Below are 55,996 nucleotides of genomic sequence, written 5' to 3'. Positions count from 1 at the left end.
CTTCACGTACTCCTCGCTGAACGGGATGCCTTTCTCCAGCAGGGCGAGCTTGACTTTGTTGTAGTAGTTCGAGAGCGGGATGCCGCAGAGCGTGATCATGGGTGTCTCCTGGGAATAGGCGCGCAGTCTATGCAGGGTACGTCGGGAAGCCTTGGCGCGGTGGCGACATCAGCGCTTGTTGACGAGCACGATGCCCACCGCCAGCGCCGCGAGCGCCCCTACGAGGCGAGGGCTGACGCCCTCGCCCAGCAGCAGCGCACCGGCGGCCAGACCGAACAGCGGCGTGCTCAGCGTGAAGACGGCGAGCTTGGTGGCCACGTAGTGGCGCACCAGCCAGAACCAGGCCAGATAGCTGGCGAAGGTCACGACAACGGCTTGGAAGCCGAACAGGCCTACGAGGCGCGGCGACCAATCCAGTGGCCGCGCCTCACCGGCGAAGACAGCCGCGGCGCAAAGCGCCAGCGCGGAGACGCCCAGCTGGTAGAGCAGGGTTTTCTCGGCCGGCGCGGCACCCAGCCGGGTGGCACGGATGGCCAGTGTCGTGCCGCCCCACAGCACGGCGGCGGCCACGCCCAGGGCGTCGCCCCACCACTGCAGCGGCGTGCCCGGCGCCGAGAAGCCTTCCGCGAACGCGAAGGCCATCGCGCCGAAGGCCAGCACCAAGCCCCCCCACTGCCGCGCCGACAGCGCCTCGCCACTCGCGATCCACGGCATACCCAGCGCGACGACGAAGGGCGCCAGATAGATGAAGACGACCATGCGCGACGCGCTGGTGTACTGCAAGCCCACGAAGATGCAGGCGAACTCGCCGGCAAACAGCAAGCCCGCCAGCAGGCCGCCCCCGAGACTGCCGTCGCGCTCGAACAGGCGGATGCCTCGCGACAACGACCACAGCCACACCAGCACGCCCGCCACCAGCGAGCGCAGCCCTGCCTGCCACAACGGCCCGATCTCGGTCAGCGCGGCTTTTGCGGCCACCTGGTTGATGCCCCACAGCAGGCAGCACAGCAGGAGCAGGACAACGGCACGGGGGTCGAGATGGGATTGGCGCATGCCCTCTATGCTGCCAGCATGTTCCAAGTGACCGTCATCGGCGGTGGCGTGATGGGCGCCGCCACCGCGTGTTTCCTGGCCCGCGACCACGGCGCGGCCGTGACCGTCGTCGAGCGCGATCCCAGCTATGCGCAAGCCTCCAGCTCGCTGTCGCTGAGCTCCATCCGCCAGCAGTTCTCCCAGCCGGTCAACATGGCGCTGTCACGCTGGAGCATCGAGTTCCTGCGCCGCGCGGCGAGCGAACTGGCGACGGCCGACGACCGTCCAACCCTCGGCCTCGTCGAGCCGGGCTACCTCTATCTGGCAACGGAAGCCGGCGCGGCATCGTTGCGCGAGATGCACCTTCGGCAACGCGCCGCGGGCGTCGACGTCGCGCTGCTGAACCAGGCCGAACTCGTGACCCGCTTCCCATGGCTGGCCGTCGACGACCTCGCACTCGGCTCGCTCGGGCTGAGCGGCGAAGGCTGGTTCGACGGCCCCGCCCTGCACCGCGCCTTCCGGCATAAGGCGCGGAGCTGCGGCGTGCGCTTCGTGCACGCCGAGGCGCTGGACTTCGACAGCCACGGTTGCCGCGTGACTGGTGTCCGCTGCACGGACGGCCGCTGCCTGGGCGGCGATGCCTTCGTCATCACGGCCGGCGCGTGGAGCGCGCCGCTGGGCCGGACGCTGGGCTGCACCCTGCCCGTCACGGCGAAGAAGCGCGATGTCTTCGTACTGGAGACGCCCGCCGCCCTGCCCGGATGCCCGCTGGTCATCGACCCGAGCGGCTTCTGGTTCCGCACCGAGGGCAGGCTGCTCCTGGCCGGCGGCCCGCCGCGCGGCGAGGATACCGACGACCTGCCGCTGCACGGCATCGACCACGGCCTCTTCGAGGACCGGCTCTGGCCCACGCTCGCCGCCCGCGTGCCGGCGCTGGAGGCGCTGCGCGTGCGCTCGGCCTGGGCCGGCTACTACGAGATGAATGCCTTCGACCACAACGGCCTCGCGGGCCGTCTGCCGGGCTGGACCAATGCCTTCACCGCCTGCGGCTTCTCGGGCCACGGCATGCAGCAGTCCCCCGCTGTCGGCCACTCGATGGCACGCCTGGTGGCGGGCCTGGACGCACCGCTGATCGCAGCGCTGACACCGCAGCGCGTGCTCGATGGCCTGCCTCTCATCGAGGCCAATGTCATCTAGGGCCCGTCAGGCCGGCACGGTGTCCATGAAGCTCTGGCGCTGGGCCAGCTTGTCCATGTGCCGCGCCAGATTGGGATGCGCTTCTCGCCAACCGATTTCCGGAAAGCGGAACTCCAGCCAGCCCAGGGCGCAGCCAACGGCGATGTCGGCCAGGGAGAAATGGTTGCCCGAGCACCAGGGCTTGTCGCCCAGGCCCTGGCTCATCGCGGCCAGCGCCGCGGTGACCTTGGTCAGGTTGCGGGCGATCCAAGCCGGACTGCGCTGCTCGGGGGTGCGCTGGGCCCAGGTGCGCTCCAACCGCACGAGGATGCCCGCATCCACGACACCGTCGGCCAGAGCCTCCCAGGTGCGCACCTCGCAGCGCTCGCGGCCACGCTCGGGAATCAGCCGGCCCACCGGCGACAGGGTGTCCACGTATTCGACGATGACACGCGAGTCGAACACCGCACCGGTGATCGAGTCCTGGCCCTCCATGACGAGGCAGGGCACCTTGCCCAGCGGGTTCATCTTGAGGATGGCGTCACTGGCCCAGACGTCTTCCAGCACCAACTGGTAATCGAGCTTCTTCTCGGCCATCACGATGCGCACCTTGCGCACATAAGGGCTGGCGAGAGATCCGATCAACTTCATGGTCATAGGGCAAACACGGGCATCACAAGTCGAAACGATTCTAGCCAGCGCCCCCTTGCAAACCACCCGTGAAAAAGGCCTGTCGGCTGGGGCCGACAGCCACCTCACGCGGGGGTTGCCAGCCAGGCGGACGGCCGCCAAAGTGCTGCCCGGTCCGCCGCGATAGACGGCGGCCCCTCAGGGAGAACCCATGCTCGACATCGACGCCGCTACCACCGCGGCCCCCTCGCCATTGCCGCCCGTTCCGCGTGTCCTAGAAATCCGCTTCACGGGTTCGGGCAGCGAGTATTTCCGCATCTGGGCTGTCAACCTGCTGCTCATCCTTGTGACGCTGGGGCTCTACCTGCCCTTCGCCAAGGCACGGCGCATCCGCTACTTCTATGCGAACACCCTGGTCGATGGACAAGCGCTGGGTTTCCACGGCGACCCAAGGAAGATGTTCCGAGGCTTCTTGCTGCTGGTGGCGATGATGGGCGCGTACAGCCTTGCCGGCCACTTCTCGCCCCTGGCGGCGTTCATCGCCTTCCTGATCCTGTGCGCCATTTGGCCCGCGCTGTGGCGCGCGTCGCTGCAGTTTCGCCTCGGCAATACCAGCTGGCGCGGCCTGCGCATGCGCTTCGAGGGCTCGCTGGCAGATGCCTACCGCGCCTGCGCCCCCAGCTATCTTCCCGCCGTGGCGCTGGTGGGCGCCGCGGCGCTGGTAGGCCCGGACGCGGACGCCGAGGCTGCCCGGGGCTTGACGCCCGCCCTGGTCCTGTACCTCGCCGGAGCGTTGTGCATGGTGCTGCTCGCCCCGTGGTCGCTGGCGCTCTTCAAGCGCTATCAGCACAACGGCTATCGCATTGCCGCACAGCACAGCCGCATCGAGCTGCCGGCAGGTCAGGTCTATCTGCTGGCGCTGAAGACCGTCGGCGTCGCGCTGCTCGCGGTGGCGGTGACCGTGGCAGTGATGGCCGTGCTGTTCTTTGCGGCGCGCACGATGGGAGACAACGGGCGCGCCGCCGGCATCATCTTGACAACCGTCGGGGCCGCGCTCGCCTATGTGCTGGTCTTCGCCGCCGCCTTTCCCTACGGTGCGACCCGTCTGCAGAACCTGGCATGGAACGGCACGCGCAGCGAGGCGCTGAGCTTCAGGAGCCAACTGGAATTCCGCAAGCTGTTCGGGCTCACGCTGAAGAACTGGCTCCTGACCGCGCTGACGCTGAGCCTGTACCGCCCCTTTGCCGCCGTGGCCACGGCTCGGCTGCGTCTGGAGGCCGTGACCATCGCTTGCGAGGGCGACGCGCAGGACTGGGTGGCCGCCGCCCACGCCGGCCATGCTGACGCGACAGGCGACATCGCCGGCGATTTCTTCGGCATCGACATGGGGCTGTGATGCATGCGGCGCCGCGCCTGACCGCCGACTGGTACGACGGCCGCAGCGCCCGCGCGCGGCCTGTCGACGTCTGGCTGGACGGCAAGACGCTGCGCTACGGCGACCAGAGCGCGCCGGTCGCCAGCCTGACCTGGCCCGAACGCCAGCGGCATGGCCAGCGGCAGATCCTGCTGCCCGCGGGCGGGCTGCTGAGCTTTGCGGATGCCGGTGCCTTCGACGCCTGGGCCCAGGCGTCGGGCCGCAGCGACAGTGCCGTGGTGCAGTGGCAGCAGAGCTGGCGCCTGGCGGCGCTGTCGCTGGCGCTGCTGGTGGCGGGCCTGGCAGCCGGCTATCGGTGGGGGTTGCCGTGGGGGGTGAACGTGGCCGTGGATGCCATGCCCCGCACGGTGGAGCAGAAGCTGGGCGGGCACCTGCTGGGCCGCCTGGATCAGCAATGGCTCAAGCCCAGCCGACTGCCGGCCGAGGCGCAACGCGCCTGGCGCGCGCGCTGGGCTGCCATGCTGCAGCAGGCCCGCCAGGCGGGGGGGCCGGCGGTGCCAGAACAATTCGCGGTCCACTTCCGCGACGGCGGCAAGGCGCTGGGGCCGAATGCCTTCGCGCTGCCAGGGGGCGACGTCGTCCTCACCGACGAGCTGCTGAAATTGCTGGACGACACGCCCGACGCGGCGCTGACCGTGCTGGCGCACGAACTGGGGCACGTCCAGCACCGTCACGGGCTGCGCATGCTGCTGCACGCAGGCGCCATCGGGGTAGTGGCATCAGTCATCGTGGGGGACTTCTCCACGCTGCTGGCCGCCGCGCCTGCGCTGCTGGCCAGCAATGCCTACTCGCGGGACAACGAACGCGAGGCTGACTTCTACGCCCGAGCCCTGGCGCGGGCGGGCGGCGTGGACCCGTCGCGCATGGCGGTGTTCTTCGAGCGCGTGGCGCACAAGAAGCGCAGCGACGAGACACCGCAAAGCCCGATCGCCATCGCGATTTCGACACATCCGGCCGACGAAGAGCGTGTGAAGTTCTTCAGCGAGCGCTGACCCGGTTCGCGGCCGACTTCTAGAATTGCGGGTTTTCCACGACCCGCCGGCCCGCCATGACCACGACCGACTTCAACCCGATCAGCGCCCTGTCGCCGCTGGATGGCCGCTACGCCACCAAGGTGGCCGCGTTGCGTCCGCTGCTTTCCGAGTACGGGCTGATGCACCGCCGCGTTCAGGTCGAAGTGGAATGGTTCATCGCGCTGTCGGATGCCGGCTTCAAGGAATTCAAGCCGCTGTCCAGCGCGGCGCGCTCGCGCCTGCGCCGCCTCGTCAAGAAGTTCTCCGAGGCCGATGCCGAGGAGATCAAGGCCATCGAACGCACGACCAACCACGACGTGAAGGCCGTGGAGTACTGGATCAAGCGCAGCTTTGAGGGCCAGCCCGAACTGCTGGCTGCGGCTGAGTTCGTGCACTTTGCCTGCACCAGCGAAGACATCAACAACACCAGCCATGCGCTGATGCTGAAGGCCGCGCGCGACGAGGTCATGCTGCCGGCGCTGGATGGCATCGTCGCCACGCTGCGCAAGATGGCGCATCAGTTCGCCGCGACGCCGATGCTGAGCCGCACGCATGGCCAGACGGCCAGCCCGACGACGGTGGGCAAGGAGATCGCCAACGTCGTCGCTCGCCTGGTCACCGCGCGTGCGCGCATCGCCGCCGTCAAGCCCCTGGCCAAGATGAACGGCGCAGTGGGCAACTTCAATGCCCACCTGTCGGCCTGGCCCAAGCACGACTGGGAGAGCTTTTCCAAGAGCGTCATCGAGAAGCAGCTGAAGCTGACCTTCAACCCGTACACCATCCAGATCGAACCGCACGACTACATGGCCGAGCTGTTCGACGCGTTCACGCGTGCCAACACCATCCTCATCGACTGGTCGCGCGACGTCTGGGGCTATATCTCGCTGGGCTACTTCAAGCAGAAGACCAAGGCCGGCGAGATCGGCAGCTCGACGATGCCGCACAAGGTCAACCCCATCGACTTCGAGAACGCGGAGGGCAACTTCGGCCTGGCCAGCGCCGTGCTGACGCACCTGAGCCAGAAGCTGCCGGTGAGCCGGTGGCAGCGCGACCTGACGGACTCCACGGTGCTGCGCAACATGGGCGTGGGCCTCGGCTACGCGCTGCTGGGCTACGACTCGCTGGCCAAAGGCCTGGGCAAGCTGGAAGTGAACGAGGCCGCGCTGGCCGACGACCTCGACGCCGCCTGGGAAGTGCTGGCCGAACCGATCCAGACCGTCATGCGCCGCTTCGGCCTGCCCAACCCCTACGAGCAGCTCAAGGAGCTGACGCGCGGCAAGGCCATTACGCAGGAGTCCATCCGCGCCTTCATCGAAGGCCTGGAACTGCCCAAGGCCGAGAAAGCCCGGCTGCTGAAGATGACCCCGGGCTCCTACACCGGGCTGGCGCAAGACCTGGCCAAGCGCGTCTGACGCGCGCGCCTAGAGCGCCAACCGGAAGACTCTCGAGGGCCCGCTGTAGCCCTCGAGTTGCTCCTGGCCCTGCTCGACGAAGCCCAGCTTGAGGAGCAGGGCCACGCTGGGCGGGTTGTCGACGGCGGTGATGGCCATCAGCGTGGGCCAGCCCAGCACCGCCTTCGCATGGGCCACACAGGCCCGCGCGGCCTCCAGCGCATAGCCACGGCCCTCGTGCTCGGCCAGCAGTGCGTAGCCGAGATCAGGCTCGGGCAACGCCGCTCGCTTGAACAGCCCGCACATGCCAAGCAGCGCACCGTCCTCGCGCCGCTGCACGGCCCAGAAACCGTGACCCAGTTCTCGATAGGCCTTGAAGAGCCGGCCCTCGGCCCAGGTCAGCGCGTCGTCGACGCTGCGCACGCCGGGGTCGTTGATGTTGCGTATCCAACCCGGCTCGTTGACCAGGCGAAGCAGGAAGGGCGCGTCAAGCGGTGTGAATTCACGCAGCGCCAAGCGTTCGGTGACGAGGATGTGCATGAGGTCAGACAATAACCGGTCATGCTCCAATCCTTGCCAGACAGACCGACCGCCGCCGCCCACTAGCCTCTTCATGAGCCTCGCGCCCGACACCAGCGACAACCCCGCGCTCCGCCAAGCCCTGCGCGAGCTGGACGTCATTCTGGCCAACGCGGGTGTCGGCGTCGTTTTCGTGAAGGCACGCACGCTGGTGCGCTGCAACCAGCGCTACGCCGAGATCTACGGCTTCGACAGCCCGGAGGCGGCCATCGGCCGCAGCAGCGTGGAGCTGTATGAGAGCGAGGAAGAGGCTCGCAGCCTGGGGCGTCGCGCCTATCCGGTGCTGGCGGCCGGCGAGACCTTCCGCATCGAGCAATTGATGCTGCGCCAGAACGGCGAGCGGATCTGGACCCAGCTGACCGGCCGCCTCATCAACCCCGACGACCCGGCGGACGGCTCGATCTGGATCGTCGACGACATCAGCGAGCGCAAGCTGGCCGATGCTGCGCTGGCCGACCTGCATGCCGAGCAGCAGCTCATCTTCGACCATGCCATGGTCGGCATCGTCTTCCTGCGCGGCCGCCGCGTGACGCGCTGCAACCGCGCCTTCGAGCAGCTCTTCGGCTACGGGCCGGGCGAGCTCGACGGCCAGCTCTCGCGGGTCTGGTACCTCAGCGAAGAGGACTGGAAGGCTGCCGGGGACCGTTGCTACGAGCCGCTGTCGCGCGGCGATTCCTTTCATGCCGAGATGCTGCTCGTCCGCAAGGACGGCACGCCCATCTTCTGCGAGGTGCGCAGCAAGGCCATTGACCGCAGCGACCTGTCGCGAGGCTCGATCTGGATCACGCAGGACATCACCGCCCGCAAGCAGGCTGAGCAAGACCTGGTTCAGTCCAAGGCCCAGCTCGAGGCCCTCGTCACCCAGCGCACCGAACAGCTCAGCCAGACCGTGGCGGCGCTGGAGCTCAAGGTCGCCGAGCAGCAAGCCGCTGAGGCCCGTGCCGAGCGGCTGGCGCTGTTCGATGCGCTGACCGGCCTGCCCAACCGCCATCTGCTCGCTGACCGAGCCAGCCAGGCCATCGACATCGCCCGCCGCAGCGACGAACCGCTGGCGGTGCTCTTCCTGGATCTGGACCATTTCAAGAACGTCAACGACTCCCTGGGTCACCGCGTCGGCGACAGCCTGCTGACCCAGCTCGCCGCGCGGCTGCGCGGCGCCGTGCGAGAGCAGGACACGGTGGCGCGCATGGGCGGCGACGAGTTCGTGCTGGTGCTGCCGCTGACCGACATCGCCGGCGCCGCCCACCTGGCCACCAAGCTGATGGCGCTGGCCAGCGCGCCGTTCCAGGTCAACCAGCAGGAGCTGACCGTCACTCCGTCCATGGGCATCGCGATGTTCCCGACGGATGGCGACGACTTCGAGACCCTGTGCAAATGCGCCGACGCGGCCATGTTCCGCGCCAAGCGCGATGGACGCAACGCCTACCGCTTCTTCACTAGCGAGATGCAGGCCCAGTCGGCGCGCGCGCTGCAGCTGGAGAACGCGCTGCGCCGCGCGCAGGAGCGCCAGCAGCTCAGTCTGCACTACCAGCCTCAGTTCGCGCTGGACGCGCACGGCGAGACCCACATCGTCGGCGCAGAGGCCCTGCTGCGCTGGCACCACCCCGAGCTGGGATGGGTGTCCCCCGCCGAGTTCATTCCCGTTGCCGAAGCCTCCGGGCTGATCCTGCCCATCGGCGAATGGGTGTTGAAGGAAGCCCTCTCCCAGCTGCTGCGCTGGGACCGGTCCGGCCTGCCCGAGCTGACCATGGCCGTCAATCTGTCGGCCGTGCAGTTCCGCCACGACGACCTGCCGTCGCTCGTGGGCCGCGTGCTCGAGGAGGTCGGCATGCCGGCACAGCGCCTGGAGCTGGAGCTGACCGAAGGCGCCGCGATGGACAACCCGATCGTCGCCATCACGGTCATGAACGAGCTGCATGCCCGAGGCGTACAGCTGTCCATCGACGACTTCGGCACGGGCTACTCGTCGCTCAGCCATCTGAAGCGCTTCCGCGTGAGCAAGCTCAAGATCGACCAGTCCTTCGTGCGCGACCTGACCGAGGACGCCGAGGATCGCGCCATCGTCGACGCCGTCATCCGCATGGCGGGCGCCCTGGGCCTGCAGACGCTGGCGGAGGGCGTCGAGACCGAAGGCCAGCTCGCCTTCCTGCGCCGCCAGGGCTGCCATGCCGTGCAGGGCTATCTGTTCAGCCGCCCGCTGCCGGCAGAGGCTTTTGCAGAATTCGTGCTGGCCCGCACCGCCCCCATCTCCGCCTTTGCCCTGACATGACGACTTTTGTTGCCCAGCTCCAAGCCCGCCCCTCCTCCCGCCTCTGCGTCGGTCTCGATCCCGAGCCCAGCAAGCTGCCGGGCGCCTGGGCCGGCGATGCGTCCAAGATCTACGACTTCTGTGCGGCCATCGTCGACGCGACGCACGACCTCGTCTGCGCCTTCAAGCCGCAGATCGCCTACTTCGCCGCCCACCGTGCCGAGGCGCAGCTGGAGCGCCTGATCGCCCACATCCACGCCGTCGCTCCCGGCGTGCCCGTCATCCTCGACGCCAAGCGCGGCGACATCGGCTCCACCGCCGAGCAGTACGCCCGCGAGGCCTTCGAGCGCTACCAGGCCGATGCCGTCACGCTGTCTCCCTTCATGGGCTTCGACAGCGTCGAGCCCTACCTCGCCTATGAGGGCAAGGGCGCCATCCTGCTCTGCCGCACTTCCAACAAGGGCGGCGACGACTGGCAGATGCAGCGCCTGGCCGACGTACCCGGCCAGCCCCGCCTGTTCGAGCACCTGGCGCATCTCGCCGAGACGCAGTGGAACCGCAACGGTCAGCTGGGCCTGGTTGTTGGCGCGACCTATCCGGGCGAGATTGCCCGCGTGCGCGAACTCGCGCCCACGCTGCCCCTGCTGGTGCCCGGCGTCGGCGCCCAGGGCGGTGACGCCGCGGCCGTCGTCCAGGCGGCGGGCCGCACGGCGCCCCTGGTCGTGAACTCCTCGCGCGCCATCCTCTACGCCAGCAGCGGCGCGGATTTCGCGGCCCGCGCCCGCGACGTCGCCGAGACCACAAGACGGGCCCTCGCCTGAGATGAGCCGGCCGGCACGCCCACTCCGCTCACTGCTCCCCGAGGGGGCGCGTCAGCGCCTTTGGGCGGCCGGGCGGCACTGACATGGCCCGAGCCGGCGACGACATCAGCAGCCTCGTCGGCCCTGCAGCGCCGCCCGAGCAGCAGCGCATGCGCCTGGCCACCAGCATGCGCTGGCATGCGGCGCGCGTCTTCCTGCTGGCCTGCGGACCCATCCTGCTGCCCGTGGCCGCACTGCTCTGGATCACCCGCCAGCCGGGCGAATGGATGGAGGGATGGCTGCCGCCACTGCTGGCGGTCCTGATCTCGGTGCTGGCCTTCCTGCGCCTGATCACGCTGTCTCGCAAACCGCGACGCGAGCCCCGGCCGGCCGTCGCGCTGATGATGATGTGCCTCGTCATCGCGCTGCCAGTGACCGTGGCAGTGTCGCGCGACCTCGGCCTGTGGACGCTGGGCCTGGGTGCGGCGGGCCTGATCGTGACCTTCGCCACCGGCATGCTGGGGCTGGGCGCGGGCCTGCTGCTGACCGTGCTGGCCGGCGGCGCGCTTGCCGGGCTGGCCATCGCCGAGGTCCTGGGCTGGACCACCCATCCCACGGCCATGAACAGCCTGGCGCTGCGTGTCGTCATGCAGTTCAGCCTGCTGGGTGCAGGCCTGATCGCCGGCGTCGGGCTGCTGAGGATGGTGCAGCGCTCGCTGGTGGAGGCCGAGGAGCGCACGACACGGTTTCGCGGTCTGTTGAGCATGGCGGTGGACTGGTACTGGGAGATGGACCGCGAGTACCGCTTCACCCACATCGACGAGGAGCGGTTGGGCAGCTCCGGCCTGGACGTGGAGGCCTGCCTGGGCAAGACGCCCTGGGAGATCGACGGCATGGGTCTGTCGGACGACGAGCTCGACGCTCATCGCGCCGACCTCGAATCGCGCCGCCCGTTCCACGGCATCGTGGCCCGGCGCGCCGGCAGCGACGGCAGCGCGCTCTGGGTCTCCATCAGCGGCGAGCCGCGTTTCGACGCGCAGGGCAACTTCCGCGGCTACTGGGGCGTGGGGCGCGACGTGACGGGCGAGGTGGCCGCCGAACAAACCGTGCAGGCCACCGAGACGCGCTACCGCGAGTTGTTTCGCCGCTCGCCCAGCCCACTGGTGCTGCACCGCTGGGGCCGCGTCGTCGACGCCAACCCCGCCGCCATGGCCATGTTCGGCTACGCGCAGCGCTCCAGCATGATTGGCCAGGACCTGTTCAGCCACTACGAGCCAGGCGACGACGAGACCGCGCGCCAACAGGCCGCGCGGCTCGAGGGCATGGCCCCAGGTGCCATGCAGCCCATGGCCGAGTACCGGCTACGCACGCTCTCGCGGCGCCGCCGACTCGTGCAGGCCACCAGCGTGCGCGTTGAGACGGCTTCAGGTCCGGCCACGCTGACCTTCTTCACCGACCAGACCGAGCAGAGCCGCGCACAGGATGCGCTGCGCCGCTCTGAAGGCCTGCTGTCGCACCTGGTGGCCACCAGCCCCGACGTCATCACCTTGACCGAGGCCGAGAGCGGACGCTACGCGATGGTCAACAAGGCCTTCGAGGCGCTCACCGGCTGGGACAGCGCCGAGGTGCTTGGGCGCACGTCCGACGAGATCGGCATCTGGCACAACCCGGCCGATCGCACCGCGATCCGCGAAGCAATCCGCCGCGATGGCACGGCCAGCAACGTGCCCATCAGTTTCCGCCGCAAGGACGGCAGCGCCGTCTCCATGCTGGTGTCCGTCGCGCCCTTCGAAATGGACGGCCAGAGCTATCTCGTGCTGTACGCCCGCGACGTGAGCGAGAGTGAGCGCACCCGCCTCGTGCATGGCGCCATTCTGGAGAATGCGTCCATCGGCATCGCGCTGACGCGCGACCATCAGTTTGTGCTGGCCAACCCGCGCATCGAGTCCATGTTCGGCTGGGCGCGCGGCGCGCTGCTGGGCCAGCATGGCAGCGTCGTCTGGCCCAGCGTCGAGGAGTGGCAGTCGGTCGGCCGCGACCTGGGCGCCGCGCTGGCGGCCGGTGAGCAGGTCGAGACCGAGCGCACCATGCGCCGCCGCGACGGCTCCACGTTCCTGGCCCGCCTGCTGGCCCAGGCCGTCGACCCGGCCCACCCCAGCCGCGGCGGCACCATCTGGATCATCGAGGACGTCACAGAGCGCCGCCGCGTCGAGGGCCAGCTCGCTCAGGCCAAGGATGAGGCCCAGGCCGCCAGCCGCGCCAAGAGTGCCTTTCTCGCCAACACCAGCCACGAGATCCGCACGCCTCTCAACGGCCTGCTGGGCCTGGGCCGCCTGGCCCAGCAGCTCGACATCTCCGAGACCCAGCGGCGCGACTACCTCAACCAGATGATGGACAGCGCCGAGAGCCTCTCCGGCCTGATTTCGGACATCCTTGACTTGTCCAAGATCGAGGCCGGGCGCCTCACGCTGGAGACCCAACCCTTCTCGCTGCGCGAGCTGCTCGCCTCCATCCGCCTGGCCTACCTGACGCTGGCACAGGCGCGCGGCCTGAGCTTCGCGGTCGAGATCGATCCGGCCCTGCCGGCCTGGGTCTTCGGCGACCCGCTGCGCACGCGCCAGATCCTGTCCAACTACCTGACCAACGCGCTCAAGTTCACCCAGGCCGGCGGCATCACCGTCAGCGTCCGCGCGATGGCCGTGAATGCCCGCGGCAGCGCCGGCGAGTGGGTCCACATCGAGGTGCGCGACACCGGTGCCGGCATCGCGCCCGAGCAGCAAAGCCGCCTCTTCCAGCCCTTCACGCAAGCCGACGAATCGACGACGCGGCGCTTTGGCGGCACGGGCCTGGGTCTCTCCATCTGCCGCGAGCTGGCCTCGCTGATGGGCGGCGAGGTCGGCGTCGACAGCGTGCCGGGCAAGGGCTCGGCCTTCTGGGCCGAGTTGCCGCTGCCCGCCGCACCGGCTCCCATGCCCCACCAGCCACGCGAGCCGCGCACCCAGGGCGGCCCCAGCGAGGCCGCCCTGCAGGGGCGGCGCGTACTCATCGCCGAGGACCACCCGGTCAACATGCTGATCGCCGTTGCCCAGCTGGAGCAATGGGGCATGGAGGTCGCCCAGGCCAGCGACGGCCGCCAGGCCATCGAGGCAGTACTGGCGGCGGCCAGCGTCGGCAAGCCGTTCGACATCGTGCTGATGGACGTGCAGATGCCCGTCATGGGCGGGCATGACGCGACCCGCGAGCTGCGCAAGCATTTCTCGGCCGAGCAGTTGCCCATCGTCGCGCTGACGGCAGCGGCGCTGGTGTCAGAGCGCGATGATGCGTTCGCCGCCGGCATGAACGACTTTCTGACCAAGCCCATCGACACGCCAAAGCTGCACCAGACACTGCTGAAACTCACCGGACGCCACCAAGCCTGAAGGAGCACGCATGAACCAGCCGCCCCGATCCTTCAAGTACTACGACTTGATCATGGCGGCGTTCGTCTGCGTGCTGCTGTGCTCCAACCTGATCGGTGCGGCCAAGGCGGCGCAGCTGACGCTGCCGGTGTTCGGCACGGTCACCTTCGGCGCCGACCTGTTCTTCTTCCCGATCAGCTACATCTTCGGCGACGTGCTGACCGAGGTCTACGGCTATGGCCGCGACCGGCGGGTCGTCTGGGCGGGCTTCGGTGCGCTGCTATTCGCGGCCTTCATGGCGTTCGTTGTCGTGCACCTGCCGCCAGCACAGAACGAGTTCATGGCTGTCTACCAGCCGCAGATCGAAGCGGTGTTCGGCAACACCTGGCGCATCGTCGCCGGCTCCATGATCGCGTTCGCCTGCGGCAGCTTCGTCAACAGCTACGTGCTGGCGAAGATGAAGGTCGCAACGCAGGGTCGCTTTCTGTGGGCGCGAGTCGTGGGCTCCACCGTCGTGGGTCAGTTCGTCGACACGGGACTCTTCTTCCTGATCGCGTTCTGGGGCATCTGGCCGCACGAACAGCTGATGGCCGTCATCGTCAGCCAGTACCTGTTCAAGACGATCTGGGAGGCCGTCATGTACCCGGCGACCGCAAAGGCCGTCGCCTTCCTGAAGCGCGCCGAGGGCGTGGACCACTACGACCGCGGCACCGACTTCAATCCGTTCTCGATCAAAGTCTGAGCGCCCGTAAGGTATGAAAAAACGGCGGCCTTGGGCCGCCGTTTTTCCTTGAAGGGACCGTCAAGCGGTCAGAGGCCGCCCTTGCCGCAGCCCGAGCTCAGATACGTGCTGATCAGGTTCAACTGTTCGGCATTGGTCTGGCGCGTCCAGGCGGGACCGTGGGCGTAATCCTTGAGCACGTGATACTCCACGGGCTTGCCGGCCGCCTTGGCTTTGTCGACGAAGAGTTCCGACTGGATCAGCGGCACGGTCTGGTCGCGGTCACCGTGGTAGACCATGATCGGGATCTCGATCTGATCGGCCTTGGTCAGAGGGCTCAGGCCGCGCACCGTCGGCTCCTGGCGCTGCCGGAAGAACGGGTTGGTGAAGAACCGCGCCCAGATGCGCTCGATGTCCGACACGCCCGCACCGGCGATGGCGCACTTGTAGAGGCCGTTGGGCCGCACCGACGCGGCGAACGCCGAGTAGCCACCATAGGAGAAGCCGAACATGGCGATGCGCTTGGGGTCGGCCAGCTTCTCGCTGATCAGCCACTTCGCGCCGTCGTCCTTGTCGTCCTGCATCTTCTGCCCCCATTCGCGGTCACCCGCGAACCACAGCGTGCGGCCCCAGCCGGCCGAGCCGCGGAACTGCGGGCGGAGCACCACCTTGCACTGAGACACGAGCAGCGGGACCCAGCCGGAGCCGTCGTACTGCATGGTGTCACGTGCCCACGGGCCGCCGTGAGGATGCACGACGGCGGCGTAGGGCCCCGGCCCGCAAAGCTGCGGGTTGGGTACCGTGAGGTAGGCGGGGATGTTCAGGCCATCGCGCGCCTTGTAGTAGACGAAACGCGAACTGCCGAGGGCGCGCTTGTCGATGTCCGGGTACTCCTTGGCGAGGAGCTGGATGCCCTGGCCGCGCAGCAGGTAGTGCTCGGTCGGGTAGGACAAGCCGCTGACACGGATCAGGTAGGTGGGCGTTTCGCCGAGGCGGGCCTCGACGACGCGCACGGAGACGCCATCGAACGCGGGGATCTGGGCCCGCTCGCCGCTGGCCACGCCGACGAGCTCTTGCTTGATCTCCTTGATGCCCAAGGCCTGAGCCACCCCGCGCACGATGGACTCCGTCTTGGGATCGACCCACAGTTCGTCGAGCCCCTGGTGGCCGTCAAACTCGAAGCCCTCGAAGCCGTTCGGACCGGGAGCACCGTCGTCACGGTCGGAAATCACGCCGACCGCGTCGAAGTACTTGTGCTCGAACAGCGTCTCGCCGATCTTGCGGCTGACAGTGTCGTATTCGTACAGCCCTGCGAACTCCCGTCCCACGTTGCTGACGATGACGGCCGTGCCGGGCTTGGCGCCGGGGGCCACCATGTTGACGACATCGCGGTCCTTCACATAGCTGCGGAAGTGCTCTTTCCACTCACCGCCGGCGTCGCGAAAGTCAAGCGCAATGAAGGCGCCCTTGTCGTCACTGCCAGAGCGGGACTTGGCCCAGGGCTGCCCCGCGTCGTTGACGGCCACACTCATGTCCAGCTCGCTCATGCGCATGATGCGCGAGGCCCTGGCGGTGCGCAGGTTGTAGCGGAAGATGTCGCGGCTCTCACCGCGGCTGTCGCTTTCCAGCACGATGTTGTCGGGGTCGGACAGCAGCCGGTTCAGCACCGTGGGGTTTGCCAGCGCCGCCTGCTTCTTGGCCATCTCGGTGCGGGCGATATCGCCGGACGCCATGGGCTCAATCCAGTTCTTGCCCTCGAGGTCGGTGAACAGCAGCTTGTTGATGAAGGTCTTGGTGACCTGTTCGGCGCGCAGGTCGTAAGGCTGCGTCATCACGACCTGCAGCATGTCGTTCTTCAGGAACGACGCGCTGCGGATCTGCATGTTGGTGGCGCCAATGACCGTAGGCTTGGCGGCCAGGTCGGCCAGTTTCCAGACCAGGATGCTGCGGGCGTCGCCCTTGCTCTGGATGGCCAGCATGTGCTTGCCGTCAGGCGAGAGCCGGAAACCCGTCATGCCAGGGAACTGCGCCAGGGTCTCGGTGCTCGGGACGCGAATGGGCGGCGGATCAGCGGCCTGCGCGGCGTGGCTGAACGCCAGCGCTGCGCCTGCGCCGGCGATCAGCCGGTTCAGGGTGTTCAAGTAGCTTTTCATGCGAATCAGCTTAAAAAAATGCCCTGGCAACCCGCAGGTTGCCAGGGCATCAGAGCACTAGGCGATTAGAACGACTTGGAGACGTTCATGAAGAAGCGACGACCGAAGTAGTCGTAGCCGCTGTACAGGGGCGCATTGCCGACGCGGTTCGCGTAGCCCGACGAGATCGAGGGCGGCGTCTTGTCGGCGATGTTGCGAACACCAACCGTCGTCTTCCACTTGCTGACCGAGTCGCTGTAGGACAGCGACAGCGAGTGCAGGAAGTAGCTCGGCGTGCGCATCTGGTAGATGCTCGTGTCGGGGTTGTACAGCGCAGCGTTGGCGGCGCTGGTGGCCTGACGCTGGTAGTACTCGTAGCTCGACGTCTTGCCGACCCACTCCGTGCCGTAGTAGGCCGTCCAGCCCTTGACCGTGTACTTCACGTCCAAGGCACCGGACCAGCGCGGCACGCCGACGCGGCCGTTGCTCTCGGTCAGCGGATCGGTCGCGAAGACCTTGCCGGCTTGCGAGTGGTACTCGGTGGCCGACAGTTCCACGCGCAGCTTGCCGATGCCCACATCGTTCGTGTAGCGGATGTTGTAGTCGTAGCCCCGCACGACGTCGGTCGACAGGTTGATGTAGCTGTTGTTGACCGTCAGCGCGTTGTTGCCCGGGGCACGCGTGATCAGCTTGCAATAGCCACCGCCGCTGCGGAAGGCCGGATCGTCATAGCACAGCGTCAGGATGTTGGCGGCGCCGGCGCGGGAGACGCCGTTGTCGACCTTCACATCGAAGCGGTCCAGTGCCACGGACAGGTCACCCCAGCCGGTCGGCAGCGTGGGCTGCAGGATGATGCCCCACGACGAGTTCTTCGAGGTTTCCGCGGCCAGGCCGGCTTCACGGCCACCCAGGGTGACCGAGGTGATGCTGCTGGTTTGCTGGAAGTTGGCCGGCAGGCCTTCGCTGGCGCAGTTGATCGCGCGCTGGCTGCCCGGGGTGGGGCTGTTGCACGGGTCACCGGCGGCGCTCAGGAAGCCGGTAGTCGCACCGACGTACTGCTCGAACAGGGCCGGCGCGCGGTAGGACGTGCCGTTGGTACCGCGCAGCGAGACCCAGCCCGTCGGCGCCCACAGGGCACCGATCTTGTAGGTGGAACCCGAGCCGTAGGACTTGTAGTCCGCGCGGCGCGTGGAGCCGTTCAGCGTCAGTTCCTTGGCCAGCGGCAGGTCCTTCAGCAGCGGCACTTCAACTTCGGCGAACACATCGGTGGCGTGGTCGTTGCCACGGGTCGGCGTGGACGAGGTGAAGCTGTAGATGTTGGCGGTCTGCTGGTCGATGGACGGGGTGTCATCGATGGACATGCGGCGGAACTCGGCGCCAACGGCACCCTTCACGTCGCCATAGGGCAGCTTGAAGAGCTTGCCGGTCGTCGAGGCCGACACGACGTCTTCCTTGTACTTCGTCACGCCGGTGTAGTTGTCGTACACGAAGCCCAGCCAGGCGGCCGGCAGTTGGCCGCCCACGACGGCCGAGGTCAGTGCCGGTGCGGCGACGCAGCCGTTGGCCGTGTCGACGCAGTTGAAGCCGCCGCTGCCGTTGGACGTGACGTTCAGGCTCTGAGCCAGGCGGTCGGCGCGGAAGCCGTCGAACAGGTAGCTGCCCTTGCTCTCGGCGTGCTGCACCGAGACGTCGTAGTCCCAGTTGAACTTGGCGAAGGAGCCGCGCAGGCCGGCCACGGCGCGCGTGAAGTCCACGGACTGGCTGGAGTAGCTGTTGCCGGCACCGATGAAGGCGCGCACGCCCAGTGCCTTGCCGTTGGTGATCGTCGTGGCGGCGGTCTGCACCGTGCTGAATGCCAGGTTGGCGGGGATCAGCGGGCTGCCCTTGGCGTAGTCCAGCGACAGCTGACGGAAGCCGACCTGCGACGAGTCGCGGCGGTTGAACAGCACTTCCCAGTAGGCCTCAGCGTCGCCGAGGGCTTGCACGTCGAAGGCGCCTTGGGCGTACAGGTTGTGGTTGCGCACCGGCGACATCAGCGTGTTGTTCATCACGCGCGGGTCGAACGTGTCGCGGACGTTGTTGTCGGTCGTCGAGCCGCCGCCCACGCCTTCCCAGCCGACCAGACCCGTGGTCACGGCCGAGTTCGGGCGCCAGCGGTTGAAGGTGGTACCGACCGAGCCAGGGGCGCCGACGCCAGTGGTGGCGCTGCCAGCAGGCGTGCCGCCGGTGCCGATGGTGTTGATGGTCACGCCGTTCGAGCCGGTGCCCGTGATCGGGTAGCACTTGGGCTTGCCGGTCAGCGGATCCTTGGTATCCCAGCTGCCCCATTCGCCAACGACGCCGTTGACGCTGGTGCGACGGTAGTCGGTGTTGCAGCGGGTCCAGTCACGCTGACCCAGCGTCATGCGGGTGTTCTCGTTGAAGTTGTACGAGACCAGGAAGCGCGAGTGGTCATTGACCATGCCACCTGCGGCCGAGAAGTTGTAGGCATTGCCGCCGCCGTGCTCGGTCTGCGAGATCGAGGCGTCCAGGCGGATACCGGTCAGGTCCTTCTTCGTGATGATGTTGATCACGCCGGCCACGGCGTCGGAGCCGTAGACGGACGAGGCGCCGTCCTTCAGCACTTCGATGCGGTCGACGATGGCGTTGGGCAGCGTGTTCAGGTCAGCGGCGCCGACGGAACCACGGGTGCCCGAGGGCGACATGCGGCGACCGTTCAGCAGCACCAGCGAGCGGGTCGGCGCAAAGCCGCGCAGGCCCACGGTGTTGGCACCCGGGCCGCCGTCGGTCACATAGCCGCCGAAAGCGTTGTTGATCTGGCCGGCGCCGCCGGTCACGGACGTGCTCTGCAGAACCGCGGCCGTGGAAGTGAAGCCCGCCAGGGCGGCGTCTTCGTTCTTGATGACCTGGATGGGGGCCGGCGAGCTGAAGGCATCGCGCTTGATCCGCGAGCCAGAGGTGACGACAACTGCATCCAGCTTCTGGACGGCGTCGGTCTTCGCAGCAGGAGTTTCGGCCGTGGTGGCGGGCTTATTGTCGGTCGACGTTTGCTGCGCTGCAGCATTCGTGGCCAGGATCAGGCCAAGGACCGCAAGAGCGATGGGTTTTTGAACAGGTTTAAAACCAGAGTATTGATTGGACATAGAAAATACTGGCTGAGGTGGGATGCTGACGAGCAATCCACCAAGCAGGAGGGCTCCACGGCCTTGAACTCGTCAACAAACATTCATGTTAGGGATAGGGTTCGGTTACCCGGAAGTAACAGGCCGAACCTAGGGTCTTCTCTTAGGCCTTCTGCGCCCTTCGAAGCCCAGACCGTTGCAGAACCCCAACAAAGCCGACGGACGACCGCCGCTCTGGGCACGCGGGCCCGCCGGTGCCGCCCTAGGCGTCCGACATACTTAACGACGCAAAAATTAACCTTCGCGGAATCCGAATTCAGTGCCTGCCTGCCAAGAAGCCCGGTGGATTCGATATTCGTCCCCCTGTAATCTTTCTTACTAGAAAGAAAACATTCAGACCAATTCCTCCGAGGGTTGCAGGGCGCCGAAAATAAGCCGATGAGTTCCATGCCAGATGCCGCCGCCCCCGACCTGCTGTTCGTGCTGCTGCCCGACAGCGGCATCGCGCCCGACGGTCCCGACACGCTTGCACCGCTGGCCGCTGCGCTGCAGGCCCAGTACCCCAACGCCGCGACGCTGACTGTCCATCCCCCCCTGCGCGACGACGAAGGCCGCTGCCGCTGGTGGGTTGGCCTGCAGCCCAGCGCAGAAGGCGTGGACGCAGCCCTGCCTCACCTGATCGATCGCCTGCGCATGGAGGCCGTCAAGCTGGAGCTGCCCTGGCAGCGCGTGGCACTGGCCGGCATCGGCGACGGCGGACTGCTGGCGCTGGAAGCCGTCCAGTCCGAAGCCGCGCTCGTCGGCCGCGTGTTGTCCTTTGCCGGCGGATACCTGTCACGGCCCGAAGCAGCACCGCAGGACGTCTGCGTGCACCTGCTTCACGGGTTGGAGGACCAGCGCTTCCCCTACCGCCACGTCGTCGACGCTGCGCAGTCCCTGGTGGACCTGGGCGCCGACGTGACGGCCGACCTGCTGCCCCATCTGGACCACGGCCTGCACCCCGCCCTGATCGAGAAGGCCATGGAGCAGCTGCGCACCTTCATTCCCGCGCGGCTGTGGCGCGAAGCGGTGATCGCTGCCCAGGACAGCGAACGGCCTGTGGGTTGAGCCTCAGGCCGCCGCCACCGCGCGCGCGGCCAGCTCCGGGATCAGCGCGGCGCGGTAGGCCGCCGTGCCGTGCAGGTCGTTGTTCAACCCCTCGGCGTCGACCTTGACGGCGCGTGCCGTCGCGGGACTCCAGTCGCGGCTCAGGGCCTGCTCCAGCGGCGCACAGCGGAACACACCCGGCCCGGCGCCGGTGATGGCCACGCGCACGCCGGCGTCGAAGCGCGCGACAAACACGCCCACCAGCGAGAAGCGCGACGCCGGCTGCTTGAACTTCTGCCAGGCCGCCGCTTTCGGGATGGGAAAGCTCACCGCGGTGATCAGCTCGCCCTCCTGCAGCGCCGTCGTGAAAAGGCCCTGGAAGAAGTCGTCGGCTGCGATCTGACGACTGGCGGTGTGGACGCAGGCGCCCAGCCCCAGGACTGCGGCGGGGTAGCAGGCGGCGGGATCGTTGTTGGCGAGGCTGCCGCCCAGCGTGCCGGCGTTACGCACCTGGCGGTCGCCAATGCGGCCGGCCAGATCGGCCAACGCGGGAATGGCGCGCTGCACGTCGGTGGAGGCGGCGACGGCCGCATGAGTCGTCGCGGCGCCGATGCGCACGGTCTTGCCGTCGACGGCGATGCCCTGCAGCTCGGACAGGCGACGCACGTCGACGAGGCCCTCAGGCGCTGCCAGGCCCAGCTTGATCGCGCCGAGCAACGACTGCCCGCCGGCCAGGAACTTGTCGTCCGCGCCCAGGCGGGCGGCAGCGATGGAGGATGCGGCTTGATAGTTCATCGCAGAAGTCTCCTCAGGCCTGGGCCGATTGCAGTGCCGTCCAGACCGCGCAGGGCGTGGCCGGCATGGGCAGGTCCTTGACGCCGATGGCGTTGCAGATCGCGTTGATGACGGCGGGCGGCGAACCGATGGCGCCGGCCTCGCCGCAGCCCTTCACGCCCAGCGGGTTGTGTGTGCAGGGCGTGCCCGGCGCGGTTTGCACCTGGAAGCTGGGCAGGTCGTCGGCACGCGGCATCGCGTAGTCCATGTAGCTGCCGGACAGCAATTGGCCCGAGTCGGCGTCATAGACGCCGTGCTCCAGCAGCGCCTGTCCGATGCCCTGGGCGATGCCACCATGCACCTGGCCCTCGACGATCATCGGGTTGACGATGTTGCCGAAGTCGTCCACCGCGCTGAAGCGGTCCACGCGCACGATGCCGGTGGCTGGGTCCACCTCCACCTCACAGACATAGCTGCCGGCCGGGTAGGTGAAGTTGGTCGGATCGTAGAACGCGTTCTCGTTGAGACCGGGCTCCAGCTTGTCCAGCGGGTAGTTGTGCGGCACATAGGCCGTCAGCGAGACCTGAGCGAAAGGAATGCTGCGGTCGGTGCCGGCAATGCGGTACTCACCGTTCTTGAACTCGATGTCGCCCTCGCTGGCCTCCAGCAGGTGGGCGGCGATCTTGGCCCCCTTGGCGATGACTTTGTCCACCGCCTTGAGAATGGCCGTGCCGCCCACGGCCAGCGAACGACTGCCATAGGTTCCCATGCCGAACAGGACCTTGCCGGTGTCGCCGTGCTGGATGTCCACGTCCTCCAACGGGATGCCAAGCCGGTCCGCGACGATCTGCGCAAACGTGGTTTCGTGGCCCTGGCCATGCGAATGGCTGCCGGTGAAGACGGTGACCTTGCCTGTGGGATGCACGCGCACCTCACCGGCCTCGAACAAGCCTGCGCGTGCGCCCAACGCACCGGCGATGTTGGACGGTGCCAGACCGCAGGCCTCGATGTAGGTCGAGTAGCCAATGCCACGCTTGAGCCCCTTGGCCTCACTGACCGCCCTGCGCGCCGCGAAGCCTGCCACGTCGGCAAGTTGCTGCACCTGAGTCAGCGTCGCGTCGTAGTCCCCGGTGTCGTAGGTCAAACCCACCGGCGTCGCATAGGGGAACTGGGTGATGAAGTTGCGACGACGGATCTCTGCCGGGTCCAGGCCCAGTTCGTGCGCGGCCGTTTCCACGAGGCGCTCGACCACGTAGGTCGCCTCCGGCCGGCCCGCGCCGCGGTAGGCGTCCACTGGCGCGGTGTTGGTGAACACGCCGGTGACCTCGGCATAGATGCTGGGCGTCTTGTACTGACCGGCTAGCAGCGTCGCGTACAGGATGGTGGGCACGCAGGACGCGAAGGTGGACAAGTAAGCGCCCAGATTGGCCGTCGTGTGCACGCGCATCGCCAGGAAGTGGCCCTCCTTGTCCATGGCCAGCTCGGCCCTCGTCACGTGGTCGCGGCCATGGGCATCACTGAGGAAGCTCTCGCTGCGCTCGGCCGTCCACTTGATGGGGCGGCCCAGCTGTTTGCTGGCCCAGACCAGCGCCGTTTCCTCGGCATACAGAAAGATCTTTGAACCGAAGCCGCCGCCGACGTCGGGCGCGACGACACGCAGCTTGTGCTCGGGAATGCCCAGCACGAAGGCGCACATCAACAACCGCTCAACATGCGGGTTCTGGTTGGCGACGTAGAGCGTGTAGTTGTCGTCCGCCGGGTTGTAGCTCGCATTGGCGGCGCGCGGCTCGATGGCGTTGGGGATCAGGCGGTTGTTACGGAACGCCAGCGTCGTCACGTGCGCCGCCTTCCCGAAAGCGGCGTCCGTCGCCGACTTGTCACCACAGCCCCAGATGTAGCTGCGGTTGTCCGGTGCCTCGTCGTGCACCGTGCCGGCATGACCCGCCGCGGTGGCCGTATCGGCGACCGCCGGCAGTTCCTCGTAGTCCACGTCCACCAGCGCCGCCGCGGCCTTGGCCTGCGCCAGCGTCTCGGCAACCACCAGCGCCAGCGCGTCGCCCACGTAGCGCACCTTGCCGTCCGCAAGGATGGGGTGCTTGGGCTCCTTCATGGGCGTGCCGTCCGTGCTGGTGATCAACCAGCCGCAGGGCAGACCACCGACGGCACGGAAGTGCTCGCCGGTGTAGACGCCCAGCACGCCGTCAGCCGCGACGGCAGCAGCCGTGTCCACGCGGCGGAGCCGCGCATGCGCATAGGCGCTGCGCACAAAGACGCCGTAGGTCTGGCGCGGCAGCACGATGTCGTCGGTGTACTGGCCGCGGCCGGTCAGGAAGCGCGCATCCTCGCGGCGCTTGACGCTCTGGCCAATGAAGCCCTTCTCGGGTGCATTCATGTCACACCTCCTTCATCGCTGCCGCGCCCACCTGCACGGCGCGCACGATGTTCTGGTAGCCCGTGCAGCGGCACAGATTCCCCTCCAGGCCCTCGCGAATGGCGGCCTCGCTGGAGCAGTCGTGGTGCTGCACGAGGTCGACGGCGCTCATCACCATGCCGGGCGTGCAGTAGCCGCATTGCAGGCCATGACAGTCCTTGAACGCGGCCTGCATGGGGTGCAATGTGCCGTCCTGAGCCGCCAGCCCCTCGATGGTCGTGATGCGGCCTCCGTCGGCCTGCACGGCCAGCAGGTTGCAGGCCTTCACGGCGCGACCGTCCAGGTGGACGGTGCAGGCTCCGCATTGCGCGGTGTCGCAGCCGACGTGGGTGCCCGTCAGGGCCAGGTCTTCGCGCAGCAGCTGAACCAGCAGGCGGTCGGCATCGACCTCCCTGCTGACAGCGCGGCCGTTGACCACGAGATGGATCCTGTGGCTCATGCATGTCTCCTGGTTGTGAGGCCGATGCTCGGCCCGCTTCAAGGGCTTGTGATTGCCGATTACCCTTAGGTCCTGTTCAAGACCTCGAAGCTGGGGATGGCAATTCATGGACAACCTCGACCTGGGCGTGTTGCGCACGGCCGCCGGCTGGCGGGCCGAGGGTCGCGGCGTTGTGTTGGGCACGATCACGCGCACCTGGGGATCGGCGCCGCGGCCGGTGGGCTCGCTGGTCGCCGTGCGGGACGATGGGCAGATCGCCGGTTCCGTGTCCGGCGGCTGCATCGAGGACGACCTCGTCGCCCAGCTCCGCGCCGGCAGCCTGACGCTCGCCAGGCCGACACCGCTGCGCTACGGCGTCGGCGCCGAGGAGGCGCGGCGCTTCGGCCTGCCCTGCGGCGGCACGCTGGAGCTGATGCTGGAGCCGCTGGCGCCGCACTCGGCGGTCGACGCGCTGCTGGCACGGCTTGAGCGCGGTGAGCGCGTGCAGCGCCGGCTGGACCTGACGACCGGCGCCGTCACGCTGGCCGACGCCGACCCCGGCGCCGACATGCTGACGCTCACGGACACCCTGCTCGTCAGCCACCATGGACCGCAGTGGCGGCTGCTGGTCATCGGCGCCGGCCAGATGACCGACTACCTGGCACAGATGGCCCTGGCGCTGGGCTATGGCGTGACGGTGTGCGACCCGCGCGCCGAGTACGCCGACGGCTTCCACCAAGCCGGCGTGACGCTGACGCGCGACATGCCGGACGACGTCGTCACGGCCTTCCGGCCTGACGGCGCCACGGCCATCGTCGCGTTGACCCACGACCCCAAGCTGGACGACCTCGCGCTGATGGAAGCACTCCGGGGCGCCGCTTTCTACGTCGGCGCCATCGGCTCGCGCGTCAACCAGGCCAAGCGGCGGGCACGGCTGGCCGAACATTTCGGGCTGACCGAGGCCCAGCTGGACCGCCTGCACGGCCCGGTGGGCCTAGACATCGGCGCACGAACGCCGCCGGAGATCGCGCTGAGCATCCTGGCCGAGATGACGTCCGTGCGCTATCGCGCCGCGGGCGCCCGCCCCGAGGCCGGCTGCGTCGTGTGAGCGGCGCTGGCGCCCCGTGCCGCCGGCATCACCGTTTAGTCGGGGGTCTGCGGCCGGACAAGGCGCGCTTCATTTCATCGTGTAGCCACGCCCATCCATGCAAGCCTCGACCGCGCGGTTGAAGACGCTGGCGTCAGCCTGGGCATTGGGCTGGGTGGTGGCCCAGCGGTTGCAGTCGCGACGGTCGCTCTCCTGCTGCTCGGACGACTGGCCATTGCGCGGATAGATGATGGGGTCGGCCCGGGGGGCGGGTGGCGGCGGGGCGGGCATGACCTGGGCCGTGGCGGCCTCGGGCGGTGGCGCGACGACGGCATACCCGTCCGGCACCGACTGGTAGTACACACCATTGGCGTAGTAGTAAGGCAGCCCGCCAAGCGTCAGTGTCACGTAGGCCGGAGGCAGCAGCGGGATGACGAGCCCGATGGGCGGCAGCACAACGCGGAAGCTGGAGCCATAGGGCCGATACCAGACACCCCCATGGAACCAGTAGCGGCCCGGCCCGGCGCCGACGCCCACGGCGCCATAGGGCACGCGCGGCGCCACATAGCCGGGCGCGGGATAGTAATGGTCATGGTGGTAGCGCCCATCGAACACCATGCCGATGTTGGCGCGGACGCGCACGTCGGCGTGGGCAGCGGGCGCGCCCATCGCGGCGCCCAGCACCAGCAGGGCCGCGACGCAGGGGTGAAGCAAGGTCTTCATGATTTTCAGCCGTGAAGCCGTGGGAGTTTGCCAACGCACCCAGCCTCGCGCGGGTGCACTGCGGCGGCGTTGCGGCAACGTAAAGTTCGCCGCCTGACCCGTCGCCACGCCGTCCCGCCATGATTGAACTGCACTACTACCCCAGCAACGCCAGCTTCGCCCCCCATCTGCTGCTCGAGGAGATGGGCATCCCCTACACGCTGCGCGAAGTGGACCGTGCCAACAACGAGCACAAATCGGCGGCCTATCTCAAGCTCAATCCGAACGGGCTGATCCCCGTCCTCGTCGACGGCGACCTCGTCCTCTACGAGACCGCCGCCATCTTGATGCACCTGGCCGACTGCCACCCCGGCTTTGCGCCGGCGCCCTGCACGCCCGAGCGTGCGCAGTACTACAAGTGGATGGTGTGGCTCACCAACACGCTGCAGGCCATGCTGATCCACTACTTCTACCCGGATCGCATGGCCACCGACGCCGCCGAAGTGAAGGCCCGGGCCGAGGCCCAGATCGCGCCCATGCTGGATCAGATGAACGCTGAACTGGCCCGCCACGGCGGGCCCTGGTTCATGGGCCAGCAATACACGGCCGTCGATCCGCTGGCCTTCATGCTGTGTCGCTGGACGCGCATGCAGGCCAACCCGGCCAAAACGCGCCCGGCGCTGGGCGCCTATCTGAAGCGCGTGCTCGAGCGCGCGGCCACGCAGCGCGTGGTGGCCAAGGAGAAGCTACCCGACCCGGTTTACTGATCGTTGGTGCGAATCGCCGCGACCGTCGGCCTCGTGGAGGTCGGCCTGCCTGGCGTGCGCACTCGGCGTGCCAGTCGCCGACGCGGGCACAGTGCCACCCGGCCATTTCGCGAAAAGCGGCGCATCAGGCGATGCCGCCCCTCTCCTCGGGAACCGACCGCACGCCGGGGCGAGGGATTCATGTCATGGCCAGTGGCGTTGGAAGACGGCCGCCACCTCAGGGTGCTGCTCCACGCGCAGCAGTTGCGCGAGGAAGCTCGGCCGCTCGGCCTGCAGCATGGCCCGCGAACCCGACCATTTGGATACGACTGTTGCCAGCAGTTCCAATGCGCCAGGCGAGCCAGCGTCGAAACCGATCTCGAACTGGTCGGCAAACAGCCGCCAGTGCTCGTGCAGCCGGACGCGCGTACCGGCGCGGATCTGCCCCTTGGTCGCGTCATCGCAGGGCTCGCACCAGCGCTCCGGATAGTCGATGACGCTGATGGCCGCGTAGCAGTTCGCCGCGATGTAGACCAGCCCGCGCAGCACCCGTGCTCGCGCACCGGCATCGACCGGCAGCAGCACGCCGGGCGCCGCCGTCAGGCCGAGATGGATGAGGATGGCCGCGCTTTCCGTCAGCACCGTGCCATCGGCGAGAACGAGCGTCGGGATCTGGCCCAGCGGGTTCACGCGCAGCAGGTCGTCCCGCCCCGGGCCGGGGTTCCAGGATGCCGCGTCGACGCCGGTGTAGGCCAGACCGGCGCGCGCCAGCGCCGCCTCGATGGCCGCCGAACCCGAGCCCTTGGTGCCGTACAAGGTCAACATCGCCATACCTCCTTCGCTGAGCGTGCAAAATCGTCTCACATCATGTGCGCTCGTCCCGCCCTGCCTCATTCCCACCGCGCCGGCCCCAAGCCCAGCTTCGGCCGAGTTCGGGTGGGCGTGTACGGCCGCGTGATGATGTCCGTCGCCGAAGGCCCCTTCGACGCCGAGCTGATGGCCGCCACCCGGCGTGCCATCGCGCTGGCTGGCAAGCGCCTGCCGGCCGACCGCCGCTTCGGCGATCTGCTTGAGATCCGCGGCAGCCTGCAGATGGATGCCGACGCGCTGGGCGCACTGCGCGCCAGCATCGACACCTTCGCCTCTCGCGGCATCGTCTCCCTCTCTACGGTTTTCCTCGTGCGCCCCGGCATCCCGGGCATCGAGCGCTTGCCGGCACTGATGGACATCTGGCGAGCCAGCCGGCCGGTGCGCCGCGCCGACAGCTTCGAATCCGCCTGGGCCCTGGTCAATGCCGACCTCGCCGCGGCCGGGCTGCCCACGCAGGAGCCCCCGCGCCCGTGAGCCTCAGGCAGGCCAGGGACGCGGGACCGGGCGCAGCTGCTCCCAGGCAGCGCCCAGCGCCAGGACGCCGGCATCGTCGAAGCGGCGGCCGATGATCTGAAGCCCGATGGGGAGACCGGTTGAGGTGTAGCCCGCGTTGATCGCCAGCGCCGGCTGCTCGCTCATGTTGAAAGGCAGCGTGAAAGCGATGTGTTCGAAGGGCCGCGCCGGGTCGTGCAGCGGGCTGGCGAGATTGGCCGGATAGGCCGGCATGGGGGCCACCGGCGACAGCACGAAGTCGAAGGGTTCGCAGGCCGCATTCGCCGCCTCACGCAACGCCTGCATCTGGCCGTAGCCGCGAAAGACGGTGGCGCCGTCGTACTCGGCCGCAGGCGCGACCCAGTCCAGGATGTACGGCAGCACGCGGGCCCGCTGCTCGGGCGCAAGGGCCGAAATGTCCAGCCAGGAGCGCATGCGCCAAAACCGGTCGATGCCGTCGGCCATCTCGCGCGTCGTGAAGGCTCCCAGCGGCTCGACGACCGCGCCGGCCTGCTCGAAGGTGCGCGCCGCGGCAGTGATGGCGGCCGCCACCTCAGGCTGCACGGCTTCACCCCAGCCGGCGTCCATCAACAGGCCCAGACGCAGGCCGCGCAGCACCACCTCGCGCGGCGCGAAGGCGCCGGGCGGCAGTTGGGTCGGGTCGCGCGCGTCCGGCTGCGCCAGGACGGCCAGCATCCGTGCGGCGTCAGCCACGGTGCGCGTCAGGGGCCCGGCCACGCGGCCGGCATAGCCCGGCTTGATGGGCACCCGGCCGTGGCTGGGCTTGAGCCCCACCAGGCCGCACCACCCCGCCGGCAGGCGGATGGAGCCGCCGATGTCGGTGCCCAGATGCAGCGGACCGTACCCGGCCGCGGCAGCGGCCGCGGCGCCGGCGCTGGATCCCCCGGGCGTCAGCTGCAGGTTCCAGGGATTGCGTGCCGGCTCGGCATAGAGGCTGGACAGGCCGGAACTCAGCATGCCGTAGTCGGGCATGGTGGTGCGCGCCCAGGCAATGGCGCCGGCCTCGCGCAGCCGCGCGGCCGGCGGGGCCTCGAAGTCGGCGGCGGCGGTGGCGGCCGTCGCAGCGGTGCCCAGGCGGTAGGCCACGCCCGGCTGTGCGATGTTCTCCTTCAGCGTGACCGGCACGCCATCCAATACCCCCGCGGTGCCGGCGCGCCAGCGGGCCTCGCTGGCGCGGGCCGCGGCCCGCGCGCCAACGGCGTCCACGAGACACAACGCATGCAGTTCCCCCTCACGCCGCTCGGCCTGAGCCAGCACCGCCTCCATGACCTCGACGGGCGACAGCGTGCCCGCGCGATAGGCCGGCAGCAGCTCGGCCGTGCCGAGGCCGGCGATCACTTCTTCAGCTGCTGAGCGGCCTTCAGCATCGCGTCGATGTGGCCGTCGGGGTTCATGCTGGCATGCACGGCAGCGACCTTGCCGTCGGGGGCGATCAGGTAGGAGACGCGGTCGGCCATGCTGCCTGGCAACATCTTCAGCGCCACGTCGTAATCCTTGATCACCTTGCCGCCTGCATCGGCGGCGACGGCGAACTTGTTGCGACAGGCCTCGACGCTGAACTTCTTCAGCGTCTCGATGTCGTCATTGGACATGCCGATGACGGTGGCGCCCAAGGCCTTGAACTTGTCTGTGGCCTCGGCAAACTGATGGGCCTCGACGGTGCAGCCACTGGTGAAGGCCTTGGGGTAGAAGTACAGCACCACGGGGCCCTGCTTGAGCGCGTCGGCGAGGCGGAACTTGAAGGGCTGACCGCCGACGGCGGCGTCGGCGCTGAAGTCGGGCGCAGGCGCGCCGACGCTGAGGGCGGCCTGAGCGGTGGGAATGAGCAGGGCGGCGAACAGGGCGGTAAGCAGGCGTCGTGACATGGCAAGCCTCGGTGGTGAGGACCGCAGGATAGCCAAGCTGCAAGGCCCCATGGAGCGGCGGGTCAGGGCTGGCGCAGCAGGCCGTCGGCCAGCCAGCGCTGCAGGGACGCCACGACCGCCGGTGCAGCGGCTTGCGCATCGCCCAGCTCCTCGGCGGCGCGCTCGCACAGGCGGGCGAAGGGCAGGCCCGTGTCTACCCCCTCCAGCAGCGCGGCCTCCAACGGCTCCAGCGAGCGCCAGCGTGTCTCCAGGCCCTGGCGCCAGGCCAGCAGCACATGCACATGCGGCAAGGGCTCGGGCAGCTCGGCCAGGGCCAAACCCGATTCAGGATCCCACTCGCGTAACGCCCGCCAGGCCGGCTCAATGGCGTGGGCGAGCGTCACGCGTCGCACGCTGAACTGCAGGTGTAACACCAGTCCGGCCCAGTCATCAGGGTCCAGCGCAGCCAGCGCCACGGCTTCGAGCGGTGACGCGTCAGTGGCATCAAAGGCGCCGCGCAGCGCCCAGTCCATGCGGGCGAAATCGACCAGGCTGGCGTGGGGCACCAGCGCTTCGCCGGCCGTGGCCATGAAGCCGGCCAGCTCGTGACCGAACCAGCGGATGGACGGCTGCCGGCTGGGCTGCGCGGCGAGATAGGCGCGGCCCAGCGCGTCGAAGGCCTCGTCACCCATTGCCCGGGCGAGCACGGTGTAGTTGTCGACCAGGGCAGCGACGAGGCGGGCGAGGTAGGCATGGCGGTAGACGGCCAGGCCGATCCCGAAGTCGCCGGCCAGCAAGCCATCGGCGTCGGCGCCGTCACGGATGGCAGCGGCCAGGCGCTGCTGGAGGTGGACCGTGCTCATGCCCGGGCCGCCAGCCGGCGCGCCACCGCCAATTCAGCGAGCAGGTCGTCGAGCGGCGGGATGTGGTCGTCGCGCTCGATCATCGTCGGCACGGCGCCAAAGCGCCTCACCGCATGCCGGTACAGCGCCCAGACCTCCTCGCGCACCGGATGGTCGTGGGTGTCGATGACGATGTCGCCGCGGTCCTCGTGGCCGGCCAGGTGGATCTGGCGCACCGGCCCGACCGGCAGCGCGTCCAGGTAGTCAACGGGATCGAAGCCGTGATTGCGGCCGGACACATAGACGTTGTTCACATCCAGAAGCATCTGCGCGCCAGTGCGTTGGAGCAGCTGTGCGACGAAATCCCATTCCGCCATCTCGTCGGCCGCAAAGCGCACGTAGCTGGACACGTTCTCCAGCACCAGGGGTCGGCGCAGCAGGTCCTGCGCCTGCGCGACGCGTGCCGCCACATGGTCCAGCGCCGCGCGTGTCAGCGGCACGGGCAGCAGGTCGTGCAACTGGCTGTGGGCGTCGGCGCTCCAGCAGAGGTGGTCGGACACCCAGCCCGGCTCGAGGCGGTCGGCGAGGCGCCGCAGTTCGCGCAGATGACCAAGGTCCAGCGGCGCCGGTCCGGCAACGGACAGTGACACACCGTGCATGACCAGCGGGTAATCCGCCCGGATGCGCTCCAGGTGCGCCAGCGGCGCCCCGCCGGGCACCAGGTAGTTCTCGGAAATGATCTCCAGCCAGTCCGGCCGCCGGTCGGCATGCACACCGGCCTCGAAGGCGGCGTAATGCTCCACGCGCAGCCCCAGGCCAAAGCCTTGGATTCGGGTCATGTCGACAGAGAGATTTGACGCGGGGCCTCAGGCTCCCGCGCCACCAGGCGGCAGCTGTGGACCCGGCTTTGCCGGGCCACGCCCTGCATGCCCTTGCGGGGGAGGCGCGTCAAGCGCCCCGGGGATGGATCACTTCTCTACCTTGCCACCGGCCTTGGTGCACTCGTCGGCGCTCTTCTTGCTGACCCACCCCTGGCCCTTGCAGCCGTTGTGGCCCTTGCAGTCGTTCTTGGCCGTCTTGCACTCCGACGTGCCCTTGCAGCCGTTGACGCCGGAGCACTTGACCATGCCGTCGGCCGCCGAGGCGGTCGTGGGGATGGCGGTGGTGGCGAACAGGGCTGCAGCGGCTGCGGCAATGCCCAGGCCGTTCTTCAGGGATGCATTCATGGGAAGTCTCCAGAAGGGAAATGGATGAGATCGGGTCACCACAGGTCGGCCCCATATTTCTGGGACCGGCTTGCCAGCGTGCGTCGCAGCGACTCGCCGAGTCCTTACAGCCGGCCCGTAGATTCTGATTACCTGCCGTTATGGCTGCAATGGCGCGTGGCATTCGTCAGGGGCCGGCGGCGAGCTAGAGTCCGCGGGCTTGATCGCGCCCTTTTTCCCATGCTGAACACCGAAACCCCGAGCACCCGCCACCCCGACCTGGATACCTACGCCACGCCGGCGCTGCTGGAGGCCTTCATCGACGACCAGACAGGCGCCGTCGCCGCCGTCAAGGCCGCGGCGCCGCTGCTGGCCGCGGCCGTGGATGCCGCGCTGCCGCGCATCCGGGCCGGCGGCCGGCTGCTGTATGCCGGGGCCGGCACCTCCGGCCGGCTGGGCGTGCTGGACAGCGTCGAGCTCTACCCCACCTTCTCCTGGCCGCGCGAGCGCGCCGTAGCCGTGCTGGCCGGCGGTGAGAGCGCGATGTTCGTCGCCGTGGAGGGCGCCGAGGACGACCGCGAACAAGGCGCCGCCGACATCGCCGCGCTCAAGCCTGGCCCGAACGACGTGCTGCTGGCACTGGCCGCCTCCGGCGGCACGCCCTACGTGCTGGGCGCCATCGAAGCCGCACGTGCGGCCGGCGCGCTGACCGTCGGCTTCGCCAACAACCCTGGCGCGCCCGTCACGCAGCAGGCCGCAATCGGCATCGTGCTGGACACCGGCGCCGAAGTCATCTCTGGCAGCACCAGGCTGAAGGCCGGGACCTCCCAGAAGATCGCACTGAACACCTTCTCGTCGGCGCTGATGGTGCGGCTCAACAAGGTCTACGGCAACCTGATGGTGGACCTGAAAGCCACCAATGCCAAGTTGGTGAAACGGGCGCTGGCACTGACGGTGCGCGCCTCCGGCGCCAGCGAGGCGGATGCGCAGGCGGCCCTCGCGCAATGCGACCACCATGTGAAGACAGCACTGGTCATGCTCAAGCGCGGTGTGGGCGTGGACGCGGCGCGCGCGCTGCTCGACGCCGCGGACGGCAACGTCGGCAAGGCGCTTTCGGCATGACGCGCTCCCCCTGGGCGTGGATTCCCAGCCTCTACTTCGCCCAGGGCATTCCCTATGTCGTCGTGATGACCTTGTCGGTCGTCATGTACAAGAACCTGGGGATCTCCAACACCGACATCGCCCTCTACACGAGCTGGCTCTATCTGCCCTGGGTCATCAAGCCGCTGTGGTCGCCGCTGGCCGAGCTGTTCGGCACCAAGCGGCGCTGGGTCACGGTGCTGCAGTTCTTCGTTGGCGCGGCACTGGCGGGCGTGGCGCTGACCATACCCACGGAGAAGGTCTTCCAGCTCTCGCTGGCGGTGTTCTGGCTGATGGCCTTCGCCTCGGCCTCGCACGACATCGCGGCAGACGGCTACTACATGCTGGCTCTGCCGCAGCACAGCCAGGCCGCCTTCGTCGGCGTGCGCTCGACCTTCTACCGCCTGGCCAACATCGGTGGCCAGGGCGGCCTGGTCTACCTCGCCGGCGAACTGAGTGAGCGCAGCGGCAGCGTCGTGCAGGCCTGGAGCACCGTGTTCTGGCTGCTGGGCGGCCTGTTCGTACTGTTGGCCCTCTGGCACGGCTTCGTGCTGCCTCGTCCCGCGGCGGACGTGCGCGGCGTGGGCGGCGGCGCGGCGCGGGGTCTGGTGGCGGAGTTCTTCGCCGTCTTCTCCAGCTTCTTCAAGAAGCCGGGCATTGCTGTCATCCTCGGCTTCCTGCTTCTCTACCGCTTCCCCGAGGCCCAACTGCTCAAGCTCGCCAGCCCCTTCCTGCTGGACCCCGTCGAGCAGGGCGGCCTGGGACTCTCCACCAAGGCCGTCGGCATCGCCTACGGCACGGTAGGCCTGACGGCGCTGACGCTGGGCGGCCTGGCGGGCGGCTGGGTCATCTCCCGTATCGGACTCAGGCGTGCGCTGTGGCCGCTGGTGCTGGCCATGCACGTGCCCAACGTCGCCTTCTTGCTGCTGGCGCTGACGCACCCGAGCAGCCTTGCCGTCATCAGCGCCGCACTGGCCGTCGAGCAGTTCGGCTACGGCCTGGGCTTCACGGCCTACCTGATGTACATGATCCACGTCGCCGAGGGGCCGCAAAAGACCGCGCACTACGCGATCTGTACGGGCTTCATGGCCCTGGGCATGATGATTCCTGGCATGTGGAGCGGCTGGCTGCAGGACCACGTCGGCTATGTGTACTTCTTTGGATGGGTGCTGGTGGCCACAGTGCCCAGCTTCGTGATGGCGGCGCTCATCAAGGTGCCGGACGACTTCGGAAAGAAGACCGAATGAAAGACCGGCTGCTGTCCCTGGACGCCTTCCGCGGCTTCGCCATCGCGGCCATGCTGCTCGTCAACAACCCGGGCGACTGGGGCAATGTCTACGCGCCGCTGCTGCACGCTAAGTGGCACGGCTGGACGTTCACTGACTGGGTCTTCCCCTTCTTCGTCTTCATCAGCGGCATGGCGATGACGATCAGCCTCGCGCGCCGCGCCCAGGGCGGGGCCGACAAGGGGCAGTTGCTGCTCAACACCGCGCGCCGCGCCCTCGTCATCATCGGCATCGGCCTGCTGCTCAATCTCATCCCCAGTTTCAACTTCGAGACGGTACGCATCCCCGGCGTGCTGCAGCGCCTGGGCCTGTGCACGCTGCTGGCCGCGCCCATCGTCCTCTGGTGCGGCGCGCGCGGCGTGGCGCTGTGGGCCGTGGGCCTGATGGCCATCTACTCGGCCGTGCAGCTCTGCCTGCCCGTCCCCGACGCGGAGGGCATCGTTCACGTCGGCCTGCTGGAGCCCGGCAAGGACGCCGGCGCGTGGCTGGATCGCCTGTTGATGGATGGCCACCTGTGGCGGCAGGCCAAGACCTGGGATCCGGAGGGCCTGCTGTCCACGCTGCCGGCGGTGTCGTCCCAGTTGCTGGGCGTGCTGGCTGGCTATGTGCTGGCCTCCAAGCGCCAGCCGGCCGAGAAGACCATGTCCTGGGTCCTCGCCGGCCTGGCTTCGCTGTGGCTCGGCCAGGTGCTGGACGCCTGGCTGATGCCCATCAACAAGTCGCTGTGGACGCCCGCCTACGTGTTCGCGATGGCCGGCTGGGCCTGCCTCGTGTTCGCGGTCTTCTACTGGCTGCTGGACGCCAAGCCACAGCCTCTGGCCCGCGCGCGTGCGGCGCGGCTGCTGCACCCGCTGGTGGTGTTCGGCATGAACGCGCTGTTCCTGTTCGCGCTGTCGGGGCTGGTGGCCAAGATGCTGTACACGATCAAGCTCGCCGACGGACGCAGTCTCGGCGGCACGCTGTACGCGCCACTGCGCGACTCAGGGCTGGCGCCCGTCAACGCCTCGCTGCTGCACGCCCTCCTCTTCGTGCTGGTCATGTACGCCATCGCCTGGCTCATGTATCGCAAGCATTGGTTCGTGAAAGTCTGATCCATGAAACGTCGTCACATCCTCAGCCTCGCCTCAGCCCCCCTGCTTGCCGCCTGCGCGACGCCGCCTGCGCCAACCGTGCCGCCCGGCGAAGCCGCGCTGAACGCTGCGCCACCCGCGCCCTCGGCGTCCGCAGTCTCCGCGCTGCCCCCGCCACCGCCACGCGAATGGCGGGCCGCCTGGATCGCCACCGTCGCCAACATCGACTGGCCCAGCAAGCCGGGCCTGAGCGCCGAAACGCAGCAGGCCGAAATCCGGTCGCTGTGCGACACCGCCGTGAGCATCGGTCTGAACGCGCTGATCCTGCAGGTGCGCACCAGCAACGACGCGCTGTACGAGTCCAAGCTGGAGCCGTGGAGCGAGTACCTGACGGGCACCCAGGGCCAGCACCCCGGCTACGACCCGCTGGCCGTCTGGCTGACCGAGTGCCGCAAGCGCGGCCTGGAGCTGCACGCCTGGTTCAACCCTTACCGCTCGCGGCACAGCACCGCCAAGTCGCCGCTCGCCGACAGCCATGTCAGCCGCACCCACCCCGACTGGGTGAAGCAGTATGGCGACCAGCTGTGGATGGACCCTGGCGAGCCGCAGGCCGCCGAGCACACGCTGGCCGTCGTGCGCGACCTGCTGAGCCGCTACGCCGTCGATGGCGTGCACATCGACGACTACTTCTATCCCTATCCCATCCAGGACCCGGCCACCAAGCAAGAGATCGACTTCCCCGACGAGCCGAGCTGGCAGAAATATCTGGCCAAGGGGGGCTCTCTGGGCCGTCACGACTGGCGCCGCTACAACGTCAACACGCTGGTGCAGCGCCTGTACGCGCTGGCCCACGAGGTTCGGCCCGGCACGCGCGTGGGCGTCAGCCCGTTCGGCATGCCCAAGCCCGCCGTGCGCCCGCCCGGCATCAGCGGCTTCAGCCAGTACGACAAGCTCTACGCCGACGTGGAGCTGTGGCTGCGCGAGGGCTGGATGGACTATCTCGCGCCCCAGCTCTACTGGCCGCGCGCGCAGACGGCTCAGGCCTTCGAGCCGCTGCTGCAGGCCTGGCGCGCGCAGAACCCGCTGGGCCGTCCCATCCATGTCGGCCTGTTCACGAGCCGCATCAACGACACCGACAGGAGCTGGCAGCCTGATGAGGTGCTGGCCCAGATCGACATCGTCCGGCGCGTCTCGCCCGGCAGTGGCCACATCCACTTCAGCATGGCCGCGCTGGCGCAGAACCGAAAGGGCATCGCCGACGCTCTGCGTACGCAGAGCTACACCGTGCGCTGAACGGAACCGCAGTACCGCAACGAGGGAGCGCCAGCCCCTGTTGCGGCGCAACCACCCATGAGATCGCAGGGCTTGCGTGCCCGCAGTGCAGCCTCTGCCTACACTGCACCGCGCTTCGATCGAAGCATCCGGCCTGGACGACCTCGCCGGCTCTCCACCTCCCGGGACGACCCGAACGCATCGCGCTCAACGCGCCAGGAGATGGTTGATGGCATGGCTGGTTCTGATCGTTGCCGGCTTGTTCGAAGTCGGCTGGGCCATTGGCCTCAAGTACACCGAGGGCTTCTCTCGTCCCTGGCCCACGGCGGGCACCGTGGCCGCCATGGTCATCAGCGTGGGCCTGCTGGGCTTGGCCATGCGCACCTTGCCGGTGGGCACGGCCTACGCGGTGTGGACAGGCATTGGCGCCGTGGGCACCGTGGTGCTGGGCATGGTGTTGTTCCACGAGCCGGCCACCGTGGCGCGCCTCACCTGCGTGGGGCTCATCCTCGCCGGCATCGTGGGCCTGAAACTGACGGCCTGAAGCGCCTTCAGGCCGCGCAGGCCGTGATCGGCTCGAGCAGCGGCACTTCCTCGTCGTTCCAGAGCCGGAAGTGGGCCACGAAATGCTGTCCCGAGCCGTCCTCCAGGCCGAAGCTGCCGCTGTTGCCCGGCGCCACGTCCAGCGTCATCTGCAGGCCGGCCAGGTAGTCGCACTGCGCTTCGCTGGCATAGACCGGCACGCCTTCCACGCGGCCCAGCAGGCGATCGCCGGCGCTCGGCTTCAGCTCCTGCACGGTGAAGCACATTGGCGCGCTGCCGGCGCAGCAGCCGTGCGACTGGTAGAACAGCAGCTCGCCGTGCTGGCCCTGCAACTGCCGGATCAGCCCGCGAGCGGCCTCGCTGGCCTGCACGCGGGGAAGGGATGCGGTCATGGGGTGCTCCACGCAGGAAGGGGCGGCCGAAGCCGCCCCAGGTCTGTCGATCACAGGCGTCCTGTACGGACCCCGGGATCAGAAGAAGCCCAGTGCGTTCGGGCTGTAGCTGACCAGCAGATTCTTGGTCTGCTGGTAGTGGTCGAGCATGGCCTTGTGGGTCTCGCGGCCGATGCCGGATTCCTTGTAGCCACCGAAGGCCGCATGCGCCGGGTAGGCGTGGTAGCAATTGGTCCACACGCGGCCGGCCTGGATGCCACGACCCAGGCGGTAGGCACGACTGCCGTCGCGGCTCCACACACCGGCGCCCAGGCCGTAGGGCGTGTCGTTGGCGATGGCCAGTGCCTCGGCCTCGTCCTTGAAGGTGGTCACCGCCAGCACCGGGCCGAAAATCTCCTCGCGGAAGATGCGCATGTTGTTGTTGCCCTGGAAGAGGGTCGGCTGGATGTAGTAGCCGCCAGCCAGGTCACCGCCCAGCTGCGCGCGGTCGCCGCCGATCAGCACCTTGGCCCCTTCCTCCTTGCCCAGCGCGAGGTAGGTCTGGATCTTGTCCATCTGGATGGACGAGGCCTGTGCGCCCATCATGGTGTCGGTGTCCAGCGGATTGCCCTGCTTGATGGCCGCAACGCGCTTGATGGCGCGCTCCATGAACTTGTCGTAGATGCTCTCCTGGATCAGCGCGCGGCTGGGGCAGGTGCAGACCTCGCCCTGGTTGAACGCGAACAGCACCAAGCCTTCGATGGCCTTGTCCAGGAAGGCGTCGTCCTGGTTCATCACATCCTCGAAGAAGATGTTTGGGCTCTTGCCGCCCAGCTCCAGCGTGGCCGGAATCAGGTTGGTGGCTGCCGCCTGCGCAATGACGCGGCCGGTGGCCGTGGAACCCGTGAAGGCGATCTTGGCAATGCGCTTGCTGCTGGCCAGAGGCATGCCGGCCTCACGGCCGAAACCGTTGACGACGTTCAGCACGCCCGGGGGCAGGAGGTCAGCGATCAGGTCCACCAGGATCAGCAGGCTGATCGGCGTGCTCTCGGCGGGCTTGAGCACGACGACGTTTCCGGCGCCCAGCGCGGGAGCCAGCTTCCAGGCCGCCATCAAGATGGGGAAGTTCCACGGAATGATCTGGCCAACGACGCCCAGCGGCTCGTGGAAGTGGTACGCGATGGTGTTGTGATCGATCTCGCTGAGCGCGCCTTCCTGCGCCCGCACACAGCCGGCGAAGTAGCGGAAGTGGTCCACGCACAGCGGGATGTCGGCATTCAGCGTCTCGCGGATGGGCTTGCCGTTGTCCACGGTCTCGGCATAGGCCAGCAGCTCCAGGTTAGCCTCGACGCGGTCGGCGATCTTCAGCAGGATGTTGGCACGCTCGGCGGCCGGCACGGCAGCCCACTTGGCGGCAGCGGCGTGTGCGGCGTCCAGCGCCTTCTCGATGTCGGCGGCGGTGGAGCGCGCGGCCTGGGTGTAGACCTTGCCGTTGATGGGTGAGACCACGTCGAAGTACTGGCCATCGACGGGCGGCACGAACTTGCCACCGATGAAGTTGTCGTAGCGAGGCTTGTAGGCGATCTTGGCGCCGGGGGCGCCGGGGGCGGCATAGACGGTCATGGCTGTCTCCTGTGCGGATGGGTTGAGGCCCGCTGAACAACGCAGAACCCGTGCCAGCTCGCCGGAGCGAGCCAGAGTCCTGTCGCGACGGCCGCGGCCCAGGGAAACCACCCGCCGACTGTTGCAGGCTGGAGCAGTCAGGCCCAGGACGGGACAACCGGCCGCGAAGGCGCGCCGCCAGGGGATCCCGCGACTGTCACGCCGGGACCTCACACACCGACACGTCGGCGCGACTGCTCCATCCCGCCGCGAAATCAGCCGATTTGCGACTGGCATGGAGCTTGCGCTGTACCTGGCCATCCGCGCCGCATTTGCACGACCGCGGACCCCCAATCAACACAGGAGACAACACCATGCAACTCAAGCCCCTCGCAGCCCTGATGTCCTTGGGCCTCGGCCTGGTGGCCGCCGGCGGCGCGACCGCCGCCGTGACCGAGCAGATGATCCAGGCCTCGGCCAAGTCCGGTCAGGAGGTCTTGTCCTGGGGCCTGGGCACCGAGGGCCAGCGCCACTCGCCGCTCAAGCAGATCAACACCGCCAACGCCGCCAAGCTGGTGCCCGCCTGGGCCTTCTCCTTCGGCGGCGAGAAGCAGCGCGGCCAGGAGTCGCAACCGGTCATCCACAACGGCAAGATGTTCGTGACCGCGTCCTACTCGCGCATCTTCGCGCTCGACGCCGCCACCGGTGCCAAGCTCTGGAAGTACGAGCACCGCCTGCCCGAGGGCATCATGCCCTGCTGCGACGTCGTCAACCGCGGCGCGGCGCTGTACGACAACCTCGTCATCTTCGCCACGCTGGACGCCCAGCTCGTCGCGCTGGACCAGAACACCGGGGACGTCGTCTGGAAAGAGAAGATCGACGACTACGCGGCCGGCTACTCGGCCACGGCCGCGCCCATCATCGCCGGTGGCCTGTTGCTGACCGGCGTGTCCGGTGGCGAGTTCGGCGTGGTGGGCCGCGTCGAGGCGCGTGACCCCAAGACCGGCAAGATGGTCTGGATGCGCCCGACGGTGGAAGGCCACATGGGCTACACCTGGGACAAGAGCGGCAAGAAGACCGAGAACGGCGTCTCGGGCACGCAGGGCAAGAGCTGGCCGGGCGACCTGTGGAAGACCGGCGGCGCGGCCACCTGGCTGGGCGGCACCTACGACGCCAAGACCGGCCTGGCGTACTTCGGCACCGGCAACCCGGCGCCCTGGAACAGCCACCTGCGCCAGGGCGACAACCTGTTCTCCTGCTCCACCGTAGCCATCGACGTGAAGACCGGCCAGATCAAGTGGCACTACCAGGGCACGCCCAACGACGGCTGGGACTTCGACGGCGTCAACGAGTTCATCACCTTCGACATGGACGGCAAGCGCATGGGCGCCAAGGCCGACCGCAACGGCTACTTCTACGTGCTGGACGCAAACAACGGCCAGCTCGCCAACGCCTTCCCCTTCGTCAAGAAGATCACCTGGGCCTCCGGCATCGACCTGAAGACCGGTCGCCCGAACTTCGTGCCCGAGAACCGTCCCGGCGACCCGACCGCCGGCGCCGATGGCAAGAAGGGCAACTCGGTGTTCTCAGCACCTTCCTTCCTGGGCGGCAAGAACCAGATGCCGATGGCCTACAGCCCGGACACCAAGCTCTTCTACGTGCCCGCCAACGAATGGGGCATGGAGATCTGGAACGAACCCATCGCCTACAAGAAGGGTGCGGCCTACCTGGGTGCAGGCTTCACGATCAAGACACTGAACGAGGACTACATCGGCGCCATGCGCGCGGTAGATCCCAAGACCGGCAAGATCGTCTGGGAGGTTAAGAACGGCGCGCCGCTGTGGGGCGGCGTGCTGACCACCGCGGGCAACCTGGTGTTCTGGGGCACGCCGGAAGGCTGGCTCAAGGCTGCCGACGCCAAGACGGGCAAGGTGGTCTGGCAGTTCCAGACCGGCTCGGGCGTCGTCGCGCCGCCCGTGTCGTGGATGCAGAACGGCGAGCAGTACATCAGCGTGGTCTCCGGCTGGGGCGGTGCCGTGCCGCTGTGGGGCGGCGACGTCGCGAAGAAAGTGAACTACCTGGAGCAGGGCGGCATGGTCTGGGTCTTCAAGCTCGCCAAGTAAGCCGCTCTTCCTTCGCCCCGCAGGAGCCGGCCCGTGGGCCGGCTCCGCTCATGTCCCGAGGTTTCCATGCATCCCACCCGCCGTATCTTCATGCTGCAGGCCACGACGGCCTGCCTGGCCTGCCCGGCCCTTGCTCAGACCAACGCTGTCGACGAAGCCAGCGAAACCGCCGTGGCCCTCGGCTACAAGCACGACACCTCCAAGGTCGATCCCGCCAAGTGGCCCAAGCACCAAGCCAGCCAGCACTGCGCCAACTGCCAGTTCTGGCAAGCCAAGCCCACCGATGCGTGGAGCGGCTGCGCGATGTTCGGGCGCAAGGCGCAAGTCGCGAAGAACGGCTGGTGCAACGCGTGGGTGAAGATGCCGGGCTGAAAGGCCCGGCTCCGGAGTGACGGCGATGGCAGGGGCGCGGGTCGCGGCGACCGCCTTCTGCGCTGGAGCGCTCCGCACCCGACGCACACCCTCAGCTGCACGTACGCCATCAACGCGGCGAACTGCCTTGCGGGCAGAGCCTATCCACCCGCAGCGGGCCCGCGCCCGGGACGCACAGGGGTCTCAAGCCATCGCTAGAAATCCGGGTGGATCGACCGCCCGCCTTGCGTTGGCCTCAGCAAGACAATGGCGAACAAGTGCCGTCGCCCGTCGAAGAACTCTCTGTCGCAGTTCGCGACGTGCAGCCGCCGGTCTGCAGACGCGTCGGATCGGCCGCCAAAGGTATGTGGAGAGCCGGCCGCTTGATGGGCTCAGTCCAGGCTCACCCGGACGACCACAGGCAGGTGGTCGGACGGGAATCGGGCGTCGACCGAATCGGTCAGCGCCGCGTAACGCTGCACACGCCACTCAGGACTGAGCAGCACATAGTCGATCCGGTCCAACAGCGGCGCGTCGAGCTTGAAGCCATTGAAGGTGCCCAATGGGCCATAGGGCGGAGTCCGGCTCTGCGTACGAGCGTCGCGCAAGCCCGTGAGCAGTATCTGCACAGGCTCGGAATCTGGCGTGGCGTTGAGGTCGCCCAGCAGCATTGCCGGGGTTTCGCCTGCGATTTCGCGCATCTTGCGCAGCATCAAGCGGGCGGACTCCCGCCGCGCCACCACGCCTTCGTGGTCAAAGTGCACCGCAAAGGCGACGAAAACCCGATCACTGGCCAAGTCGCGCAACCTTGCCCAGGTAGCCAGGCGATTGCAGCAGCGCGCATCCCAGCCCTTGCCGGGCACGTCGGGCGTGGGGCTGAGCCAGAAGTCACCGCTGGCCAGCAGTGCGAAGCGCTCGGTGCGGAAAAAGATGGCCGCGTGTTCGCCACCGCGCTTTCCATCATCGCGACCAACGCCGACACGGGCCAGGCCTGGCATGGCGGCAAGATCTTCGATCTGCTCGATCAGCCCCTCCTGCGTTCCAAGCAGATCGATCTCGTGATAGCGAATCAGGGCACGCACGGCGTCACGCCGGTGTGGCCAGGCGTTCGGGCCATCGCTCGCCAGATTGAGACGCAGGTTATAGGTCGCGGCATTGAAGGTCTGGGCCTGCACGGCCAGGCCCAGACCCAGCGTCAGGACGGCCAACCACCTGATGGCCGCGAGGCGGCGCACCGGGCGGGCGTGATTCACGATCCGCCCAAGTGCCTGCTTTGCCTCGGTCGCGAATCGGTCGGCAAATACGAGTCTTGCGGGCGACCAGCCGTGTTCGTTCATGATTCGAGCCCTCCGACGGTCACCTCTCGAGGCGCAGCGCCTGCCTTGGTTGTGAGGGTACGGGCATGTCCACACTGGCAACCAGCCTACCCGATTGTGGACATCGGCGGCCGACGGGGGCTGGCCGGGAGCCTCCGCTGGAGCTTGGCGGCAAGGTCGAGCTATGGCCTTCCGGGCGCGATGCGCTGGCACGTCCGCGGCTCAGGCGATCTGCAAGGCAGCCGTGGCCCGACCCCGACCAGGCCTCTACGGCGCCCGCACGCCAATGCAACGACTCTGGCAGCTGTGCGCAAGCACCCCGCCGGACTCAGGAAAGTACCGCCGTCAGCTGCTGAACTGGGCGTCGATCAGACCTCTTCTCAGCGCCAGGTGCGCCATCGCAGCAGCGCTGGCCAGTCCCAGCTTGTCGCGGATCTGAGTCTGCAGGTTGGACACGGTCTTGGGGCTGAGGTGCAGGGTACCGGCGCAATCTGCCGGCGTCAGGCCCTGAGCCAGCAGGCGGAAGACCTCGAACTCGCGGTCGCTCAGGGACTGCAGGCCATCCAAGTCACCCAGCGGGGTGGGCTGCAGCCAATGCGCCGGCAGCGCGCCGCAGAGATAGCGCCGCTCCGTCATCACGCAGGCCACGGCATCCAGCAGTTCCTCCGGCGCGCTGCTCTTGCTGACATAACCTCGTGCGCCCATCGCGAACGAGCGCCTCACCATGGCCTCGCCCTCGTGCATGCTGAACACCAGTACGCGCGCACGGGCGTCTCGCTCCAACAGATGGCGCAGCAACTCCATGCCGCCGCGGCCAGGCAGGCCCAAGTCGGTGATGGTCAGCTCTGGCTGGTGCTCGCGGTGCAGGTCCAGCGCCTCGTCCACCGTACCGGCCTGGGCGACGACGCGGTACGCGCCGCCCAGCTCCAGCAGGCGCTGATAGCCGGCGCGCACCACCGGATGGTCATCCACCAGCAGTAGGCGCGTCATGCGGGGCCTCGCCGCAACGGCAGCCACAGCTCCACCTGCGTACCCTTGCCCGGCGAGCTGTGTACGCGCAGCTCGCCACCCAGCACCGCAGCGCGCTCGCGGGCACCCAGCAGGCCCAGGCCGCCAGTGTCGGCATCGGCATCGAAGCCCAGGCCGTCGTCTCGCACGCTCAAGCGCACGCCATCGGGTGAGTCATCCAGCCGCACATCCACCGCCGTCGCATGCGCATGGCGCAGCGCGTTGGAAAGTGCCTCTTGCGCGACGCGGTAGAGGGCCATATCCACCTCCTCGCCAAAGCTGCCGTGCTCGTCGGCACCAGTGCCGAAGCGGCAGCTCGGCCAGGCGCGCTGGGCGCACAGCTCGCGCAACGCGGCGCACAGGCCGAGCGTGTCGAGATCGGCCGGACGTAGCTGGCGCAACAACCGGTGCACGCCGATCTGCAGGCTGTGCGCACTGGATGCGGCGCGGCGCACGGCGTCCTGGGCCTGGGCCAACTCGGTGCAGCGCGCAGCCACGGCGGCCTCGAGCCGGATCGCCGCGCAATGCTGTGCCAGCTCGTCGTGCAGCTCGCGCGCCAGCGCCAGGCGCTCGCGCTCCTGCACGGCAATCAGCTGCCGGGCCAGCTCGCGGTTGTGCTGCAGCAGCCGGGAGGCCTCGCGATGGCGGCGCCATGCCTGCCAGGCCAGGCCAAGCGCCATCACGGTGAGCGCCAGCGGCAGCTCATCGACCTGCCAGTGCTCATAGCGCTCCAGCAGGCCGCTGAGCCCCTCCTGCCACTGCCAGGCGCTGCCCAGCGCGTAAGCCGCGAACGTGGCCACGCCCACCCAGAGCAGGTCGCGGCGCACGTCAGATCTCATTGCCAAGCCTCCAGCTCCAACGTGCGCGTGCCCCCCACCAGCATGGGCGACGTGGATGGCTCGCTGCGTTCCATCTTCACGAGGCCCACGCCGCGGCAGTACCACTCCACACTGGTCAGCGGCTGGTCCTTGAATCCGCTGATGGGATCGACGAAGACCCGCACGGTCGCGCTGCCCCGCACCCGCAGGCAGGGCGAGAAGCTGCCGGCCGGGGTGCGCACCTCGTCGGCCACGGCCTCGATCTGGTAGGTCATGGGGATGTTGGGATGGCTGTGCTTGAGCTCGCGCGGGTACTCGTGCGTGCGCATCAGCAAGTAGGTGGTCGTGGATGCCTGCCACTGCGTGCCGACCGCGAACGGCGCCTTCAGCACGAAACGGCCCGGCGAGTCGGCCACTGGGTCGGCCTGCATGTCACTCTTGCTGGCCACGCGCACGATTCCCGTGTCGTCGGCGCGCAGCCAGTAGCTGATGCCGCTGTCGCTGCGACGCACCCAGGCGGTCTTGTCGTCCAGCACCAGCGTCTCGCGTCCCAAGGTGCGCAGCGTCAGGCTTTCGCGCTCGGAGGCGTCGGGGCCGCTGCGCGTGGTGACCACATAAGTCCAGCGGTGGCCGGCCTGCAGCGGGAACCAGGCTTCGTTGTCGGCCCCCGGCGAGCGGCCGCAGCCCGCCAGGGCGACGAAGAGCAACGGGAGAGAGCAGCGGCGCATGATCACTTCTCCGGCAGCTGCGGCAGCGGCATGTCGCGCAGCTTGACTTGCTGCTCGTCGCTGCCCGGGCGTAACCAGGCAAGGCCCTTGCGCGGCTTGGCCTCGGCCGTGCCGAGTTGGCTGATCCCGTTGCGGACCTTCTTCATGCCCTCGTTCAACAGGCCATGCAGGTCCTTGCTGTAGGGCAACTGGAAGGCCCGTGGCTGGGCGGCGGGCCTGCCCTCCTCCACCGCGTTGACCCAAACGTAGAGCGCGCCTTCGCGCTTCGGGCTGGGCTCTTCGATGACCGCGGCCAGCAGCACGAAGCGCTCGGGCAGCGGGTCTCCGCTGGGCCAGCCCCACAACGTGTGGATGGCGGCTTCGGCGTAGAAGTAGAAGCAGCTAACGCCGACCACCAACAGGCCGCGCAGCCAGGCTGGCCAGCGGGATTGCAACAGGGCCAGGGTACACAGCAGCAGCAGTGCGGCGAAGCTCAGGATGATGGGCAGGGTCATGGTCTTTGCATCAGGCTCTTGGGCAGGGTGTTGACGTTGACGACGCTGCCGTCGGGCAGCAGCGTGAAGCGCACGGCGGTGGCCTCATCGCCCTGGCGGGCGAGCTTGACGGTGCCGTGGAAGACGACGTCGGCGCGGGGGTTGACCTTGATGACAGACACGGTCACCGGCACCGGCTGGCCGTCATGGGACTGGTAGTACTGGGCGTTGACGACGTGCTCGCCGGGCACGATGCCGCGGATCGTCACCACTTCCTGGCGAAAGGGACTCTGGATCTTCTGACCGTTGATGATGGTGGAGGCGTTGCCCTCGCCGCGGTCGTCGCGGTCCAGGTACATCAACCCCGCCTCGCGCTGGCGGAACCAGACCAGGTTTCCACCGGGGTCCTGCACCCAGGTGTCGATGTCATCTGGGCTGTTGTCAGGCCAGGACACATTGATCAGGTACTCGGCCTTCGACGGCACATCACCGGCCTTGGTCGCGCGCGGGTTCATCGCCAGCAGCGCGACGATGAAGCAAAAGACGAAGCCGATCAGCAGGTTGAACAGCATGTCATAGAAGGGATCGACCTCCGCTTCCCGTGAGCCCCGGCGGCGCGTGCGGGCCATGTCAGTCGGCTCCGTGCGCTGCGAGTGAGGCTCGCTGGATGTCGGCCACGAGTGCATCGGCGAAGCGGTCGAGCCTCGTGAGCTGCAGGCCGAGCAGGATGTTGCCCACCAGGCCCACCATCGTCGTCAGCAGCGCCACGCCCAGGCCGGCCGTCAGGCTGCGCAACAGATCCTGCGACTGCGCCGGGTCGAAGCTCTGCATCTTGCCGATGGTCAGCGCCAACATCGAGAAGCCGATGACCTTGCCCAGCAGCCCCAGCTTGAGCTGGATGCCGTTGACCCACCAGGCCGTGCCGTGCGGGCCGTGGCTGTGCTCCAGCAGCAGCTCCGCGGCGGTGTCGGCGTCATGGGCAAGCGCGGCCCGGTAGTCGCCAGCCCAGCTGGTCTCGCCGTCACGGACCTGCTGCGGTTGGGTCAGCAACAGGCGTTGGCGCTGCAGCTCACGCGAACGCTGGCCACACCACAGCGTGGAACACAGGAAGACCACGATGATGACCAGCGTCAGGCCCGTGGGGTCGGCGCCCAGCAGCAAAGCCCAGACGCCCTTTAGGCCCAGCAGCCAGGTGCAGAAGGCCAGGCCGCCGCACAGCGTCAGCCACTCCAGCCACAGCGGCTCGAAGGGGCGGCTGTGGGAAGTGGAGCGGTTGAGAGAGGGAGCGTTCAAAGTTCGATCTCCATGCCGTCGTGCGCCACCTCGATGCCCTGCTCCGCCAGTTCTCGGCGCTGGGGACCACGGCGGTCGAGGATGGGGTTGCTGTGGTGGATGTGGGTGAGGACCTTGCGCCGCGCGCCGCTGGCGCGCAGCGCATCGATCATTCCGGGGCGCTCGCCGTGGCGACTCTGCGGCAGATGGCCCTTGTCGCTGGCGCTCAGGGCGCCCAGGCCGGCGTCGCGCAGGCCCAGCTCGGTCCAGAACGTGCCGTCGACGACGACGCAGTCCGCCTCGCGCATGCAGGCCAGCTCGGCCGCGCCGACGCCGGCCAGCGCCGGCGAGAGGAACAGGCGCCTGCCGCTGCGCAGGTCTTGCACCTGCAGAGCGATGCATTCGCCAGCCGCCTCGCTGCGCAGCCGCGCATGCCGCGGCGCCTGAGCCGGCACGGCAATGGCAGCGAAGCTCAGCGCCGGGAAGTCCGGGATCTCGAAAGCCGCGCTGCGCGTGTCACCGGCAATGGGCAGCATGCGCCAGCGCACGCGGCAGTAGCTCTCCAGCACGTTCAGGAGTGGCAGCTCAGCCGTCAGGTCCTCGAACACCAGCGGCGTCGCATAGACCTCCAGCTCGCGGCTCTCGCGCAGGCTCAGCAGGCCCGCGACATGGTGCAGCCGAGAGTCCAGCAGCACGACTGCGCGGATGGGCATATCACCCGGCCGGCCGGGCTGAAGCTCGGGGGTGGCGCGGATCTGCTGCGGCAGATCGGGCGAGGCGTTGATGAGCAGCCAACCCTCGCCGGGCCGGCCGTCCTGCGAGATGGCGATGGAACTCTGCGTGCGCGCGCTCGCATCGAGCTCGCCGCGCCGCCAGGCGCTGCATTGGCCGCAGTGGCAGTTCCACAGCGGGAAGCCGCCGCCCGCGCCGGAGCCAAGCACACGGAGCTTCATGGGCAGCCCCACAACGAAAGACGGAACATGGGAGCAGGAAGTCAGGTCGATGCATCAACCTGTGCAAGACGCGTGCCTTGCGCAATGCCATGTGCAATCAGGGCTTTTGCTCCAGATCGGCACAGGTCCAGGGCCTGGTGCCCCCGGGAAAGTCCCGGGCCTGCGCTGAGGCTCCGGAGCAACGATCAACAGGAAGCAGAGACGGCGGTCCCCGGGAAGTCACTCGCCCGTGGGAGTGTTCCAGCGCAGCTTGCGGTAGATGGTGTTGCGGCTGATGCCCAATTGCTTGGAGGCCAGCGAGATGTTGCCTCCCACCGCGTCCAGGGTGGCTCGGATCATGTCGATCTCGGCCTGCTCCAGCGTGCGTGCCATCGCCGGCTCGGCCGTCGCGAAGGCGGGCTGCGGCACCGGCGGTATTGAAGGAGCCTCGCCGGCCGACCAGACTGGAGCATGCGCATGTGCGGGAGCAGGCGCGGACGGGAGGATCGGCATCACGCCGCCGACGATGCGCTGGATGTCCTCGAGGAAATCGTCGGACAGGTGCGCCGTCGTGACCAGCCGCTCGCCAGCCGACATCACGGCCGCCGTGCGGAGCACGTTGGCCAGCTGGCGGATGTTGCCCGGCCATTGATAGCGGCGGAACATGCCCAGCACCTGTGAGCTGAGTTCGGGCGTGTCCTGCGGTCGCTCGGCCTGCAGGATGCGGCGCACGATGGCCTCCAGGTCGCTGCGCTCGCGCAATGCCGGCAAGCGCAGCGCCAGACCGTTGAGGCGGTAGTAGAGGTCCTCGCGGAAAGTCTGTTGTTCGATCATCTCGCGCAGGTTGCGGTGGGTGGCGCCGATGACGGCGATGTCCACTGCAATGGACTTGGTGCTGCCCAGCGGCGTCACGCTGCGCTCCTGCAGCGCGCGCAGCAGGCGGGCCTGCAGGGCCAGGGGCATGTCGCCGATCTCGTCCAGGAACAGCGTGCCGCCATTGGCCTGCACCAGCCGCCCCGGTGCGCCCTTGCGGCGCGCGCCGGTGAAGGCGCCCTCCTCGTAGCCGAACAGCTCGGCCTCGATGAGGCTCTCGGGGATGGAGGCGCAGTTCACCGCCACGAAGGGCTGACGCGAGCGGTTGGAGTCGTGATGCACCGCGCGGGCCAGCAACTCCTTGCCGGTGCCGGTCTCGCCCAGGATGAGCAGCGGGATGCCGCGGTCCAGCACGCGGCGCACCTTCTGGATGACGGCCTCCAGATGGGCGTCGCCGGTGCGCAGGTACTGCAGCCCGGAAAAGCGCTGCGCACCACCGGCTTCCGCGGACGGCGCGGTGTGGGCGGGCATGGCGGCATCGACGGCCGCAACGGAGGGCGCGGATTCGCGCACCTCGGCCACTTCCACGTCGGCCGTGTGCAGGCCTGCCACCACCGGCCGCGACGGCCAGTCGAAGCGCGCGCTCACAAACAGGCTCTGACCGGTCGGCAGGCACAGCTGCATGGGCGGCGACAGCGGCATGCGGAAATGGTCGTAGACGGCCGCTGGCGTCGTGCCCAGCAGGCTGGAGAGGCTGCGAGAGCGCAGCTCGGCGCCGCTCATGCCGAGCTGGTCCAGCGCGGCGCGGTTGGCGCCCAGCAGCCGGCCCTCGGGCGAAACGACGAGGATGCCCTCGAGCAGCGTGCCGATGAACTCGGGCCGGCTGTGGAAGTGCAGGCGCAGGCGGCTGTTGTAGTCGTCCGAAAGCCAGTGGTTCTCGATCATCCGCGCCGACATGCGCACCAAGCCCATGGTGTGCTGGTGGTAGCCGCGGTGGTCGCCGGTCACGTCCAGCACCCCCAGCATGTTGCCGCGCGGGTCGAAGATGGGTGAGGCCGAGCAGGTCAGGAAGTTGTTGGCGTGCATGAAGTGCTCGCCGCCATGGACCAGCGTGGCCGTCTCCTCGAACAGCGCCGTGCCGATGGCATTTGTTCCCTTGGAATGCTCCGCCCAGTTTTCCCCCGGCGCCAGCGCCACGCGGTGGGCGCGCGCCAGAAAACCGTCGTCGCCCACGGCATGCAGGATGGTCCCTTGGGCATCGGTCAGCACGATCATGCTTTCGGTGTTGACGATCTGCTCGTAGAGCAGCTGCATCACCGGCGCGGCATGGGTGTACAGGCGTTGATTGCGCTCCCGTGCGACGTTGAGGTCGCTCCGGATCAGCGGGTCAAAACCGCTCTTTTCGTGGCGTTTCAGGCCCAGGGCTTCGCTGCGCTGGTGGCTGCGCTCAATGAAGGCCTGACGCGGTGGCGCAAGCGGCGCTGGTCCTGCCGGCGCTGGAGTTTCGAGGGGCATAGAGGCGTCCTTTGCCTGCCTCCACAGGCTTGTCTCCGAGATTGCGCAGTCGATGCCGCGCTCGTTTCGTGTCTGGCGGGCATCGTGTCCCAAAGCGATTCGCCTGTCCATCGACGCGGGAACGCCCGACCCTCGACATTGTGTCAAGTTGGAGCAACTCGGTGCTGGCATGTGGCTTGCAGAAAGCCTGGCGAGCCCTCGCAGGCCATTCAGACCTCGACAACGACGGAGACAGCTTCATGAAACTCAACCAACCCCTCGTCATCGGCGGCATCTTGTGCCTGGCCGCGGCCGCGGCGGCCATGCAGGCCTGGGCACACGGGGACGTCACCCCCCAAGCCGTGGATACATCCAGCCTGCCGCAACTCGGCGAAGGGTGGCGCGCCGAGAACCCCTACCGCGCCAATGACGCCGCCATCAAGATCGGCTCCTCGGCCTACAACCAGAACTGCGCCCGCTGCCACGGTCTGGAGGCCATCTCCGGCGGCATCGCGCCTGACCTGCGAAAGCTGGACAACGACTGCGCCACGCTGAAGGATGAGGCCAAGAAGGCAGCCTGCGTTAAGGAGAACGACGACTACTTCCTGAACACCGTGCGCCATGGCCGCAGCCGCAACGGCGCCGTCTACATGCCTCCATTCGAAGGCGTGTTCACGCAGGAAGCGATCTGGGCCGTCAAGTCTTACCTCGAGGCGCACCGGGAGAAGCCGCTGTGAAGCGCCGGGCTCTCCTCGGCTGGGGCCTGGCCGCGGCCGCCTGGGGCGGCGGGGCGCGTGCCGCCACGCTGGCCCAGGTCCGCGAGCGCGGCCGTCTCATCGTCGGTCTCTACGAGGACATGCCGCCCTTCAACGTCAAGGGCAAGGGCATCGACGTCGAGCTGGGCCAGGCGCTGGCGGAAGCCATTGGCGTCAAATTCTCACCGTTGCCGTTCAATGCGGACGAGAACATGGCCGACGACCTGCGCAACATGGTCTGGAAAGGCCACTACCTCGGTTACGGCCCCGCCGACGTGCTGATGCATGTCCCGGTGGACCGCCCGCTGATCGAGGCCACGCCACAGGCGCGCATCTTCGGCCCCTACTACCGGGAGCGCGTGATGCTGGCGCGCCGCGTCGACGAACTGCCCGTGCTGGACAACCTGTCACAGCTCGGATCGCGCAAGGTGGCCGTGCCCGGCCAGACGCTGGCCGGCTGGCTGATGATCGGCGCGGATGGCGGCGCCTATCGCGAGCAACTGCTGACGCAGTGGAAAGACGGCTGCGAGGCCGCCCGCGCGCTGCAACGCGGCGAGGTGGCCGCGGCGGCGGGCCTGGCGTCGGAACTTGAGGCCGTGCTGGCGGGCGACGCTGCCTATCGCATCGAGCCGCTGCCATCGCCGCGTGCGCCCCGCGAAGGCTGGGCCGCCGGCATGGCCGTGAAGCGCGATGCGACCGGCCTCGCCGAGGCGCTGCAAGAGGCGCTGAACGGCCTGGCGCAGTCCGGCCGCGTGGGCGAGATCTTTGCCAAGTACAAGGTGGTCTGGCGTCCGGCCTGAACGGCCGCGACCAGACCCCATCGGAGACCTTTCATGAGACAGCAGTTCGCGCCCGTCGCGCGACGTACGGCCCTCGCGCTGGCTGCCGCCAGCGCCGCAGTGGCCCTCGCCGACCCCGCGCCCGTCAAGCTGGAGCCCGTCGTCATCACCGCCACGCGCAGCGAGGCGGCGGGCTTCGACCTGCCCGCATCCATCGACCGCCTGGACGGCGATGCGCTGCGCGCCGGGCGCGCCCAGGTCAACCTCTCCGAGGGGCTGGGTGGCGTTCCTGGCCTGCTGGCGCGCGACCGCCAGAATTACGCGCAAGACGTGCAGATCTCCGTGCGCGGCTTTGGCGCCCGCGCCAGCTTCGGCATCCGCGGCGTGCGCGTCTACGTGGACGACATTCCCGCCACGCTGCCCGACGGCCAGGGCCAGATCACCAACGTCGAAATCGGCACGGTGGGCCGCGTGGAGGTACTGCGCGGGCCGTTCTCGGCGCTGTACGGCAACTCGTCGGGTGGCGTCATCAGCATCTATTCCGAGACCCCCGTCGGCCCGCCCAGGCTGGACGCCAGCATCTCGTTCGGCAGCGACGGCCTGCGCCGCCTGGCCGCCTCCAGCAGCGGCAAGGCGGGCGGCTTCGCCTACACGCTGGGCGCCAGCCGCTTCGAGACCGATGGCTACCGCCAGCACAGCCAGACCGAACGTCGCCTGGGCAATGCGCGGCTGAGCTGGAAGCTCGGCAGCGACACGCAGCTGACCCTGGTCGCCAACAACGTCGAGCTGCCCGAGGCCCAGGACCCACTGGGCCTGACCCGTGTGCAATGGCAGGCCGATCCGCGCGGCGTCGACCCGTCTGCGCTGAGCTTCAACACGCGCAAGACGATGAAGCAGGCCCAGGGTGGTCTGGTGCTGGAACACGGCATCGACGACGCCAACAGCCTGCGCGTGATGGTCTATCAGGGCCACCGCACGACGACGCAGTTCCAGTCCATCCCCGTGGCTACACAAGCCGCGGCGCTTCACCCCGGCGGCGTCATCGACCTGTCGCGCGACTACGAGGGTGCTGACATCCGGTGGCGCTGGAAAGGCGCCACGGGCAGCCTCGTCGCCGGCATCGCGGCCGACGAGCTGCGCGAGCACCGCGTGGGCTACCAGAACTTCATCGGCTCCACGCTGGGCGTGCAGGGTGCACTGCGCCGCGACGAGACCAATCGCGTCAGCAATGCCGACCCGTATCTGCAGGCCCAGTGGCAACCGACACCGAGTTGGCTGATCAGCGCCGGCGTGCGCCGCAGCAAGGTGGACTTCCGCTCCGCCGACGCCTACATCACCCGGACCAACCCCGACGACAGCGGCAGCGCGAGCTACGCTGCCACACTGCCCGTACTGGGCCTGAGCTACGCGGTGGACGAACGCCTGCGCGCCTACGTCACCGCCGGCCGCGGCTTCGAGACGCCCACCTTGAACGAGCTGGCTTACCGGGCCAGCGGCGGCACGGGGCTGAACTTCGCATTGCAGGCATCGCTCAGCCGCAGCGTCGAGGTGGGTCTCAAGACCAGGCCGTGGGATGGCACCGAATTCACACTGGCGCTGTTCCAGACCGGCACGACGAACGAGATCGTTACGCAGACCAACGTGGGTGGGCGCGCCACCTACCAGAATGCCGGCGCCACGCGCCGCCGCGGCCTGGAAGCCTCGGGATCGTTGCAGATCTCGCCCACGCTGCAGGCACAGCTCGCAGCGACCTGGCTGGACGCGCGCTACCGCGACAGCTTCCTGACCTGCACGGCCACGCCCTGCGCCGCGGCCAACCAGCAGGTGAATGCCACCAACCGCATCCCTGGCATCGCGCGCACGGCCGTCTACGGCGCGCTGACCTGGCAGCCCATTGGTGGCTGGCGGCTGGGTGCCGAGGCGCGGTCGCTGAGCAAGGTCTACGTGAACGACCTGAACAGCGACGCCGCGCCCGGCTTCGCCACCCTGGCGGCCTATGCGGGCTACCAGCTCAGCCTCGGAGCCTGGGATGTCGGCGCGCTGCTGCGCGTGGACAACTTGGCCAACCGTCGCTACGCCGGCTCCGTCATCGTGAACGACGGCAACAGCCGCTTCTTCGAGCCGGCACCGGGCCGCAGCTGGCTGGCCAGCGCCAACGTCAGCTACCGCTTCTGAGGACCTTCACCATGCACCGACTGCTGCCCTCGCTCACCCTGCTCGTCGCCGCCATCGCCTCGGCCCACGCCGGCCCGCTGGCCTATGTCTCCAACGAGGGATCGGGCACGCTGAGCGTCATCGACACCGAGACCGACGCCGTGCTTTACGAGCTGCCGGCCGGTGCGAAGCCGCGCGGCGCCGTCGTCAGCCCCGACGGCCGTCGCGCCTATGTGAGCGACCAGCCCGGCAATCGCCTTGTCGTTGTCGATCTCGCCGCGCGCCGCCTGGCCGGCGAGATTCCGCTGGGCGAGTCGCCGGAAGGGCTGGGCCAGTCGCCAGACGGGCGCTGGGTCACGGCCGCGGTCGAGGAGGCCAACGAGGTGGTCTTCGTCGACACGCGCACGATGGCGAGGAGCTTCGCCGTCAAGGTGCGCGGCAAGAACCCCGAGCACGCGGTGTTCAGCCCGGACGGCCGCTGGGTGCTGGTCAGCGCCGAGGAGGGCGGTGCCGTGGACGTCATCGACGTCGAGAAGCGCAGCCAGGTCGCGCAGATCCCGGTGGGCACACGGCCGCGCGGCATCGGCTTCTCGCCGGATGGGCGCCGCGCTTTCGTCGCCGCCGAGATGTCCAGCGAGATCTACGTCATCAACACACAGACCTTCACGGTGTCCAACAAGCTCAAGGCTGGCGCCAAGAGCAACGGCATCAGCGTGCATCCCGACGGCAAGCGCGTCTTCATCTCCAACGGCGGCGACGCCAGCGTGTCTGTGCTGGATGTGGAGCGCATGGCCCTGGTGGCCACCATCCCCGTCGGCCAGCGACCCTGGAACATGGCCCTCACGCCCGATGGACGCAAGCTCTATGTGGCCTGCGGGCGCTCGGGCGCGGTGTCGGTCATCGACACCGAGACGCAGCAGCGCGTGGCTGACGTGGCAGTGGGCAAGCTGCCCTGGGGCGTGGTGATCCGCTGAGTGCTCCAGCGTGGCGCATGACGCGGTAGTTCCTCGGGGGCTGTGACGGGAAATCTTCCCGAGCTCTGCGCGCCCTCGCTCCAAAGAATCACTTGCCGCACCGCATCGATTCTTAGAACGGAGACCCACATGCCCCGCCACCCCCTGCGCCCGCACCGAATCGCGTTCGCCAGCGCTGCGGCGCTGGCTTGCCTCGTTTCGACGACCACCCTCGCCCAGGTCCAACTGGCGCGCGTCGAAGTCGTCGGCGTGTCGCCCGTTCCTGGCGTGGATGTACCGCGCGACGCCATCCCCGCGAACGTGCAGACCGCACGTGCCGCGGACATCGAACGCAGCCAGGCCCTGGACCTGAGCGCCTTCATGAACCGCCGCTTGGGCAGCGTCCATCTCAACGAGGTGCAGGGCAATCCCCTGCAGCCCGACCTGAACTTCCGCGGCTATACGGCTTCTCCCCTGCTGGGCACCCAGCAGGGCCTGTCGCTGTACCTCGATGGCGTGCGGCTCAACCAACCCTTCGGCGACGTGGT

At 68.4% G+C, this 55,996-nt stretch carries 51 protein-coding genes (1 of these 51 cut by a window edge); 24 read left to right on the top strand and 27 right to left on the bottom strand.

Annotation, left to right across the window (positions count from 1 at the left end; all coding sequences use genetic code 11):
- On the bottom strand, nt 1–99 hold the beginning of the coding sequence (locus VGF12_RS19995) for a glutathione S-transferase (RefSeq protein WP_331177809.1). The gene continues 564 nt to the left of window position 1, outside the view; only the first 99 of its 663 coding nucleotides appear in the window; the start codon lies at nt 97–99; the stop codon falls past the left edge of the window.
- Between the two features lie 69 nt (nt 100–168).
- A complete protein-coding gene (locus tag VGF12_RS19990; RefSeq protein ID WP_331177808.1) occupies nt 169–1,053 on the bottom strand; it encodes a DMT family transporter in 885 nt (294 codons plus the stop codon).
- A gap of 18 nt (nt 1,054–1,071) precedes the next feature.
- Here VGF12_RS19990 and VGF12_RS19985 point away from each other — a divergent pair, with 18 nt between their 5' ends.
- A complete protein-coding gene (locus tag VGF12_RS19985; protein ID WP_331177807.1) occupies nt 1,072–2,229 on the top strand; it encodes an FAD-binding oxidoreductase in 1,158 nt (385 codons plus the stop codon).
- 6 nt (nt 2,230–2,235) lie between these two features.
- On the opposite strand, the gene VGF12_RS19980 is transcribed toward VGF12_RS19985, so the two are convergent.
- Nucleotides 2,236–2,859 (bottom strand): glutathione S-transferase family protein, encoded by a 624-nt coding sequence (locus tag VGF12_RS19980; protein ID WP_331177806.1) that lies wholly within the window; start codon nt 2,857–2,859, stop codon nt 2,236–2,238.
- A gap of 190 nt (nt 2,860–3,049) precedes the next feature.
- Here VGF12_RS19980 and VGF12_RS19975 point away from each other — a divergent pair, with 190 nt between their 5' ends.
- The 3 genes from VGF12_RS19975 to purB are packed head-to-tail and all read left to right on the top strand — an operon-like array spanning nt 3,050 to nt 6,698.
- Nucleotides 3,050–4,234: a YjgN family protein gene (locus VGF12_RS19975; RefSeq protein WP_331177805.1), complete on the top strand. Its 1,185-nt coding sequence runs from the start codon at nt 3,050–3,052 to the stop codon at nt 4,232–4,234.
- Entirely contained in the window at nt 4,234–5,265 is a 1,032-nt protein-coding gene (locus tag VGF12_RS19970; protein ID WP_331177804.1) for a M48 family metallopeptidase, read from the top strand. The genes VGF12_RS19975 and VGF12_RS19970 overlap by 1 nt, the downstream gene beginning before the upstream one ends.
- A gap of 56 nt (nt 5,266–5,321) precedes the next feature.
- Nucleotides 5,322–6,698, top strand: a complete 1,377-nt coding sequence (purB, locus tag VGF12_RS19965; protein ID WP_331177803.1) for an adenylosuccinate lyase — start codon at nt 5,322–5,324, stop codon at nt 6,696–6,698.
- Between the two features lie 9 nt (nt 6,699–6,707).
- On the opposite strand, the gene VGF12_RS19960 is transcribed toward purB, so the two are convergent.
- Nucleotides 6,708–7,217, bottom strand: a complete 510-nt coding sequence (locus tag VGF12_RS19960) for a GNAT family N-acetyltransferase (protein WP_331177802.1) — start codon at nt 7,215–7,217, stop codon at nt 6,708–6,710.
- Between the two features lie 73 nt (nt 7,218–7,290).
- On the opposite strand from VGF12_RS19960, the gene VGF12_RS19955 reads away from it, so the two are divergent.
- From VGF12_RS19955 to VGF12_RS19940, 4 genes are all read left to right on the top strand, one after another.
- Nucleotides 7,291–9,525, top strand: a complete 2,235-nt coding sequence (locus VGF12_RS19955; RefSeq protein WP_331177801.1) for a putative bifunctional diguanylate cyclase/phosphodiesterase — start codon at nt 7,291–7,293, stop codon at nt 9,523–9,525.
- Nucleotides 9,522–10,325 carry an orotidine-5'-phosphate decarboxylase gene (gene pyrF, locus VGF12_RS19950; RefSeq protein ID WP_331177800.1) on the top strand — a complete coding sequence of 268 codons (804 nt, stop codon included), beginning with the start codon at nt 9,522–9,524 and terminating at the stop codon, nt 10,323–10,325. The genes VGF12_RS19955 and pyrF overlap by 4 nt, the downstream gene beginning before the upstream one ends.
- An 83-nt stretch (nt 10,326–10,408) precedes the next feature.
- On the top strand, nt 10,409–13,723 hold the full coding sequence (locus VGF12_RS19945) for a PAS domain S-box protein (protein ID WP_331177799.1): 3,315 nt from the start codon (nt 10,409–10,411) through the stop codon (nt 13,721–13,723).
- 10 nt (nt 13,724–13,733) lie between these two features.
- Nucleotides 13,734–14,444, top strand: a complete 711-nt coding sequence (locus VGF12_RS19940) for a queuosine precursor transporter (RefSeq protein WP_331177798.1) — start codon at nt 13,734–13,736, stop codon at nt 14,442–14,444.
- Nucleotides 14,445–14,512: 68 nt separating this feature from the next.
- Here the strand turns inward: VGF12_RS19940 and VGF12_RS19935 are convergent, their stop codons facing one another.
- Both VGF12_RS19935 and VGF12_RS19930 read right to left on the bottom strand, forming a co-directional pair.
- Nucleotides 14,513–16,576, bottom strand: a complete 2,064-nt coding sequence (locus tag VGF12_RS19935; RefSeq protein WP_331177797.1) for an alpha/beta hydrolase family protein — start codon at nt 16,574–16,576, stop codon at nt 14,513–14,515.
- A 65-nt stretch (nt 16,577–16,641) separates the two neighbouring features.
- Nucleotides 16,642–19,698 carry a TonB-dependent receptor domain-containing protein gene (locus VGF12_RS19930; RefSeq protein WP_331177796.1) on the bottom strand — a complete coding sequence of 1,019 codons (3,057 nt, stop codon included), beginning with the start codon at nt 19,696–19,698 and terminating at the stop codon, nt 16,642–16,644.
- A gap of 417 nt (nt 19,699–20,115) precedes the next feature.
- Between VGF12_RS19930 and VGF12_RS19925 the strand changes: the two genes are divergently transcribed.
- Nucleotides 20,116–20,784 (top strand): esterase, encoded by a 669-nt coding sequence (locus VGF12_RS19925; protein WP_331177795.1) that lies wholly within the window; start codon nt 20,116–20,118, stop codon nt 20,782–20,784.
- Nucleotides 20,785–20,787: 3 nt separating this feature from the next.
- On the opposite strand, the gene VGF12_RS19920 is transcribed toward VGF12_RS19925, so the two are convergent.
- Genes VGF12_RS19920 through VGF12_RS19910 form a run of 3 tightly spaced genes read right to left on the bottom strand, consistent with a single transcriptional unit; the run spans nt 20,788 to nt 24,407 of the window.
- On the bottom strand, nt 20,788–21,558 hold the full coding sequence (locus VGF12_RS19920) for an FAD binding domain-containing protein (protein ID WP_331177794.1): 771 nt from the start codon (nt 21,556–21,558) through the stop codon (nt 20,788–20,790).
- A 13-nt stretch (nt 21,559–21,571) separates the two neighbouring features.
- The gene (locus VGF12_RS19915) at nt 21,572–23,929 is read right to left on the bottom strand and encodes a xanthine dehydrogenase family protein molybdopterin-binding subunit (RefSeq protein ID WP_331177793.1); all 2,358 of its coding nucleotides are present in this window, start codon (nt 23,927–23,929) and stop codon (nt 21,572–21,574) included.
- Between the two features lies 1 nt (nt 23,930).
- Nucleotides 23,931–24,407: a (2Fe-2S)-binding protein gene (locus VGF12_RS19910; RefSeq protein ID WP_331177792.1), complete on the bottom strand. Its 477-nt coding sequence runs from the start codon at nt 24,405–24,407 to the stop codon at nt 23,931–23,933.
- A gap of 106 nt (nt 24,408–24,513) precedes the next feature.
- Here VGF12_RS19910 and VGF12_RS19905 point away from each other — a divergent pair, with 106 nt between their 5' ends.
- Nucleotides 24,514–25,494, top strand: a complete 981-nt coding sequence (locus VGF12_RS19905) for an XdhC family protein (protein WP_331177791.1) — start codon at nt 24,514–24,516, stop codon at nt 25,492–25,494.
- A gap of 69 nt (nt 25,495–25,563) precedes the next feature.
- Here the strand turns inward: VGF12_RS19905 and VGF12_RS19900 are convergent, their stop codons facing one another.
- On the bottom strand, nt 25,564–26,196 hold the full coding sequence (locus VGF12_RS19900; RefSeq protein WP_331177790.1) for a DUF6515 family protein: 633 nt from the start codon (nt 26,194–26,196) through the stop codon (nt 25,564–25,566).
- 119 nt (nt 26,197–26,315) lie between these two features.
- On the opposite strand from VGF12_RS19900, the gene VGF12_RS19895 reads away from it, so the two are divergent.
- Entirely contained in the window at nt 26,316–26,942 is a 627-nt protein-coding gene (locus VGF12_RS19895) for a glutathione S-transferase family protein (RefSeq protein WP_331177789.1), read from the top strand.
- A gap of 183 nt (nt 26,943–27,125) precedes the next feature.
- Here VGF12_RS19895 and VGF12_RS19890 read toward each other — a convergent pair whose 3' ends face one another.
- On the bottom strand, nt 27,126–27,746 hold the full coding sequence (locus VGF12_RS19890; RefSeq protein WP_331177788.1) for a glutathione S-transferase: 621 nt from the start codon (nt 27,744–27,746) through the stop codon (nt 27,126–27,128).
- A 42-nt stretch (nt 27,747–27,788) separates the two neighbouring features.
- Here VGF12_RS19890 and VGF12_RS19885 point away from each other — a divergent pair, with 42 nt between their 5' ends.
- Nucleotides 27,789–28,265 carry a hypothetical protein gene (locus VGF12_RS19885; protein WP_331177787.1) on the top strand — a complete coding sequence of 159 codons (477 nt, stop codon included), beginning with the start codon at nt 27,789–27,791 and terminating at the stop codon, nt 28,263–28,265.
- Between the two features lie 3 nt (nt 28,266–28,268).
- Here VGF12_RS19885 and VGF12_RS19880 read toward each other — a convergent pair whose 3' ends face one another.
- The 5 genes from VGF12_RS19880 to VGF12_RS19860 all read right to left on the bottom strand — a co-directional run bounded on the left by VGF12_RS19880 (nt 28,269) and on the right by VGF12_RS19860 (nt 32,216).
- A complete protein-coding gene (locus tag VGF12_RS19880; protein WP_414710153.1) occupies nt 28,269–29,639 on the bottom strand; it encodes an amidase in 1,371 nt (456 codons plus the stop codon).
- Nucleotides 29,639–30,169 (bottom strand): peroxiredoxin, encoded by a 531-nt coding sequence (locus VGF12_RS19875; protein WP_331177785.1) that lies wholly within the window; start codon nt 30,167–30,169, stop codon nt 29,639–29,641. The genes VGF12_RS19880 and VGF12_RS19875 overlap by 1 nt, the downstream gene beginning before the upstream one ends.
- A gap of 62 nt (nt 30,170–30,231) precedes the next feature.
- Nucleotides 30,232–31,011, bottom strand: coding sequence for a DNA-binding domain-containing protein (locus VGF12_RS19870; protein WP_331177784.1), 780 nt, complete (start codon nt 31,009–31,011; stop codon nt 30,232–30,234).
- Nucleotides 31,008–31,829 (bottom strand): DUF692 domain-containing protein, encoded by an 822-nt coding sequence (locus tag VGF12_RS19865; RefSeq protein WP_331177783.1) that lies wholly within the window; start codon nt 31,827–31,829, stop codon nt 31,008–31,010. Before VGF12_RS19865 ends, VGF12_RS19870 begins: the two co-directional genes overlap by 4 nt.
- Before the next feature lie 129 nt (nt 31,830–31,958).
- Entirely contained in the window at nt 31,959–32,216 is a 258-nt protein-coding gene (locus VGF12_RS19860; protein ID WP_331177782.1) for a hypothetical protein, read from the bottom strand.
- A gap of 219 nt (nt 32,217–32,435) precedes the next feature.
- On the opposite strand from VGF12_RS19860, the gene VGF12_RS19855 reads away from it, so the two are divergent.
- From VGF12_RS19855 to sugE, 5 genes are all read left to right on the top strand, one after another.
- On the top strand, nt 32,436–33,317 hold the full coding sequence (locus VGF12_RS19855) for an N-acetylmuramic acid 6-phosphate etherase (RefSeq protein WP_331177781.1): 882 nt from the start codon (nt 32,436–32,438) through the stop codon (nt 33,315–33,317).
- A complete protein-coding gene (locus tag VGF12_RS19850; RefSeq protein ID WP_331177780.1) occupies nt 33,314–34,582 on the top strand; it encodes an MFS transporter in 1,269 nt (422 codons plus the stop codon). The genes VGF12_RS19855 and VGF12_RS19850 overlap by 4 nt, the downstream gene beginning before the upstream one ends.
- A complete protein-coding gene (locus VGF12_RS19845) occupies nt 34,579–35,712 on the top strand; it encodes an acyltransferase family protein (RefSeq protein ID WP_331177779.1) in 1,134 nt (377 codons plus the stop codon). Before VGF12_RS19850 ends, VGF12_RS19845 begins: the two co-directional genes overlap by 4 nt.
- A 3-nt stretch (nt 35,713–35,715) precedes the next feature.
- Entirely contained in the window at nt 35,716–36,984 is a 1,269-nt protein-coding gene (locus VGF12_RS19840; protein WP_331177778.1) for a glycoside hydrolase family 10 protein, read from the top strand.
- A 208-nt stretch (nt 36,985–37,192) separates the two neighbouring features.
- A complete protein-coding gene (gene sugE / locus VGF12_RS19835) occupies nt 37,193–37,507 on the top strand; it encodes a quaternary ammonium compound efflux SMR transporter SugE (RefSeq protein WP_331177777.1) in 315 nt (104 codons plus the stop codon).
- A gap of 7 nt (nt 37,508–37,514) precedes the next feature.
- Here sugE and VGF12_RS19830 read toward each other — a convergent pair whose 3' ends face one another.
- Together VGF12_RS19830 and VGF12_RS19825 are read right to left on the bottom strand one after the other, a co-directional pair.
- A complete protein-coding gene (locus VGF12_RS19830; RefSeq protein WP_331177776.1) occupies nt 37,515–37,898 on the bottom strand; it encodes a DUF779 domain-containing protein in 384 nt (127 codons plus the stop codon).
- Between the two features lie 78 nt (nt 37,899–37,976).
- Entirely contained in the window at nt 37,977–39,500 is a 1,524-nt protein-coding gene (locus tag VGF12_RS19825; RefSeq protein WP_331177775.1) for an aldehyde dehydrogenase family protein, read from the bottom strand.
- A gap of 353 nt (nt 39,501–39,853) precedes the next feature.
- Between VGF12_RS19825 and VGF12_RS19820 the strand changes: the two genes are divergently transcribed.
- Both VGF12_RS19820 and VGF12_RS19815 read left to right on the top strand, forming a co-directional pair.
- Nucleotides 39,854–41,602, top strand: a complete 1,749-nt coding sequence (locus VGF12_RS19820; protein ID WP_331177774.1) for a PQQ-dependent methanol/ethanol family dehydrogenase — start codon at nt 39,854–39,856, stop codon at nt 41,600–41,602.
- A 66-nt stretch (nt 41,603–41,668) separates the two neighbouring features.
- On the top strand, nt 41,669–41,974 hold the full coding sequence (locus VGF12_RS19815; protein ID WP_331177773.1) for a high-potential iron-sulfur protein: 306 nt from the start codon (nt 41,669–41,671) through the stop codon (nt 41,972–41,974).
- A gap of 371 nt (nt 41,975–42,345) precedes the next feature.
- Here the strand turns inward: VGF12_RS19815 and VGF12_RS19810 are convergent, their stop codons facing one another.
- The 9 genes from VGF12_RS19810 to VGF12_RS19770 form a co-directional block, all read right to left on the bottom strand.
- Nucleotides 42,346–43,290 carry an endonuclease/exonuclease/phosphatase family protein gene (locus VGF12_RS19810; RefSeq protein WP_331177772.1) on the bottom strand — a complete coding sequence of 315 codons (945 nt, stop codon included), beginning with the start codon at nt 43,288–43,290 and terminating at the stop codon, nt 42,346–42,348.
- A gap of 324 nt (nt 43,291–43,614) precedes the next feature.
- Nucleotides 43,615–44,259 (bottom strand): response regulator transcription factor, encoded by a 645-nt coding sequence (locus VGF12_RS19805; protein ID WP_331177771.1) that lies wholly within the window; start codon nt 44,257–44,259, stop codon nt 43,615–43,617.
- On the bottom strand, nt 44,256–45,116 hold the full coding sequence (locus tag VGF12_RS19800) for a sensor histidine kinase (protein ID WP_331177770.1): 861 nt from the start codon (nt 45,114–45,116) through the stop codon (nt 44,256–44,258). The genes VGF12_RS19805 and VGF12_RS19800 overlap by 4 nt, the downstream gene beginning before the upstream one ends.
- Complete coding sequence (locus tag VGF12_RS19795; RefSeq protein ID WP_331177769.1) at nt 45,113–45,823, bottom strand: hypothetical protein; 711 nt, start codon at nt 45,821–45,823, stop codon at nt 45,113–45,115. Before VGF12_RS19795 ends, VGF12_RS19800 begins: the two co-directional genes overlap by 4 nt.
- A gap of 2 nt (nt 45,824–45,825) precedes the next feature.
- Nucleotides 45,826–46,317, bottom strand: coding sequence for a hypothetical protein (locus VGF12_RS19790; RefSeq protein WP_331177768.1), 492 nt, complete (start codon nt 46,315–46,317; stop codon nt 45,826–45,828).
- Nucleotides 46,314–46,925 carry a hypothetical protein gene (locus tag VGF12_RS19785; protein WP_331177767.1) on the bottom strand — a complete coding sequence of 204 codons (612 nt, stop codon included), beginning with the start codon at nt 46,923–46,925 and terminating at the stop codon, nt 46,314–46,316. The genes VGF12_RS19790 and VGF12_RS19785 overlap by 4 nt, the downstream gene beginning before the upstream one ends.
- A 1-nt stretch (nt 46,926) precedes the next feature.
- Nucleotides 46,927–47,589 (bottom strand): hypothetical protein, encoded by a 663-nt coding sequence (locus VGF12_RS19780; RefSeq protein ID WP_331177766.1) that lies wholly within the window; start codon nt 47,587–47,589, stop codon nt 46,927–46,929.
- On the bottom strand, nt 47,586–48,521 hold the full coding sequence (gene pqqB / locus VGF12_RS19775) for a pyrroloquinoline quinone biosynthesis protein PqqB (RefSeq protein WP_331177765.1): 936 nt from the start codon (nt 48,519–48,521) through the stop codon (nt 47,586–47,588). The genes VGF12_RS19780 and pqqB overlap by 4 nt, the downstream gene beginning before the upstream one ends.
- Nucleotides 48,522–48,740: 219 nt before the next feature.
- On the bottom strand, nt 48,741–50,828 hold the full coding sequence (locus tag VGF12_RS19770) for a sigma-54-dependent Fis family transcriptional regulator (protein ID WP_331177764.1): 2,088 nt from the start codon (nt 50,826–50,828) through the stop codon (nt 48,741–48,743).
- A 239-nt stretch (nt 50,829–51,067) separates the two neighbouring features.
- Between VGF12_RS19770 and pedF the strand changes: the two genes are divergently transcribed.
- The 5 genes from pedF to VGF12_RS19745 form a co-directional block, all read left to right on the top strand.
- On the top strand, nt 51,068–51,544 hold the full coding sequence (gene pedF / locus VGF12_RS19765) for a cytochrome c-550 PedF (protein ID WP_414710151.1): 477 nt from the start codon (nt 51,068–51,070) through the stop codon (nt 51,542–51,544).
- Nucleotides 51,541–52,362, top strand: a complete 822-nt coding sequence (locus VGF12_RS19760) for a transporter substrate-binding domain-containing protein (RefSeq protein ID WP_331177763.1) — start codon at nt 51,541–51,543, stop codon at nt 52,360–52,362. The genes pedF and VGF12_RS19760 overlap by 4 nt, the downstream gene beginning before the upstream one ends.
- A gap of 33 nt (nt 52,363–52,395) precedes the next feature.
- Complete coding sequence (locus VGF12_RS19755) at nt 52,396–54,516, top strand: TonB-dependent receptor (RefSeq protein WP_331177762.1); 2,121 nt, start codon at nt 52,396–52,398, stop codon at nt 54,514–54,516.
- An 11-nt stretch (nt 54,517–54,527) separates the two neighbouring features.
- A complete protein-coding gene (locus VGF12_RS19750) occupies nt 54,528–55,469 on the top strand; it encodes a beta-propeller fold lactonase family protein (protein ID WP_331177761.1) in 942 nt (313 codons plus the stop codon).
- 129 nt (nt 55,470–55,598) lie between these two features.
- On the top strand, nt 55,599–55,996 hold a 398-nt coding region (locus VGF12_RS19745; RefSeq protein ID WP_331177760.1), incomplete at its 3' end, for a TonB-dependent receptor plug domain-containing protein.

The organism is Roseateles sp. (assembly GCF_036404855.1).
Classification (GTDB): Bacteria; Pseudomonadota; Gammaproteobacteria; order Burkholderiales; family Burkholderiaceae_C; genus Pelomonas.
Note: the sequence above shows the minus strand (reverse complement) of the source record. Positions and strands in the feature narration are given on the sequence as shown.

Coding starts and splice junctions, on each gene's coding strand:
- VGF12_RS19805 (WP_331177771.1), bottom strand. CDS start 44,259: ATGACGCGCCTACTGCTGGTGGATGACCATCCGGTGGTGCGCGCCGGC.
- VGF12_RS19845 (WP_331177779.1), top strand. CDS start 34,579: ATGAAAGACCGGCTGCTGTCCCTGGACGCCTTCCGCGGCTTCGCCATC.
- sugE (WP_331177777.1), top strand. CDS start 37,193: ATGGCATGGCTGGTTCTGATCGTTGCCGGCTTGTTCGAAGTCGGCTGG.
- VGF12_RS19990 (WP_331177808.1), bottom strand. CDS start 1,053: ATGCGCCAATCCCATCTCGACCCCCGTGCCGTTGTCCTGCTCCTGCTG.
- VGF12_RS19980 (WP_331177806.1), bottom strand. CDS start 2,859: ATGAAGTTGATCGGATCTCTCGCCAGCCCTTATGTGCGCAAGGTGCGC.
- pyrF (WP_331177800.1), top strand. CDS start 9,522: ATGACGACTTTTGTTGCCCAGCTCCAAGCCCGCCCCTCCTCCCGCCTC.
- VGF12_RS19820 (WP_331177774.1), top strand. CDS start 39,854: ATGCAACTCAAGCCCCTCGCAGCCCTGATGTCCTTGGGCCTCGGCCTG.
- VGF12_RS19955 (WP_331177801.1), top strand. CDS start 7,291: ATGAGCCTCGCGCCCGACACCAGCGACAACCCCGCGCTCCGCCAAGCC.
- VGF12_RS19975 (WP_331177805.1), top strand. CDS start 3,050: ATGCTCGACATCGACGCCGCTACCACCGCGGCCCCCTCGCCATTGCCG.
- VGF12_RS19905 (WP_331177791.1), top strand. CDS start 24,514: ATGGACAACCTCGACCTGGGCGTGTTGCGCACGGCCGCCGGCTGGCGG.
- VGF12_RS19920 (WP_331177794.1), bottom strand. CDS start 21,558: ATGAACTATCAAGCCGCATCCTCCATCGCTGCCGCCCGCCTGGGCGCG.
- VGF12_RS19900 (WP_331177790.1), bottom strand. CDS start 26,196: ATGAAGACCTTGCTTCACCCCTGCGTCGCGGCCCTGCTGGTGCTGGGC.
- VGF12_RS19910 (WP_331177792.1), bottom strand. CDS start 24,407: ATGAGCCACAGGATCCATCTCGTGGTCAACGGCCGCGCTGTCAGCAGG.
- VGF12_RS19865 (WP_331177783.1), bottom strand. CDS start 31,829: ATGACCCGAATCCAAGGCTTTGGCCTGGGGCTGCGCGTGGAGCATTAC.
- VGF12_RS19870 (WP_331177784.1), bottom strand. CDS start 31,011: ATGAGCACGGTCCACCTCCAGCAGCGCCTGGCCGCTGCCATCCGTGAC.
- VGF12_RS19825 (WP_331177775.1), bottom strand. CDS start 39,500: ATGACCGTCTATGCCGCCCCCGGCGCCCCCGGCGCCAAGATCGCCTAC.
- VGF12_RS19945 (WP_331177799.1), top strand. CDS start 10,409: ATGGCCCGAGCCGGCGACGACATCAGCAGCCTCGTCGGCCCTGCAGCG.
- VGF12_RS19785 (WP_331177767.1), bottom strand. CDS start 46,925: ATGGCCCGCACGCGCCGCCGGGGCTCACGGGAAGCGGAGGTCGATCCC.
- VGF12_RS19860 (WP_331177782.1), bottom strand. CDS start 32,216: ATGAATGCATCCCTGAAGAACGGCCTGGGCATTGCCGCAGCCGCTGCA.
- VGF12_RS19970 (WP_331177804.1), top strand. CDS start 4,234: ATGCATGCGGCGCCGCGCCTGACCGCCGACTGGTACGACGGCCGCAGC.
- VGF12_RS19795 (WP_331177769.1), bottom strand. CDS start 45,823: ATGCGCCGCTGCTCTCTCCCGTTGCTCTTCGTCGCCCTGGCGGGCTGC.
- pedF (WP_414710151.1), top strand. CDS start 51,068: ATGAAACTCAACCAACCCCTCGTCATCGGCGGCATCTTGTGCCTGGCC.
- VGF12_RS19925 (WP_331177795.1), top strand. CDS start 20,116: ATGAGTTCCATGCCAGATGCCGCCGCCCCCGACCTGCTGTTCGTGCTG.
- VGF12_RS19915 (WP_331177793.1), bottom strand. CDS start 23,929: ATGAATGCACCCGAGAAGGGCTTCATTGGCCAGAGCGTCAAGCGCCGC.
- VGF12_RS19960 (WP_331177802.1), bottom strand. CDS start 7,217: ATGCACATCCTCGTCACCGAACGCTTGGCGCTGCGTGAATTCACACCG.
- VGF12_RS19940 (WP_331177798.1), top strand. CDS start 13,734: ATGAACCAGCCGCCCCGATCCTTCAAGTACTACGACTTGATCATGGCG.
- pqqB (WP_331177765.1), bottom strand. CDS start 48,521: ATGAAGCTCCGTGTGCTTGGCTCCGGCGCGGGCGGCGGCTTCCCGCTG.
- VGF12_RS19810 (WP_331177772.1), bottom strand. CDS start 43,290: ATGAACGAACACGGCTGGTCGCCCGCAAGACTCGTATTTGCCGACCGA.
- VGF12_RS19830 (WP_331177776.1), bottom strand. CDS start 37,898: ATGACCGCATCCCTTCCCCGCGTGCAGGCCAGCGAGGCCGCTCGCGGG.
- VGF12_RS19750 (WP_331177761.1), top strand. CDS start 54,528: ATGCACCGACTGCTGCCCTCGCTCACCCTGCTCGTCGCCGCCATCGCC.
- VGF12_RS19840 (WP_331177778.1), top strand. CDS start 35,716: ATGAAACGTCGTCACATCCTCAGCCTCGCCTCAGCCCCCCTGCTTGCC.
- VGF12_RS19850 (WP_331177780.1), top strand. CDS start 33,314: ATGACGCGCTCCCCCTGGGCGTGGATTCCCAGCCTCTACTTCGCCCAG.
- VGF12_RS19930 (WP_331177796.1), bottom strand. CDS start 19,698: ATGTCCAATCAATACTCTGGTTTTAAACCTGTTCAAAAACCCATCGCT.
- purB (WP_331177803.1), top strand. CDS start 5,322: ATGACCACGACCGACTTCAACCCGATCAGCGCCCTGTCGCCGCTGGAT.
- VGF12_RS19875 (WP_331177785.1), bottom strand. CDS start 30,169: ATGTCACGACGCCTGCTTACCGCCCTGTTCGCCGCCCTGCTCATTCCC.
- VGF12_RS19855 (WP_331177781.1), top strand. CDS start 32,436: ATGCTGAACACCGAAACCCCGAGCACCCGCCACCCCGACCTGGATACC.
- VGF12_RS19895 (WP_331177789.1), top strand. CDS start 26,316: ATGATTGAACTGCACTACTACCCCAGCAACGCCAGCTTCGCCCCCCAT.
- VGF12_RS19790 (WP_331177768.1), bottom strand. CDS start 46,317: ATGACCCTGCCCATCATCCTGAGCTTCGCCGCACTGCTGCTGCTGTGT.
- VGF12_RS19985 (WP_331177807.1), top strand. CDS start 1,072: ATGTTCCAAGTGACCGTCATCGGCGGTGGCGTGATGGGCGCCGCCACC.
- VGF12_RS19885 (WP_331177787.1), top strand. CDS start 27,789: ATGTGCGCTCGTCCCGCCCTGCCTCATTCCCACCGCGCCGGCCCCAAG.
- VGF12_RS19800 (WP_331177770.1), bottom strand. CDS start 45,116: ATGAGATCTGACGTGCGCCGCGACCTGCTCTGGGTGGGCGTGGCCACG.
- VGF12_RS19935 (WP_331177797.1), bottom strand. CDS start 16,576: ATGAAAAGCTACTTGAACACCCTGAACCGGCTGATCGCCGGCGCAGGC.
- VGF12_RS19815 (WP_331177773.1), top strand. CDS start 41,669: ATGCATCCCACCCGCCGTATCTTCATGCTGCAGGCCACGACGGCCTGC.
- VGF12_RS19890 (WP_331177788.1), bottom strand. CDS start 27,746: ATGTTGACCTTGTACGGCACCAAGGGCTCGGGTTCGGCGGCCATCGAG.
- VGF12_RS19770 (WP_331177764.1), bottom strand. CDS start 50,828: ATGCCCCTCGAAACTCCAGCGCCGGCAGGACCAGCGCCGCTTGCGCCA.
- VGF12_RS19755 (WP_331177762.1), top strand. CDS start 52,396: ATGAGACAGCAGTTCGCGCCCGTCGCGCGACGTACGGCCCTCGCGCTG.